The following is a 55962-nucleotide window of genomic DNA, read 5'->3' on the forward strand; positions in this document are numbered from 1 at the left end:
GTCTCGACCACGCCGACGGGGTGGCCGGGACGGTGGGGGTGGTCGCCGCCTTCGGCGTCGGTGCCTGTGCCGCCGCCGAGTTGATGGACGGGCTGGCGGTGCTGCTGAGCGCGCTGGCCGCCGCGCTGACCGGGTTCCTGCTGCACAACTGGCATCCCGCGCGGATCGCGCTCGGGGCGTGCGGGTCGCTCTTCGCGGGCTTCCTGCTCGCCGGGGCGGCCGTGTTCACCCGGGCGGGGCACGAGCCCGGGGCCGGCGCGGGGGTGCTGTTCGCGCTGACCGCCCTGGCGAGCGTCGACGCCGTACTCGTACTCCTCTCGCGGCGGCTGGCCGGACGGCCCCTGCTGCGTGGCGGGCCCGACCATCTCGCCCACCGGCTGCGGCGGCTCGGGCTGACTCCGCAGGGTTCGGTGGTGGTCCTCGGTGTGGCCTCGTTCTGCGGGGTACTCGTGGGCGCGCTCGTGCACACCGGCTGGGCGGGGGAGACGGCGGTGCTGTGGGTGGCGGGCGTGGCGGTGGTCGGAGTGCCGGGTCTGCTGCGGGTACGGGTGTACGAGCCCCGGCGGGCGGGGACGGACCCCTGGACCCGTACGTCACTCCACGGGCCGCGCGCGGAACCGCGGGGGCGGCCCCAGGAGTCCCCCGAGGCAACGGATGCCCCGGCCCGTGCGTCCTCCCGGGCGGCGATTTTTCCGGTTCGTCAGGCCAGGCGGGAAGAGAAAGAGCAGGTCAGCGCGCCGTTGCGTGTAAGGAACGGATAAGAGTTGAGCCTGCTCGACTCACCTCTGTTGACCCAGCGATCGGCGTCATGCACACTTGAGCCTGTTCCACTCAAGTCAGCTGGAGGTTATTCACCATGGCACGTGCGGTCGGCATCGACCTGGGCACGACTAACTCCGTCGTCAGCGTTCTGGAGGGCGGCGAGCCCACCGTCATCACCAACGCCGAGGGCGCCAGGACCACGCCGTCCGTCGTCGCCTTCGCCAAGAACGGCGAGGTGCTGGTCGGCGAGGTGGCCAAGCGCCAGGCGGTCACGAACGTCGACAGGACCATCCGGTCGGTCAAGCGCCACATGGGCACCGACTGGAAGATCAACCTGGACGGCAAGGACTTCAACCCGCAGCAGATCAGCGCCTTCGTGCTGCAGAAGCTGAAGCGGGACGCCGAGTCCTACCTGGGCGAGAAGGTGACCGACGCGGTCATCACCGTCCCGGCGTACTTCAACGACGCCGAGCGCCAGGCCACCAAGGAGGCCGGTGAGATCGCGGGCCTCAACGTCCTGCGCATCGTCAACGAGCCGACGGCCGCCGCGCTGGCGTACGGCCTCGACAAGGACGAGCAGATCATCCTCGTCTTCGACCTCGGTGGCGGCACGTTCGACGTCTCGCTCCTGGAGATCGGCGACGGCGTCGTCGAGGTGAAGGCCACCAACGGTGACAACCACCTCGGTGGTGACGACTGGGACCAGCGCGTCGTCGACTACCTGGTCAAGCAGTTCCAGTCCGGCCACGGCGTGGACCTGGGCAAGGACAAGATGGCCCTCCAGCGCCTCCGTGAGGCCGCCGAGAAGGCCAAGATCGAGCTGTCCTCGTCCACCGAGACCTCGATCAACCTGCCCTACATCACGGCCTCCGCCGAGGGCCCGCTGCACCTGGACGAGAAGCTCACCCGCGCCCAGTTCCAGCAGCTGACGTCCGACCTGCTGGAGCGCTGCAAGACGCCGTTCCACAACGTCATCAAGGACGCCGGCATCCAGCTGTCCGAGATCGACCACGTCGTTCTCGTCGGTGGCTCCACCCGTATGCCCGCCGTCGCCGAGCTCGTCAAGGAGCTGACCGGCGGCAAGGACGCCAACAAGGGCGTCAACCCGGACGAGGTCGTCGCCATCGGCGCCGCCCTGCAGGCCGGTGTCCTCAAGGGCGAGGTCAAGGACGTCCTGCTCCTCGACGTCACCCCGCTGTCCCTCGGTATCGAGACCAAGGGCGGCATCATGACCAAGCTCATCGAGCGGAACACGACGATCCCGACGAAGCGTTCGGAGATCTTCACCACCGCCGAGGACAACCAGCCCTCCGTGCAGATCCAGGTCTACCAGGGCGAGCGCGAGATCGCGGCGTACAACAAGAAGCTCGGTATGTTCGAGCTGACCGGTCTGCCCCCGGCGCCCCGCGGCGTCCCGCAGATCGAGGTCGCCTTCGACATCGACGCCAACGGCATCATGCACGTGACCGCGAAGGACCTGGGCACGGGCAAGGAGCAGAAGATGACCGTCACCGGCGGCTCCTCGCTGCCGAAGGACGAGGTCGACCGGATGCGCCAGGAGGCCGAGAAGTACGCGGAGGAGGACCACGCCCGCCGCGAGGCCGCCGAGTCCCGCAACCAGGGCGAGCAGCTCGTCTACCAGACGGAGAAGTTCCTCAAGGACAACGAGGACAAGGTCCCGGGCGAGATCAAGACGGAGGTCGAGGAGTCCGTCGCCGAGCTGAAGGAGAAGCTCAAGGGCGAGGACACCGCCGAGATCCGCACCGCCACCGAGAAGGTCGCCGCCGTCTCGCAGAAGCTGGGCCAGGCCATGTACGCCGACGCCCAGGGCGCGCAGGCCGCCGGCGGCGAGGCTCCGGGCTCCGGTGCCGACGCCGCCGGTGCCGGTGCCGGTGACAAGGCCGACGACGACGTCGTCGACGCCGAGATCGTCGACGACGAGCGCAAGGACGGTGCCGCGTGACGGAGGAGACCCCGGGCTTCGACGAGAAGCCCGACGTCCCCTCCGGCGCCAGCCCTGACGACGCCGAGCCGAAGGCCGCCGCCCCCTCTTCGGAGGAGGGCGCGGCCCCGGCCGGGGACGCTAGCGAGAACGCGGGCCTGGTGGCCCAGCTGGACCAGGTGCGCACGGCGCTCAACGAGCGCACGGCGGACCTCCAGCGACTCCAGGCCGAGTACCAGAACTACCGCCGCCGCGTCGAGCGGGACCGCGTCGCGGTCAAGGAGGTCGCCGTCGCGAACCTCCTGTCCGAGCTGCTTCCCATGCTCGACGACATCGGCCGCGCACGGGAGCACGGCGAACTCGTCGGCGGCTTCAAGTCCGTCGCGGAGTCGCTGGAGACGGTCATCGCCAAGATGGGCCTCCAGCAGTTCGGCAAGGAGGGCGAGCCCTTCGACCCGACGATCCACGAGGCCCTGATGCACTCGTACGCGCCGGACGTCACCGAGACGACGTGCGTGGCGATTCTGCAGCCCGGGTACCGGATCGGCGAGCGCACCATCCGCCCCGCGCGGGTGGCGGTGGCCGAGCCGCAGCCGGGTGCGCAGGCGGCCAAGCCGGCCGAGGAGAACACCGAGGCGCAGGCCGACTCCGCGGAGAACAAGGAGAGCGGTGGCCCGGAGGAGGGCTGACGTCGCGGGTAGGCACACGTACGCAGGAGAGGAGGGACGTCGGGGATGAGCACCAAGGACTTCATCGAGAAGGACTACTACAAGGTCCTCGGCGTCCCCAAGGACGCCACCGAGGCCGAGATCAAGAAGGCGTACCGGAAGCTCGCCCGCGAGTACCACCCGGACGCCAACAAGGGAAACGTCAGGGCGGAGGAGCGTTTCAAGGAGATCTCCGAGGCCAACGACATCCTCGGTGACCCCAAGAAGCGCAAGGAGTACGACGAGGCCCGCAGCCTCTTCGGCAACGGCGGCTTCAGGCCGGGGCCGGGCGCGGGCGGCGGCGGCACCTTCAACTTCGACCTGGGCGACCTCTTCGGAGGCGGCGCCCAGGGCGGAGGCCAGGGAGGAGCCGGCGGTTTCGGCGGCGGGCTCGGCGACGTCTTCGGGGGCCTGTTCAACCGCACCGGCGCCGGCGGCCCCGGCACCGGCACGCGGACCCAGCCGCGGCGCGGCCAGGACATCGAGTCCGAGGTCACCCTGAGCTTCACGGAGGCCATCGAGGGCGCGACGGTCCCGCTGCGGATGTCCTCGCAGGCACCTTGCAAGGCCTGTTCGGGCACCGGCGACAAGAACGGCACGCCGCGCGTGTGCCCGACCTGCGTCGGCACCGGGCAGGTCGCCCGGGGCTCGGGCGGTGGCTTCTCGCTCACCGACCCGTGCCCGGACTGCAAGGGCCGCGGCCTGATCGCGGAGGATGCCTGCGACGTCTGCAAGGGCTCCGGGCGGGCCAAGTCCTCCCGGACGATGCAGGTCCGCATCCCGGCCGGGGTGTCGGACGGGCAGCGCATCCGGCTGCGCGGCAAGGGCACGCCGGGCGAGCGGGGCGGCCCGGCGGGCGACCTGTACGTGGTCGTACACGTCAAGGAACACCCCGTCTTCGGCCGCAAGGGCGACAACCTCACCGTCACCGTCCCGGTGACGTACGCCGAGGCCGCCCTCGGCGGCGAGGTCCGGGTCCCGACCCTGGGCGGTCCGCCGGTCACGCTGAAGCTGCCGGCCGGCACCCCGGGCGGCCGTACCATGCGCGCCAGGGGCAAGGGCGCGGTCCGCAAGGACGGCACCCGCGGCGACCTTCTGGTCACCGTCGAGGTGAGTGTTCCGAAGGACCTGACGGGGAAGGCTCGTGATGCGCTGGAGGCGTATCGCGAGGCGACCGCGGACGAGGATCCGCGGGCGGAGCTGTTCCAGGCCGCGAAGGGAGCTTGACGGAGATGGACGGTCGTCGACGCAATCCGTATGAACTGACCGAGGACACCCCGGTCTACGTCATCTCGGTGGCGGCCCAGCTCTCCGGCCTGCACCCGCAGACCCTGCGCCAGTACGACCGCCTCGGCCTGGTCTCCCCGGACCGCACGGCCGGCCGCGGCCGGCGCTACTCGGCCCGCGACATCGAACTGCTCCGTACGGTGCAGCAGTTGTCGCAGGACGAGGGCATCAACCTGGCCGGTATCAAGCGCATCATCGAACTGGAGAACCAGGTCGCCGCGCTCCAGGCCCGCATGGCGGAGCTGCAGGACGCGCTCGACGGCGCGGCCACGGCGATGCGCCAGCGCGAGGCGGCGGTACACGCCTCGTACCGCCGCGACCTGGTCCCGTACCAGGAGGTACAGCAGACCAGCGCCCTGGTGGTGTGGCGGCCCAAGCGGCACGGCCAGTCCTCGGACTGACGGGCCGCACCAGGCAGAACGGCGACGACGGGCCCGGAGGTTCCACCGATTCCACCCGACCCTCCGGGCCGGTTCGCAACGTTGCTGTCTCATTGGTCTAGTACTTCTTGACGATTTCGTGAAGACAGCGTTGGCTTCCCTCACCTGGGTCACCACAACACCCGTGTGTCGGAAGGTAAGCGCAGTGAACAGCCGTGCCCGTCGTATCGCCATATCCGTGGCCGCGTCCATGATGACCTTCTCGCTGGCCTCCTGTGGTGTGCTGGGCGCGTCGGAGAGCAGTGACGAGGCGAGTCCGACCAAGGGCAACGACATCACCGTCGGGCTGCTCCTGCCGGAGAAGGCGAACACGCGCTACGAGCAGTTCGACTACCCCTACTTCAAGGCGAAGGTCGCCGACCTCACGCGCGACCAGGGCAACGTCAAGTACGCCAACGCCGAGGCGAACGCCTCGAAGCAGGCCGACCAGATGCAGCAGATGATCGACGACCGGGTCGACGTGATCGTCCTGGACGCGGTCGACGCGAAGTCCATCGGCACCGCCGTGCAGCAGGCCAAGGACGCCGGCATCCCCGTCATCGCCTACGACCGGCTGGCCGAGGGCCCGATCGACGCCTACATCTCCTTCGACAACGAGCTGGTCGGCGAGGTCCAGGGCCGCTCCCTCATCGAGGCGCTCGGCGGCGACGCGGACAGCTCCGACAAGATCGTCATGATGAACGGCTCGCCCACCGACCCGAACGCCAAGCAGTTCAAGGCGGGCGCGACGTCCGAGCTGAACGGCAAGGTGACGATCGCCCAGTCCTTCGACACCAAGGACTGGAAGCCGGAGAACGCCGAGGCGAACATGACCGAGGCGATCGAGAAGATCGGCAAGGACAACATCGCGGGCGTCTACTCCGCCAACGACGGCATGGCGAGCGGCGTCATCAAGGCCCTGGAGGACGCGGGCGTCACCGACCTGCCGCCGATCACCGGCCAGGACGCGGAGCTCTCGGCGGTGCAGCGGATCGTCACCGGCGAGCAGTACATGAGCGTGTACAAGTCCTATCCGCAGGAGGCCGAGAGCGCCGCGGAGATGGCCGTGGCGCGGGTCCAGGGCCGGGACATCCAGTTCGACGCGCTCGCCCGCGACAAGGTCGACAGCCCCACCCACAAGGGCATCCCCGCACAGCTCGTCCCCGTCGTCGCCCTGACACAGGACAACATCGAGCAGACCGTCATCGCGGACGGCTTCTACAAGGTCTCCGACATCTGCACGGCCAAGTACGCGGCGGAGTGTGCGGAGATCGGGTTGACGTAGTCCGCACCCCCCGGTAGGTCGGGGGGACGGGGACGTACCCCCCAACGGGTGGATTCTCCGATTGACCGTCCCGGAGCAGTCTTGGAGTCACAGGAACCGCACCGTTCTCTCCCGTGCGGTTCCCTTCCGGCCGCCCACCGCGGTCCGGGAACTCCGTCAGACGAGGGGACGCAGTTCAGTGAACGTCAGAATCGCACGACGGCTGGGGGTCGGGGCCATCGCCGCCCTGGCCCTGAGCACGGCGACGCCCGCCTTCGCCTACGAGATCGGCCCGCACTCCTACAGCGGTGAGCTCCGCTTCTGGACCGAGGGCAACCGCTCGATCATGAACATCAAGGACACGGGTTCGAGCCACTGGGTGAAGTCGGAGTACTACCGCGTGGCCCACTCGGGCACCAAGCTGACGCTGTGGAACAAGAACGGTCCCAACGGTCCGTCCGACAATGACGGCAACAGGGGCACCGTCGAGAGCGGCAAGCACTCCGAGATCTACAAGGCCCGCGGCACGGTCGCACGCAACAACCTGCCCGACTGGCACACCAGTTGGTACTCCGGCTGACGGGCTCCCGCCCGCGCAGCCTGACCACAGCCTGACCGAGGAGCCGGCCGGCTCCTCGGTCAGGCATGCGTTGTCAGCGCCGTCCCCGCCGTCCACATCGAGTGATCCCCCCGACCAAGGGAGCTCCGCGTGACCTCAACCCCCGCCCCACCCGTCCTGCGGCTGAGCGAGGTGGCCTACGGCGTGTCCGGCCGAAGCCTGCTCGCCGGTGCCGATCTCACCGTCCCGGCAGGCAGTTCCGTCTCCGTGATGGGCCCGTCCGGCAGCGGCAAGTCCACCCTGCTGATGTGCGTCATGGGGCTGATCCGCCCACAATCGGGGCGCGTCGAAGTCGTGGGGCAGGACGTGACCCGGCTGTCCGCGCGGGCCCTCGCCGCCCACCGGCGGCGGCACGTCGGCATGGTCTTCCAGTTCGGTGAACTGCTCCCCGAACTCACCCCGGCGGAGAACGTGATGATCGCGAGCCTGCTGGCCGGCGATGCGGTCGCCGAGGCCCGCTCCCGTGCCGAGTCGCTGCTCACCCGTCTCGGGGTGCCCGAGGCCACGGCCACGCGGGACCTGTCGGGCGGAGAGAGGCAGCGTGTCGCCGTGGCTCGCGCCCTGGTCAACATGCCCGAACTGCTGCTGGCGGACGAGCCGACCGGCGCGTTGGACGGCGAGCAACGAGAAGCCGTGGCCGACCTGCTGTTCAGCACCCCGCGGGAACACGGGTGCGCCCTGGTGGTGGTGACGCACGACCCGATGGTGGCGGGCCGCGCCGACGTGCGGTTGCACCTGCACGAAGGACTCCTGGTCCAGGCCCAGGAGGCGCGGTGAACGGCGGCGGCCTGCGACGGCGGCTCCTGCGCATGGGACGAGCCGCGTCCCGGTCGGCCGAAGCAGGCCGCATCCGCTACTTCGCGTTGTTCGCCGCCACCACAGTGGCGGTCCTCGCCGTCTGCGGGTTCCTGCTCGCCGCGTCCTCCTTCGACGGTCGCACCGAGCGCAGTCAGGCCCGTTGGCCGCAGGTCACAGACACCGGCTCCGCCACGCTGCTGTGGCGGGCGACGCTGGCGAGCGTCGACGACCGTCAGTACGACGTGGTCTACATCGAGCCCCTCACCCCCGACGCGCCCCTGCCGCCCGGCCTGGAGCACTGGCCGGAGCCCGGTCAGGCGGTGCTCTCCCCGGCGCTGAAGGCGGTCGGACATCAGGTGCGCGGCGAGTACGGGCGGGCCGTGGGCACCATCGCCCCGGACGGCCTGGAGTCACCGAGCGAGTATTTCGCGTACGTACGGCCGACGGTCGAGCGGCTGGACCCGGAGGGGATGACCAAGGCCTCGGGATTCGGTGTCTCCTGGACGCCGTCGCTCGGGGAGCACATGTACAACTTCGGGCCGAAGGAGTTCCACTGGGCCTACCTGGCGCTGGTGGGTCTCCCGGCCGGACTGTTCGTCGTGATCGCCGCCCGGGTCGGCGCCGCGGCCCGGGACCGCCGGACCGCGATCCTGACCGCGCTGGGCGCCTCCGGAGGTGCCCGGGCCTGGTTCACGGTGGGCGAGGCCTTCCTGCCCGTGACCCTCGGCGCGTCGACGGCGGTCGTGGCCGTCGCTCCCGTACTCCTCACCGACGTACCGTTGCCGGTCGTCGACTTCGTGCTGTACGTCCCCGACGTCCGCGCCGCGATCCCCGCCCTCGTGGGCGCCGTACTGGGCGTACCGCTCGCCGTGCTGGCCGCCGTGGTGCTGCTCCAGCCGCGGTACCGACCGGGCGCCTCGACCCGGCCGGTGGCCGCCAAACGGCGTCGCGAGTGGATGCTGTGGCTGTTTCCCGTGGCCCTCTTCGGCACGGTCCGGGGCACCGACCTGGCCCCGTACGACCTGCGTCTGCCCGTCCTGGCGGCCGGCAGTGTGATCACCATCGCGCTGCTGCCCGGGGTGGCCGGTGCGGTGGTGTCGGCGGCCGGACCCGCGCTGGCCAGGTTCGGTGCCGCGCGTGGCCGGGTGGGCATGCTGGTAGCGGGCCGACGGCTGGCAGTCGGCGCCCGCCCGGTCGCGCGGCTGGTGGCCGCGGTAGTCGTGGCGGTCGGCCTGGCCGCTCAAGGACAGATCGCGATCAGTCTGTTCACGGACATGAGCGACCGGGTCCACGCCGTGGAGGAGCACCTCGGCACCAGCGTATTGCGGGTGTCGACGACACTCTCCACGGCCACCGCCGACGTGGCGGCCTTCGAACGCGACCTGGGGACGGGCGTGCACGCCCTGGCCGTGACGAGGGACTTCAGATCGGGGCGGACGGACCTCGTCGCGGACTGCTCGGTATGGCGGGACCTGGGCGTCAAGTGCCCGACGGCGGCGCCGGCCGAACTGCGCACGCGACACGCCGGTCTGGCCCAGGCTGCGGAGTTGGAGCGGTCGGTCGGGGCACGCCTGTACGCCCGTACGGGCAACGTCACCGAGACCGTGCGTACCGCAGAGGAGCCGGCCCTGGTGATACTGGCGCAGGACGGACGGGAGCTGTCGCTGTCCCGGGTTCACCAAGCCGCCAACGCGCATGTCGCGATGGCGACGAACGTCCAGGTCTTCGCGATGGCCGGCACCTTCGGCGGCAGCGGTGAGGGCATCGCGGCCCAGCGGTGGCTGGAGCTGCTCTCCGTGGCAGGTGTGCTGGTGATCGTGGTCGTGGCCGGGATCGGCTCGGTGGCCCAGTTCGTCCGGACGGGCCGAGAGCTGGGCCCGGTCTCGGTGCTGAGCGGCAACGGCCGCGTGTACTACGCGGTCTCCGTGTGGTCCCTCCTGGTGCCCACCGCCTTCGCGGTGTGCGCGGCCGTCGCGGTGACCTGGTACGTGACCACGCCGTTGATGGCCGGCTCCGCCGACCGGTTGTCCGCGCTGTCGGCGGTGGGAGCGGCCGGCTTGGCGTGTGCCGCGGTGATGGCCTGGTGGGGTGCGCGTACGGCGTCCGCGGCGGGGTTGGTGTGGCGCCCGCGCAACGACTGACGCGAGGCGTGTGCCCTGCTGACGCGAGGCGCGTGCCCTGCCGAGGGGTGTGGACATGTGGTCCACACCCCGTTGTCACTACCCGTTGTCACTTCTCCGCGACGAACGAGCCCTGTCCGAGAACGGTGTAGAGCCGTCCCTCAGCCCGGAGAGCGGCCATGGCCTTCTGCACCGTGCTCGGCGCTACGTCCAGCTCGGCAGCCAACTCGTTCACGGCAGGGAAGCGCGCACCGGGCACGTACTGGCCGGCCTCGAGGCGTCGCCGTAGCTCATCCGCGACTTGAGGCCATACGGGCACCGAACGATCAAGGTCCATGGTTCTCAGCGTCCGCGTATCTGCGTGATCCCGCGACCGCGAATACGCGAATACGCGTATTCTCGATTTCGCGAGACTCCCGCGACCGTGCGACCGGCCCGGGGGAATGGCCACCAGCTACTGAGGAGCTGACGACATGAGCCACACCAGCCACGTCCGCCTACTGCCCTGGAGTGGGCCCGAGGGCAAGCGCGCAGTCCTGGTAACCGACGGCACGCCCGGCCCGCTCTCTCTACTGGCTGACAGAATCGAGAACCGGCAGATCGAATCGGCTGCCGTCATCGTGGAGCTGGCGCGACCCATGGTCGGAGCCGCGTCGGACCTCACGGCAGATGAACTCCGCTGGATCATCCGCCGTCTCATCGAGAGCCTGACGGACGTGCTCAACATCGCCGAGAGTCGCGCACAGCGCATCCCGCCGTACGAGGACTGACGCTTCCGTTCGAAGTGATCCGCGCCGCGCCGGTCACCCACGCACGGTGCGGCGCGGGGTGTCACGGCACGTGCGGACCGCCGCACGCGACGGAACCCCGTGACTGTGGGCTCGTCGGCTGTGTGGGCACCTGCGCCTGCCAAACGATGCGGGATGCCTGGACGCGGTTGTCGACACCGAGCTTGGAGTAGGCCCCGCGGATGTGGTCCTTGACCGTGTGGGCGCTGATTCCCAGCGTCTCGGCCATGGCAGGGTTCGATGCTCCGTCCGCCAGTAGTTGCACGATCTCCCGCTCCCGAGAGCTGAGCCTCTCCAGCATCCTGCGCGCGGTGGCCACCGCATCGGCTGTGCGGCCGGGCCGAACGTACTGATCGACCAGGAACTGGGCGGCAACGGGCCCGAGCGCGACCGTGCCTGCGGCTGCTGCCCGTACCGCCCATGGCAGGTGCCGCACGGAGTTGCCGCGCAGCAGGATCCCGCGGGCTCCATGGCGCAGCAGCGCGCAGGTGGCGTGTTCCGACAAGTGGTCGACCAGTACGACGTGTGCCGGCGTGGAGACCTGGAGGCTTGTCGCTTTCGGCGCGGCCGCTCTTGGCAACCGTAGGACGTCGAGCGCCTCGTCCGGACTGTGGTGGCTGCTGACCAGGACGTCCAGACGTGCCATGGGTGACGCCGCCTCCGATGCCTCGCCGACGACCCGGATCCTGCTGTCTTCTTCCAGGACACGCCTGACTCCAGCCCGTTCCAGCGGCTCCCGGCCGAGAATGCCTACGCGTATCACGATCCCTGTCCTCCCCCGACTGCCTACCGACTCGCCGTGACGGGCGCCCTTGGCATGTCCCGATACCACGACAGCCGACGCCCGGTATGACAGGCGGAGTCGGTCAGGCCCCGCCGTCACCCAGCATGCACGCTGCGTACATCTCTCCAACACCTTCAGCTTGTTGCAACGAGGGGAAGAGGGGGGTGCGCGTAAGGGTTGATTCCAGCACATGTCCGCTGCCGGTGAGCGAGGAGCCGTGTTGCGGAGCCGGTCCCGGCCGCGCATAGTTGCGCTGCGGAAAGAGCCGGAACCGGGGGTGGGATGGGCGATGGCCGGGCACGGGGCGGATGAGCATCCACACGGTGCCGACCGGCTGTGCGCGGCCGGGGACCGCGTGTACTCCCGGGCCGTACGACGCGGCCGGGTGACCCGCCGGGACGCCGAGCCGGTCCCCTGCCTCCTGGAACTGGCCCTGCTGCACCCCGACCCCGACGACATGGACTGGCTGGTGCCGACCTCGCCGCAGGAGGTCATGACCCGGCTGCTGCGCGGTGTCCACGACGAGGTCAACGCCAGTCAGCGGCGGGTGGGCTCCGCGGTGGAGGCCTTCGAGCGGTACGCGGGTCTCGGCCGCCAGCTCCAGACCCCGGCCGGCACGGAAGGCGCGGCGATCCGCGTCCTGGACGGTCTGGCCCGCATCCAGGCCGCGATGGACGAGGCGACGCAGGCGTGCACGACGGAGGTGCTCACCGTCCAGCCCGGCGGCATCCGGCGTGAGCCCGAGCTGTCGGAGGGCCTGCACCGGGCGCTGGCGCTGCGCGGGCGCGGGGTGCGGATGCGGGACCTGTACACGCACGTGGCCCGGCACGGCCAGGGCCTGCTCAACTACCTGGAGCTGATGGGCGAAGCGGTGGAGGCCCGCACCCTCGACGAGGTCATCGACCGCCTCATCCTCTTCGACCGCACGGTCGCCTTCATCCCGGCCAACACCGACCGCACGATGGCCCTGGAGCTGCGCCACCCCGCCCTGATCGCCTACCTGGTCACGGTCTTCGAACGCCTCTGGCGCCTCGCCATCCCCCTGACCGCCCCCCTCCCCGACACCGGCATCGAGGGCATCTCCCACCGCGAACAGTCCATCGCGGCGCTCCTGGCGGAGGGCCACCAGGACGCGGTCATCGCGGAGCGGCTGGGCATAAGCGTCCGCACGGCGCGGGCCCACATCGCCCGCCTGTCGGAGACGCTGGGGGCGGCGAGCCGTACCCAGCTGGGCGTACGCATCGCCCAGGCCGGCCTGGACGGCGCCCCACGCCTGCCCGCCACGATCAGCGTGCCCGATCAGGCTCCGGGTCGAGGATCCCCGACTGGCCGATGAGGTAGCCGAGCTGTGCGCGGCTTTCGCTGCCGAGGGTGGCGGCGAGTTTGGCGATGTGGACGCGGGCGGTGCGGACGTTCATGCCGAGGCGGTCGGCTATGTCGGCGTCGGTGTGGCCTTCGATGAGGAGGGCGGCTATGGCTCGTTGGCGGGGGGTGATGCCGTTGAGAGTGGGTTGGCGGACGGCTTGAGGGTGCATGGGAGTGGCCAAGTGCCAGAGGCGGTCGAAAACGGTGCCCAGGTAGGTGACCAGGGGGCGGTGGCGGATCTCCACGGCCAGAGTCCGCTCTGTGTTGGCGGGGATGAAGGCCACCGTGCGGTCCAGCATGAGCAGTCGCTGGGGAAGTTCGTCCAAAGTGCGGACCTCGACGTCTCCCTGCAGACGCTCGAAGTGCGCCAGAACCGCCGGGTCGTGGCGGGTGGTGTGCTGGTAGAGGGTACGCATGCGGGCGCCGCGCGACAGCAAACGCTGTTCCCTGGGGAGTGCGACGGCGAGGGCAGTCGGTGAGCGTCTGCCGCCCGGCTGAATGGTGAGTATCTCCTTGGACGCCTCAACGGTTACGCGGCCGATCGCATCATTGATCCGGTCGACGCCTTGCAGGACGGTGATGCCGTCTGCGGTCGAGAGGTTGTCGTCATCCCGTGTGCCGAGGGTCAGGAGCGGCTCGAAAACTTCGGTGAGCCGCCTTTCGGCACGCCGCCGGCGGGATATGTCCTCTTCCATACGGTGCAGCAGACGTGGGAGCGCGATGGCCGCCACGAGCGGACGTAACCTGCGCACGTCCTCAATGTCCGGTTGGAGGATGCCGGATCGGGTTACGCAAGGCACCGCGGCAGCGTCGCGTTCGGGCACCGTTCCCTCGTGCAGTGCTCGCACGTATAGCTGCAGACCTGCTTGGCAGACGACTTCCGTCCCGTGCTCGTGCGCCGCAGTGGTCATGTACGGGCCTCTGTCGTCAGTATCCCCGACTGCCCGATGAGGTAGCCGAGTTGGGCCCGACTTTCGCTGCCGAGGGTGGCGGCGAGTTTGGCTATGTGGACGCGTGCGGTGCGGACGTTCATGCCGAGGCGGTCGGCTATGTCGGCGTCGGTGTGCCCTTCGATGAGGAGGGCGGCTATGGCTCTTTGGCGGGGGGTTATGCCGTTGAGTGTGGGTTGCCGGACGGCTTGGGGGTGCATGGGGGTGGCGAGGTGCCAGAGGCGGTCGAAGGTGTTGATGAAGTAGGCGATCAGGGCGGGGTGGCGGACTTCGAGGGCGAGTGAGCGGTCGGCGCTGGCGGGGATGAAGGCGACGGTGCGGTCCACGATGATGAGGCGGTCGGTGACCTCGTCGAGAGTGCGCGCCTCCACATCGCCCGTCAGGCGTTCGTAACGCCCGATGATCAGGGGAGCGTGGCGGACGGTGTGTTGGTACAGGGCGCGCACGCGCCCCCCGCCGTCGAGGAACGCCTGGTCCCGTTCCATGGCGGCTTCGTGGTAGTGAAAGGGCCCAGTGATGAGGCCATCGTGCGGTTGGATGGCCAGGAGTTGCTCTCTGCCCTCGGCCATGGCCTCGGCGATGGCCTGGCCTGCTCGCTTCTTGCTGCTGAGGAGTCGGAGGGGCGGAGCGTCCTTGCTCGCAGCGGCCGTTCCCTCGAGCCGCATGAGGGGTTCGAAGGCATCGGCGAGTCGTTGCCCGCGACGACGTTCGCCGACGATGCGCTCCTCCGAGGAGCGAAGCAGTCGTTGTAGGGCGACCGTCGGAGGTACGGGCTCTAGCCTGCTCAGATCCTCGATGGTGGGGTGGAGCATGCCATTGTCGACGAGGCAGGGCGCTGCCGTTGCCTCGTGGCTGGACACATGCCCTTCGCGCAGTGCGCGGGCGTAGAGGTCCAGGCCGGCCTCACACAACTCCTCCGGTCCGTGACGGTGTGCCTCGGCGGTCACGCGTGCTTTCCTCCTCGCGGCTCAGTGATCCTTCGTCAAAATCCCGGACTGGGCGATGAGGAAGCCGAGCTGGGCGCGGCTGCCGCTGCCGAGGGCCTGGGCGAGTCTCGCGATGTGTGCCCGACAGGTGCGAACGTTCATTCCCAGGCGGCGGGCTATGGCCTCGTCCACGTGGCCCTCGACCAGAAGCTTCGCGATCGAATGCTGGATCTCCGTGATGCCACCCGAGTCTGCTTCGTAGGGGGCGCCGGCACTCAGCGGCACAGCCCGGTTCCAGATGAATTCGAAGACCCGCACCAGGTACTGGACGAGGCCGGGATGGCGGAGCTCGAGGGCGACCTGCCGGTCTTCGCGGACGGGAATGAACGCCACGGTCTCGTCACAGATGATGAGCCGTTCCACGAGCTCGTCGATGGTCCGATACTCCACCTTTCCATCCGTGAACTGATCCGCGTAGGCGAGCCGGTCCGGACTGAACCGAGCGGTGTGCTGGTAGAGGGTACGGATCCGTACACCCCGCTCGATCAGGGGCTTGTCTCGCTCCAGTCCTTCCAGTAGCCGCTTCTCGGGGCGCCGGTGGCCGCTTGGCTGAACTGTGAGCACCTCGGTGTGACACTGCGCTGTCGCCAGGTCGAGTGCCGCATTGATGCGATCAAGGCCTTCCAAGACCGTTATGGAGTGAGCCGGGCTCGTTTCCTGGGCGCTGATGTCCATGAACGGCTCGAAGAGCTCGGACAGGGCCACGGACTGTCGTCGCTGCTCGGTGATCTGACGTTCGATCGGATTGAGCCGTTGGGCCAGCGCGACGGACGGTGGCACCGGCCGCATCCATTCGTCGTCGTCGGGATCGAGATGGAGCAGCGCCAGGTCAGTCAGGCACGGAACGGATTCGACGTCGGCCCTGAGCACCCGACCAGCTCTGAGAGCATCTGCGTAGAGGCGACGCCCTTCTGCGCACAGCTCGGATGTCGAATGGGGATGCTCCGGATTGGTCCCTTTTATCACTGAATATCCACCCCCCAGGGTCCTGAACATGCAGGAACATGATGCACCGATTGTGTGGCCATGACGTGCCTGAATGAGCCATCGTCTTATCGGACGGGGGAACGAGGGACCATCAAGTGAGGACGAAGCCGACTATGCGTATGAGAATGCTTCGCTCGGTGCTTGTTGCTGCCTTCTCCACCGTTGTGGCCTTCGGCGCGCTGGCCGGCCTCTCTGGTGGGACGAGCGGCGAGCACGAGGCGGGTGGCACTCACTCTGCGGCGGTTGCGACCATGGGCGACAAGCCCGTGGCCCTTCCGGCCGACACCGTGTGGGACTGATCGCGATGACCACACCACCCGACGACCGCTCCTTCCGTCGCGAAATGGCCACCGCCTACCGCTCCGGCTGGCACTTCATCGACCTGGTCACCGCGATCCCCCACGCCGGTGACTCCCTGATGGTGACCGTCTTCGGCGAGCCGGTCGTCGTCACGTTGGACGAGGACGGCGACGTGCGGGCGTACCGGTGTCTGCGGCGGCCTCGGGGGGCGCCGCAGCCCGTGCGGTGCGCCATCCGATACGGAATGATCTTTGTGAACCTGGACCAGAGGGACCACCGGCTCGCGCAGCCGGAGGACCCCGAAGTGAGGACCATCTCGGCCACCCCCCGCAGCGCCTGACGCGATTCCCCCGTCGTTACAAATCGCTCAGGTGCTTCCCCCCGGCAGCGGCGTCACCGTGACCTGAACACGGTGACGCCGCTGTCGTTTTCGGCGACATTTCGGGGTTTCGACCCTGCTCCCAGGCTGGCCGAAAAGGCTCTCGTGCGGGGGAAGTGGGCACCCTGGTGGCACCCGGCGGGCACCCGCGGCCGTTTTCTCCTTGAGTGGAATAGACTCAACTTTGTGTACGTTGTCTGAGTCAGCACTGGGAGACACGGCCGGACCGCCGACGGCCGACGCGAGGAGGAGAGCCAGAACGTGGACGCCGAGCTGACCAACCGGAGCCGGGACGCGATCAACGCGGCCAGCAACCGGGCCGTGACCGAGGGAAACGCCGACCTCACCCCCGCCCACCTGCTCCTGGCTCTGCTCCAGGGGCAGGACAACGAGAACATCACCGACCTGCTCGCCGCGGTCGAGGCCGATCTCGCCGCCGTGCGCACCGGCGCCGAGCGCATCGTCGCCGGGCTGCCCAGCGTGACCGGGTCCACGGTCGCACCGCCGCAGCCCAGCCGTGAGATGCTCGCCGTGGTCGCCGACGCCCAGGCCCGCGCCAAGGATCTCGGGGACGAGTACCTCTCCACCGAGCACCTGCTCCTCGGCATCGCCGCGAAGGGCGGCGCGGCCGGTGAGGTACTGGAGGGGCAGGGAGCCAGTGCGAAGAAGCTGCAGGAGGCCTTCCGCAAGGCCAGGGGAGGACGCCGCGTGACCACGGCCGACCCCGAGGGCCAGTACAAGGCGCTGGAGAAGTTCGGCACCGACCTCACCGCCTCCGCCCGGGAGGGCAGGCTCGATCCCGTCATCGGGCGGGACCAGGAGATCCGGCGTGTGGTGCAGGTGCTCAGCCGGCGCACCAAGAACAACCCCGTCCTCATCGGCGAGCCCGGCGTCGGCAAGACCGCCGTCGTGGAAGGGCTCGCCCAGCGGATCGTCAAGGGGGACGTGCCCGAGTCGCTGAAGAACAAGCGGCTGGTCGCGCTGGACCTCGGCGCCATGGTCGCCGGGGCCAAGTACCGGGGCGAGTTCGAGGAGCGGCTGAAGACCGTCCTCGCCGAGATCAAGGACTCCGACGGGCAGATCATCACCTTCATCGACGAGTTGCACACCGTCGTCGGCGCCGGGGCCGGCGGGGACTCCGCCATGGACGCCGGGAACATGCTCAAGCCCATGCTGGCGCGTGGCGAGCTGCGCATGGTCGGCGCCACGACGCTGGACGAGTACCGGGAGCGGATCGAGAAGGACCCCGCCCTCGAAAGGCGCTTTCAGCAGGTGCTCGTCGCCGAGCCGACCGTCGAGGACTCCATCGCGATCCTGCGCGGGCTCAAGGGGCGGTACGAGGCGCACCACAAGGTGCAGATCGCGGACAGTGCGCTGGTGGCCGCCGCCAGTCTCTCCGACCGGTACATCACCTCCCGCTTCCTGCCCGACAAGGCCATCGACCTCGTCGACGAGGCCGCCTCGCGGCTGCGTATGGAGATCGACTCGTCCCCCGTCGAGATCGACGAACTCCAGCGTGCCGTCGACCGGCTGAAGATGGAGGAGCTGGCGATCGGCAAGGAGACGGACGCCGCGTCCCTGGAACGGCTGGAGCGGCTGCGGCGCGATCTCGCCGACAAGGAGGAGGAGCTGCGCGGCCTCACCGCCCGCTGGGAGAAGGAGAAGCAGTCCCTCAACCGGGTCGGTGAGCTGAAGGAGAAGCTCGACGAGCTGCGCGGCCAGGCAGAACGGGCCCAGCGCGACGGTGACTTCGACACGGCCAGCAAGCTGCTCTACGGCGAGATCCCGACCCTCGAAAGGGACCTGGAGGCTGCCTCCGAGGCCGAGGAGGAGGTTGCCCGGGACACCATGGTCAAGGAGGAGGTCGGCGCCGACGACATCGCGGACGTCGTCGCCTCCTGGACCGGCATCCCCGCTGGGCGGCTGCTGGAGGGCGAGACGCAGAAGCTGTTGCGGATGGAGGACGAGCTGGGCAAGCGGCTCATCGGGCAGAGGGAGGCCGTGCGGGCCGTCTCCGACGCCGTACGACGGAGCAGGGCGGGGATCGCCGACCCCGACCGGCCCACCGGGTCCTTCCTCTTCCTCGGGCCGACCGGTGTCGGCAAGACCGAGCTGGCCAAGGCGCTCGCCGACTTCCTCTTCGACGACGAGCGGGCGATGGTCCGCATCGACATGAGCGAGTACAGCGAGAAGCACAGCGTGGCGCGGCTGGTCGGCGCGCCGCCCGGATACGTCGGGTACGAGGAGGGCGGCCAGCTCACCGAGGCCGTGCGGCGGCGGCCGTACACCGTCGTGCTGCTCGACGAGGTGGAGAAGGCGCACCCTGAGGTCTTCGACATCCTGCTCCAGGTGCTGGACGACGGGCGCCTCACCGACGGGCAGGGCCGTACCGTCGACTTCCGCAACACCATCCTGGTCCTCACCTCCAACCTGGGCAGCCAGTACCTGGTCGACCCGATGACCGGTGAGGCGGAGAAGAAGCAGCAGGTCCTGGACGTGGTCCGGGCGTCCTTCAAGCCGGAGTTCCTCAACCGGCTCGACGACCTCGTGGTCTTCTCGGCCCTCAACAAGGACGAGCTGAGCCGCATCGCGCGGCTCCAGACCGGCTCCCTGGCCCGGCGGCTCGCCGAGCGCCGCCTCACCCTCGAGGTCACCGACGAGGCCCTGACCTGGCTGGCCGACGAGGGCATGGACCCGGCGTACGGCGCACGCCCGCTGCGTCGCCTCGTACAGACCGCGATCGGTGACCGCCTCGCCCGGGAGATCCTCTCCGGCGAGATCAAGGACGGCGACTCGGTCCGCGTGGACCGCTTCGGCGACGACCTGATCGTGGGTCCGGCCGCGAGCGGCAAGAAGCTGTAGGGCGGGTAGGGCGGCAAGACGCTGAAGGCACGGCGCGATGCGTGGCGGCCCGTCACCCCCGGTGGGTGGCGGGCCGCCGTGCGTCACACGGTGAGGTCGACGTCGACGTCGACGCCCGCGCAGAACTCCGTCGCGGGCGCGGGCGCGTCCGGGGAGGTGTGCGCCGGCCGGTCCTGGACACCCGTGCCCGGCATGCGGAAGGTCGCGCTGTCATGAATGTCCTGCAAGCCCTGCGTCGCGCACCCCCCGACCGGCCGCGCGCCGTCCGGCAGGGCGGCCTCGCCGGCGTTCCGGTCGTCCGGTTCGGACCCGCGTGCCCCGCCGCCGCGTTCCGTGTCCGCACCGTGGCCCGTCTCCGTCCGCCCCGCGTCCACCCGACCGGCCGGATCATGTCAGCCCAGGGCTGACAGGGCCCCGGCGGGCTTGCCACGCCCCTCCCCGCATGGGGGAGGATGGCCAGATCCGTACGAAGGGAAATTCACGGTGACCATCGACCCGTCCTCGATTCCGAACTTCGGGGGCAAGCAGCCCGAGCCGCAGCCCCAAGGACCGGCGGGCCCCGTCGTCCCGGATCAGGATCTTGTGAAGCAGCTCCTCGAACAGATGGAGCTGAAGTATGTCGTCGACGACGAGGGTGACCTCGCGGCGCCGTGGGAGCAGTTCCGTACGTATTTCATGTTCCGCGGCGAGGGTGACCAGCAGGTCTTCTCGGTGCGGACGTTCTACGACCGGCCCCACCAGATCGACGAGAAGCCGCAGCTGCTGGAGTCGATCGACGACTGGAACCGGCGCACCCTGTGGCCCAAGGTGTACTCCCACACCCACGACGACGGCACGGTCCGCCTGATCGGCGAGGCCCAGATGCTGATCGGCATGGGCATCAGCCTGGAGCACTTCGTCTCCTCGACGGTCAGCTGGGTCCGCGCCGCCATCGAGTTCGACCGGTGGCTCGTGGAGCAGCTCGGCCTGGAGCAGGAGGTCAACGAGTCGGAGAAGCCGACGGACGAGGACGGCGCATAGTCCGTCCCGTGTGAGGAGAGCCCGGCCCTGGCAGTGCTGCCGGGGCCGGGCTCTCGCCGTTCATCCCGCTACACCGTTCACCCCGCCAGCGTCTTCAGCCGCCGCACGGCCTCCTCCAGTACCGAGGTCCGCTTGCAGAACGCGAACCGGACGAACGGGGCGCCAGCCTCCCGGTGGTCGTAGAAGACCGCGTTGGGGACGGCGACGACGCCGGCGCGTTCCGGCAGGCCGCGGCAGAAGGCGAAGCCGTCGCTCTCGCCGAGGGGGCGGATGTCGGTGGTGACGAAGTACGTCCCGGCGGGGCGGTAGACGCCGAAGCCCGCCTCTTCCAGGCCGGTCGCCAGCAGGTCCCGCTTGGCCTGCATGTCCTCGCGGTAGGCGGCGAAGTACGAGTCGGGCAGCGCGAGGGCCTCGGCGACCGCGTACTGGAAGGGCCCGGAGGCCACGTACGTCAGGTACTGCTTGGCCGAGCGGACCGCCGTGACCAGGGCGGGCACTGCGGTGATCCAGCCGACCTTCCAGCCCGTGAAGGAGTACGTCTTGCCGGCCGACCCGATGGTCACCGTGCGCTCGCGCATGCCCGGGAAGGACGCGAGCGGGATGTGCTCGGCCTCGTCGAAGACCAGGTGCTCGTAGACCTCGTCCGTCACCACCAGCAGGTCCCGTGCCACGGCCAGCTCGGCGACGGCCGCGAGTTCGTCGCGGGTCAGGACGGTGCCCGTCGGGTTGTGCGGGGTGTTCAGCAGCAGCAGGCGGGTGCGGTCGGTGACGGCGTCGCGCAGCTCGTCGAGGTCGAGGCGGAAAGTGCCTTCGTGGGGGCGCAGGGTCACGGGTACGCGCGTGCCGCCCGCCATCGCGATGCTGGCCGCGTACGAGTCGTAGTACGGCTCCAGCGCGACGACCTCGTCGCCGGGCTCCAGCAGGGCGAGCAGGGAGGCCGCGATGGCCTCCGTGGCTCCGGCGGTGACCAGGACCTCGGTGTCCGGGTCGAAGGACAGGCCGTAGCGGCGCTGCTGGTGGGCGGCGACGGCGGTGCGCAGCTCCGGGACGCCGGGGCCCGGCGGGTACTGGTTGCCGCGCCCGTCGCGCAGTGCCCGTACGGCGGCCTCCCGGATCTCCTCGGGACCGTCGGTGTCCGGGAAGCCCTGGCCCAGATTGATCGCCCCGGTCCGCGCGGCCAGGGAGGACATCTCCGCGAAGATCGTCGTCCCGAACTCGGCGAGCCGGCGGTTGAGGAAGGGGCGGGCGCTGGAGCTCATGGAGGTCATGGCGGTCATCCTGCGCCGAAGCTCTGGAGTTCCTCAACTCTGCTTTGGGGCGTGGTGGCGAGGGGCATCTCCCGTTCACGCAACGAGATTCACAGCGTCACAGCGAGTCTCACACAGGCAGCGAGGCGCCCAACGGGGGGCTGCTTCGGGGGAACTCCGGGCGGAAGCCCGGGAAGCGGAAGGAGGGTGGCGCCATGGTCATCGGCATCATCCTGATCGTGTTCGGTGCCCTGGTTGTCATGGGGCTCCTGGCCGGCGCGCGGAGCGGCGGCGGAGGCAACCGCGACCGAGGCCGAGGCCGCGGCCGCCGGAACAGCTGGTGGGCCGGCGACTCGTCATCCGGCGGGCACCACACGGGCTCCGCCGGCGGGTACAACACAGGCTCCTCCTGCGGTGGCGGCTCGTCCTGCGGAGGCGGGTCGTCGTCCTGTGGGGGAGGGGGCGGCGGCGGATGCGGTGGAGGCAGCTGACACGGGGCAGCTGAGCTCCCACAGGGGGAACCGCATCCCCGCCAGGGGCCCCGCGCCTGGGGCCGGGCCCCGCGTCCCCACGAGCGCCCGCCGGGGATCACGCCCGGCGGGCGCTCCCACGCACCGGCGCGCGCCGCGCGGGCGGGGTGTGCGCCCTGGTTGAACAGTTGAGCTGGGGAGCCCCCTGAGGGATGGAAACCCCACGAAGTTGGGTAAAAACGCTGTGGCGGCGCCACAGTTCATGATTCCCTCTCCATCACCAACGCAGCTCCTCGGACGACCTGTTGACCCCCCTCCTGACCGGCCGACTGGGCTGAGCGGGCCGCATCTCCGGCAGTGACCGGGACGCGTAGGCCCCACACCTTCCTCTCCTTGTGTGCTTGCGGAGCCGATCCATGCTCACGACCCTGAAAACCGCCTACACCGACACGCGCGCGGCCGACCTCGCCTGGGCCCTGGGGCGCGAGCCGCTGCCCGCGCTCGCCAGTCTCGATCTCGAACTGACCGGCGCGAAGATGCAGTTGCGACTCCTGGGGGCCTCTCATCAAGTCCTGCTGGAGGAGGAGCGGGGAAGCTGTTCGGAGACGGTGGCGTGCATCCCCGGCAGCAGCACCCCCCTTCCGCTGGGCGTCGCCAAGCGCAAGGGCGACTGGGAGTACGAGTTCGCCGCCCGCGTGGAGGTGCTGACGCCGGGTTCCTTCGCCGGACGTGCCCAGGAGCTGCTGGCCCTGGTCGCCGACCATCCGCACGGGCTGGCCGGCGTCTTCCCCGGCAGCCCGCACGCCTTCACCGCGCTGCTGGCCCATCGGCACGAGGGGCAGGTGCACTGGCGGACCTGGCACGCCTATCCGCAGGACGGCCACTTGGTGGCGACCCGGACCCGGGTGGGTGTCCGGGTACCGACGTCGCAGCTCAGCCCGTCCGGGGTGTGAGCGGGTGCGGGGCGGGGGTCCGGGCGGTCCGGGCGGGATAAACCTGTGGTGCCCGACAGAACGTCAGTTTCACACGTGTGGGTGACGAAGCGCAGTGCGGGAGTGACGTAACGTCACCCCGTGATCGAACCGCACGCGCCCGCCCCGCCCGGCTCTCCGCCGTCCTGGGGCGGCCCTGGCGGCTCTCCCAGCCCCACCGGCTCTCCCGGCCCCACCGGCTCTCCCAGCCCCACCGGCTCCGGTTCCTCCGGCCCTTCCGGTTCCTCTGGCCCCTCCGGTCTCGGTGGGCCGGCGCGGCTGCCCGTTCGGCCGGCCGTCGGGCGGTTCCTGGTGCTGGCCGGCGTATTCGTCTGCGCGGCCTGCGGGCTCGTGTACGAACTCGAACTCGTCGCCCTCGCCTCGTACCTGATCGGCGACTCGGTCACCCAGGCGTCCGTCGTCCTGTCCGTCATGGTCTTCGCCATGGGCCTCGGCTCACTCGCCGCCAAACGGCTGCGACGTTTCGCGGCGGCCGGCTTCGGCGCGGTCGAGGCCGTGCTCGCCCTCGTCGGCGGCTCCAGCGCGATGGTGCTGTACGCCGTCTTCGCCTGGACCGGCGGCTGGGGCGGTCTGTGGGCCGACGGCCCGCGCTTCCTCCTGGTCGCCTTCTCGCTCGCCATCGGCGTGCTGATCGGCGCCGAGGTGCCGCTGCTGATGGAGCTGATCCAGCGCGTCCGCCGCCAGGACGCGGGCGGCGCCGTCGCCGACCTGTTCGCCGCGGACTACGTCGGCGCGCTCGTCGGCGGCCTCGCCTTCCCCTTCGTACTGCTGCCCTTCCTCGGCCAGCTGACCGGCGCGCTGCTCACCGGCACCGTCAACGCGCTCGTCGGCGCCGCCCTGGTCCTCGGCCTGTTCCGGCGGGACATGACCCGCCGGGCCCGTTGGCTGCTGCTGGCCGCCAACGCCGTCGTACTCGCCCTCCTCGCCACGGCGACCGTCCTCGCCGACGACTTCGAACGCGCCGCCCGGCACGCCGTGTACGGCCAGGACGTCCGCGTGGCCGTACAGACCGACGTGCAGGAGGTCGTCCTCACCGGCGGCGCCGACGGCCGGCCGCTCGATCTGTTCCTGGACGGCCGGCTGCGGGTCAGCGGCAGCGACGAGCGGCGATACCACGAGGCGCTGGTGCACCCCGCGATGAGCGGCCCGCACGCGCGCGTGCTGATCCTCGGAGGCGGCGACGGCCTCGCCGCGCGGGAGGTGCTGCGCCACCCGGACGTGCGCCGCGTCGACGTCGTCGAACTCGACCCCGGGCTCGCCCGGCTGGCCCGGCACGACCCCGGCCTGTCCGCGCTGAACGAGCACGCCTACGGCGATCCGCGCGTCCACGTCACCACGGCGGACGCCTTCCGCCGGCTGCGCTCCACGCCCACCGCGACGTACGACGTGGTGATCTCGGACCTGCCCGACCCGGGCATCACGGCCAGCACGAAGCTGTACTCGCAGGAGTTCTACGGCCTGCTCCGGCGGGTGCTCGCCCCCGACGGGCGGCTGGTCGTGCACGCCGGCCCGCTCTCCGCACGTCCGCGGGCCTTCTGGACGGTGGACGCGACGCTCCACGCGGCCGGTCTGCGGACCGCCCCCTACCGCGTCGCCGCCCGGGACACCGGCTTCGCACCGGGCCCCGACCGCACGGCCGCCACCCCGAACGCCCCCCGCGACTGGGGCTTCCTCCTGGCCGCCCGCACGCCGCCCGCCCTGCGCCTCGAACCGGCGGCCCCCCGCCCGCACACCCTCACACCCCGGTCCCTGGCCGAGGACGCCCGCACCGCGTCCCGCACCCGGATCGACGGCCTGCCGCCGTCGACGCTGGTGCATCCGCGGTACTGAGCCCGCGCTCGGCGCTTCCGCGCACCCGCGCCCCGGAGCCTGCGCGCTTCCGGGCACCCGCGCCCCGGAGCCTGCGCGCTTCCGCGCACCCGCGTCTCCGCGCACTCGCGCACCCGCCCCCGCGCCCCCGCGCCCCCGCGCCCGCACCCGCGCCCCAGAGCCTCCGCGCCTCCGCGCCTCCGCGCCTCCGAGCCCCCGCGCCCGCACCCGCACCCGCGCCCCAGAGCCTCCGCGCCTCTGAGCAACGCCCCCTGTACGAACGAGTTCCATGCGGCGGCCCGACCCTCCCCCGGATACGGGACGGGCCGCCACACCCCCCTGCGGATCGTTCGCACCGAGAACCTATGGCCGTCCCGCCCGCCCCGGAATCCCGCAGTGGGTGGATACGGGGCCCAACCCAGCGCGGTAGGCGCCCGGTTCCTGCAACTTCCGCGGTACGGCGGAAGGAGGACGCCGTCGCCGGACGGGCGGACCTACGCTGCCGCCATGCGCCTGCACCCCCTGGCGGCCGACGGCCTGATCGCCGCGGCGCTGACGACCGTGGCCGTCCTGCTCGGCACCGAGGCCGTCGCCCAGGGGTGGCCGCCGCTCGACCCGCTCGCCTGGACGCTCGTCGCCCTGCTGAACCTCCCGCTCGCCCTGCGTACCCGCGCCCCCGTCACCGTCTGCCTCGCCGTCCACGCCTGCTGGGCGGTCTACGTCACCCTCGGCTACTGGCCCGTGGTCGGTTCCTTCGGCCCGATGCTCGCCGTCAACACCGTCGCCTCCCTGCGCCCCACCCGCACCGCCGCCGCCTGCGCCGCCCTGCTCGCCGGTGTCTGGATCTACGCCGGGGTGGTCAGCGACGCCGAGGCGATGGCGTCGGTCGTGGGGCAGGCCGTGGGCTTCCCGCTGGTGCTGTGGCGGTTCGGGTACGTGGCCCGGCGGACCGGTGAACTGACCCGGCAGCTACGTGCCGAACAGGCCGACCGGGCCCGGCGCGAGGTAGCCGAGGAACGCGTCCGGATCGCCCGCGAACTGCACGACGTGGTCGCCCACCACATCGCCGTCATCAACGTCCAGGCCGGACTGGCCCGCTTCGTCTTCCACTCCGACGCCCGCACCGCGCGCGGCGCCCTGGACACCATCGAGGGCGCCAGCGGCGAGGCCCTCGCCGAACTGCGCCGCATGCTCGGCCTGTTGCGTGCCGACGGCGTGCAGGGCGCGGTCGGTGCCCCCGCTCCCGGCCTCGACCAGCTGGACGAGATGGTCACCCGGGTGCGTTCCGGCGGCGTGGGCGTGGAACTGCGCGTCACGGGCGCACCACGCCCTCTGCCGCCCGGCGTTCAGCTGTGCGTCTACCGGGTGGTGCAGGAGGCCCTCACCAACGCGCTCAAGCACGCGCCCGGAGCGAACGCCACCGTCGAACTCGCCTACCGAGCGGGCGAAGTGACGGTGTCGGTAACCGACGACGGAGACGGAGACGGGGCCGGGGCAGGTCCGGCGGGGGGACGCCGGGAGGGGGCGGATTCGGACACAATCCCCGAGCGCGGCGGCCATGGCTTGATCGGGATGCGGGAGCGGGCCAAGCTCTACGGCGGGACGATCGTCGTCGGCCCGCGCAGCGAGGGGGGATTCGGCGTGCGCCTGACCCTGCCGACGCCGGTCCAGACCGCACGCCGGGGAGACGCTGTCAGGGAATGACCGACGCGAACCACCCGACGGACGCCCCGATCCGGCTGCTCGTCGTCGACGACCAGTTCCTCGTCCGCAGCGGACTGGCCGCGCTGCTGCGCGCCGCCCCGGGCATGGAGGTCGTCGGTGAGGCGGCCGACGGCGTCGAGGCGGTGGCGCTGGCCGCGCGGACCCGGCCGGACGTCGTCCTCATGGACATCCGCATGCCAGGCATGACCGGCATCCAGGCCACCGAGCGGATCCTCGCCGAGGCGGTGGACCCCGCACCCCGCGTCCTGGTCCTGACCACCTTCGATCTCGACGAGTACGTGTACGGCGCCCTGCGCGCGGGCGCCTCCGGCTTCCTGCTCAAGGACGCCGGCCCCGAACGGCTGCTGGCCGCGGTCACCGCGGTGCACGGCGGCGACGCGCTGTTCGCCCCCGCGGTCACCCGGCGCCTGGTGGAGGCGTTCACGCGGATGTCGGACACGGGCCGGCCGGATCCGTCGGAGGCGGGCCCGCCGCCCGGGCTGACGGCGTTGACCACCCGCGAGGCCGAGGTCCTGAAACTGGTGGCCCGCGGCCTGAGCAACGCCGAGGCCGCCGACCGCCTGTTCATCAGCGAGGCCACGGTGAAGACCCACCTCAACCGCACGATGACCAAGCTGGGCCTGACCAGCAGGGCGCAGGCGGTGGTGGTGGCGTACGAGACGGGACTGGTGACGCCGGGAAGCGCTTAAGGCGTGGGAGGTGGCGGGTGACTTTGTGCCGACGGGGGGTGCGCCGGGCGCCCGCTGGGTAGGGTGGCGTGACATGGAGCATGAGGTGTTCGTTCCGGTTCCGGCCGAGCGGCTCAGGGACGTGCTGGCCGACCCCGTCCGGGTCGCCCGGGCGGTCCCGGGGCTCCAGCAGGACGCCGGTGCCGAGCCCGTCGCGGGACGGCTCAAGGTGCGCATCGGCAGTCACTCCATCACCTACCGGGGCTCCCTGCGGCTGTCCGCGCGCGAGGACGGTGCGTACGCCGTCGAGGGCGACGCCACCGAGTCGCGCGGCACCGGCACGGTCACGCTGTCGCTCACCCTCCGCGTGGCGGACGCGGACGGCGGCTCCACCCTCACGTTCGCCGGGACGGCCACCGCGGACGGGCGCGTCACGGAGCTGCCCGAGGAGTCGGTGACGTCGGCCACGGCCCGGCTGCTGACCCGGTTCGCGGCGAACCTGGGCGCGGCGGCGGTGGCGGAGCGGGATCGGGAGCCGGAGCAGTCCGAGGCGGGGTCGGAGCCGCGGCGCACCTCCGTCTTCGACACCGAGGTGCCCCCGCCGTCCCTCGCGGACACGGACGAGGGCGAGCAGGGCGAGCCGGATGCCCCTGCGGCCCCTGCCACCCCCGAAGCCCCTGCCACCCCCGACGCCCCTTCCGCCCCCGACGCCCCTGCCACCCCCGAAGCCCCCGCCGCCTCCGACGCCCGCGAAGCCCCCGCCACCCCCGAAGCCGCCGAGCCGCCCGCCGCCGAGGCCGCGCACGCGCGCCGCACGATGATCGGCCGCAGTGCCGAGGAGGTGGACCACGCCCCGCCCCGCGGCCGGTACGCCCCCGTCCCCGCACCCCAAGCGGGCGCGGCCGGTGCCCCCCTGCGCTGGGCCGCCCCGGCGGCGGCGCTGGTCGTGGCGTCGGCGATCGTGGTGGGCCGCGCGCTGCGCAGGCGCCGCTGAACCGCCCCGTCCCAGCTCGGCCACGTCCCAACTCAGCCGCGGCCCGGCTCAGCCGCAGCTGAGCCGCAGCCCAGCTCAGCCGCAGCTGAGCCGTCGCAGCCGGACCGCAGCTCAGCCGAGCCGCACCGAACCGCGCCCCAGCCCCGCAGCCGAACCGCACCCCAGCAACGCAACCGAACCGCACCCCAGCCCCCGCAACCGAACCGCACCCCAGCCCCCGCCGCCGGACCCCGGCGCCGGACCCCGCCGAGCCGGCCGGGTGGGGCGCCCTTGATCGCCCCAGTAGGGTCGTGGCGTGAGTAACGAACCCATCACGCTGACCGCGGGTGACGCGGAGGCGACCGTGCTGCCGGGCAACGGCGGCCGGATCGGCGGGCTGCGCGTCGGCGGCACGGAGCTGCTCCGCCAGGGACAGCGCTATGGCTGCTTCCCGATGGTCCCCTGGTGCGGCCGGATCCGCGAGGGCCGCTTCCGGGACGGCGCCGTCGTCCACCAGATGCCGCTCAACTCCCCGCCGCACGCCATCCACGGCACCGCCCGCGACGCCGCCTGGCGCACCGCCCGCGTCACCGGGAACGAGGCCGTCATCACGTACGACCTCGTCGACCCCTGGCCCTACTCCGGCCGCGTCACCCAGGTGGTCGCCCTCGCCGAGGACGCGCTGACGCTGACGATGTCCGTGGAGACGTACGAGTCGTCCTTCCCGGCGCAGATCGGCTGGCACCCCTGGTTCAACCGGACCCTCGACGGCGCGGACGGGGCCGGCGTCGCGATCGCCTTCGACCCCGCCTGGCAGGAGGAGCGCGGCGACGACCACCTGCCCACCGGCAACCGCCTCGACCCGAAACCGGGCCCCTGGGACGACTGCTTCGGCATGCCGGACGGCGTCGACGTCACCCTCACCTGGCCGGAGCGTCTGGAATTGAGGGTGACCAGCCCCGAACGGTGGGCCGTGGTCTACGACGAGCAGGAGGCCGCCGTCTGCGTGGAGCCGCAGACCGGGCCGCCCAACGGCCTGAACACCCTCCCGCGCCTGGTCACGCCCCTGGAGCCGCTGGAGGCCACGACGACCTGGAGCTGGACCCGGCTCTAAGCTGGTCGGCATGACGGACGTACGCGCGGCGCTGCTGCAGCAGATCAAGGACAAGGCCGTGGTGCACGGCAAGGTGACCCTCTCCTCGGGTCTTGAGGCCGACTACTACGTCGACCTGCGCCGCATCACCCTCGACGGCGAGGCGGCGCCGCTGGTGGGGCAGGTGCTCCTTGACCTGACCGCCGACCTGGACTTCGACGCGGTGGGCGGGCTGACCATGGGCGCCGACCCGGTCGCCGCGAGCATGCTGCACGCGGCCGCCGCGCGGGGCCGGAAGCTGGACGCCTTCGTCGTCCGCAAGGCCGCCAAGGCGCACGGCCTGCAGCGCCGCGTCGAGGGCCCGGACATCAGGGGCCGCCGCGTCCTGGTCGTCGAGGACACCTCCACCACCGGCGGCTCCCCGCTCACCGCCGTCGAGGCCGTGCGCGAGGCCGGTGCCGAGGTCGTGGCCGTCGCGACGATCGTCGACCGGGCGACGGGCGCCGCCGAGAAGATCCAGGACGGCGCCGGGGTGCCGTACCTGTACGCGTACGACAAGGACGAGCTGGGCCTGGACTGAGCCAGGGCGGACGTCCACTCGGAGTATCCCGCTTCGTCTGGAAAGATGGGGCCGACGATGACGTCGCCCCCCAGTTCTAGGTCAGGGCCTGTAAGCACGTTTCACGCCCACCCGCACATACAAGGAGCGGACAGATGCCCATCGCAACTCCCGAGGTCTACAACGAGATGCTGGACCGGGCGAAGGCAGGAAAGTTCGCCTACCCGGCCATCAACGTGACCTCTTCCCAGACGCTGCACGCGGCCCTGCGCGGTTTCGCGGAGGCGGAGAGCGACGGCATCATCCAGATGTCCACCGGCGGCGCCGAGTTCCTGGGCGGCCAGCACAACAAGGACATGGTGACCGGCGCCGTCGCCCTCGCCGAGTTCGCGCACATCGTGGCCGAGAAGTACGACGTCACCGTCGCCCTGCACACGGACCACTGCCCGAAGGACAAGCTCGACGCGTATGTGCGTCCGCTGCTGGCGGTCTCCGAGGAGCGCGTCAAGGCCGGCCGCAACCCGCTGTTCCAGTCCCACATGTGGGACGGCTCCGCGGAGACGCTCGGCGACAACCTCTCCATCGCCACGGAGCTGCTGGAGCGCGCCCGCGCCGCCAGGATCATCCTTGAGGTCGAGATCACCCCGACCGGTGGCGAGGAGGACGGCGTCTCCCACGAGATCAACGACTCCCTCTACACCACGGTCGACGACGCGGTCCGCACCGTCGAGGCCCTCGGCCTCGGCGACAAGGGCCGCTACCTGCTCGCCGCCTCCTTCGGCAACGTGCACGGCGTGTACAAGCCGGGCAACGTCGTGCTCCGCCCCGAGCTGCTCAAGGAGCTGAACGAGGGCATCGCCGCGAAGTACGGTCAGCCGGCCGGCAGCAAGCCGTTCGACTTCGTCTTCCACGGCGGCTCCGGCTCCTCCGCCGAGGAGATCGCGACCGCGCTGGAGAACGGCGTGGTCAAGATGAACATCGACACGGACACCCAGTACGCCTTCACGCGTCCGGTCGCCGACCACATGTTCAGCAACTACGACGGCGTCCTGAAGGTCGACGGCGAGGTCGGCAACAAGAAGACCTACGACCCGCGCACCTGGGGCAAGCTGGCCGAGGCCGGCATGGCCGCGCGCGTCGTCGAGGCCTGTGGCCACCTGCGCTCGGCGGGCCAGAAGATCAAGTAACGCCACCGCGCGCGCCGCCACCGCGCGCCGCCACCGCGCGTCGTCCGTGCCCCACCGGGCGCCGTCCGCGCTGTGTCGTCCGCGCCGTGTCGTCCGCGACGGGCCCGGCACCGCCAGGATTCTCCTGCGGTGCCGGGCCCTCGTACGTATGCCGACGGCATGGCGCAGACTTGTGCCCATGGCCATTCACGAGAACCTCCTCGGGGGACCGCCCCCGACCCACCTCCCCGACGACCCCGGGCCGCGCGAGCTGCTGGCGGGCGGGACCTCGCCCGCCGATGTCGCCGCGAAGTACCCGACGTCCTCGCTGGCCTGGGCCCAGCTGGCCGACGAGGCGTTCGAGCGGGGCGGCGTCGTGGAGTCGTACGCGTACGCCCGTACCGGCTACCACCGCGGCCTGGACGCCCTGCGCCGCAGCGGCTGGAAGGGCCACGGCCCGGTGCCCTGGGAGCACGAGCCGAACCGCGGCTTCCTGCGCGCCCTGCACGCCCTCGCCCGCGCCGCCCAGGCGATCGGCGAGAAGGAGGAGTACGAGCGCTGCAGCCAGTTCCTGAAGGACTCCTCGCCGGCGGCGGCCGAGGTACTCGGTTAGTCTCCCGTGCGCCGTGTGGCCCGTCTGCCGTGCGCAGGCGGGCCTTGCGGTTTCCTGCGACCATTGCGGAGGATGACGTTGGGGACCGGGGCCCCGTGTCGGTAACGGCAGGGCGGACCGCTACCCGTAGTGCACAGCAGGAGACAGCGATGTCCCACGAAGCCCCGAATCTCGACTTCGAGGGCAGCACGCCGTACGAGGACTATGTCAAGGCGGACGTGCTCACCCACCTCCAGCACACCCTCTCCGACGATCCCGGAGAGATGGTCTTCCTGGTCACGACCCAGGTCATGGAGCTGTGGTTCACCGTCATCGTCCACGAGTGGGAGACCGCGGCCCGCGCCCTGCGCGAGGACCGGACCGACGTGGCGAGGGACGCGCTGAAGCGTTCCGTGCGGGAGCTGGAGGCGCTGAACGCCTCCTGGACGCCGCTCGCGGGGCTCACCCCCGCCCAGTTCAACTCGTACCGCAGCGCCCTTGGTGAGGGTTCCGGCTTCCAGTCGGCGATGTACCGCCGACTGGAGTTCCTGCTCGGCGACAAGTCCGCGTCCATGCTCGTCCCGCACCGCGGCGCCCCGCGCGTCCACGCGGAGCTGGAGAAGGCGCTGCACGAGCCGAGCCTGTACGACGAGGTGGTCCGGCTGCTCGCCCGGCGCGGGTACGACATCCCGGACGCGGTCCTCCAGCGCGACGTCACCCGGAAGTACGAGGCGGCGCCCGAGGTGGAGGCCGCCTGGACGGCCGTCTACGCGGGCGACCAGAACGGCGAGCTGGCCCGCCTCGGCGAGGCGCTCACCGACGTCGCCGAGCTGGTGTGGCGCTGGCGCAACGACCACCTGGTCGCCACCCGCCGCGCGATGGGCTCCAAGACCGGCACGGGCGGCTCCGCCGGGGTGGCCTGGCTGGAGAAGCGGGCCCGGAACAACGTGTTCCCCGAACTGTGGACGGCGCGGTCGTATGTCTGAGCTTGTCGAAGCGGCGGCCGAGGCCGAGAAACTGGACGCCGCCGACGCGCTGGCTGCGCTGCGCGAGCGGTTCGTCCTGGACGACGTCGTCTACCTGGACGGCAACTCGCTCGGCGCCCTCCCGACCGGTGTCCCCGCGCGCGTGGAGGACGTCGTACGCCGTCAGTGGGGCGAGCTGCGCATCCGGTCCTGGGAGGAGAGCGGCTGGTGGACCGCGCCCGAGCGGATCGGCGACCGGATCGCCCCGCTGGTCGGGGCGGCGGCCGGGCAGATCGTGGTGGGCGACTCCACGAGCGTCAACGTCTTCAAGGCGCTCGTCGCCGCCGTACGGATGGCGGACGTGGGCCGGGACGAGATCCTCGTCGACGCCACCACCTTCCCCACGGACGGGTACATCGCCGAGTCGGCGGCCCGGATGACGGGCCGCACCCTGCGCCCGGTCGCCCCGTCCGAGGTGCCGTCGGCGCTCGGCGACCGTACCGCCGCGGTCCTGCTCAACCACGTCGACTACCGCACGGGCCGGCTGCACGACCTGCCCGCGCTCACGGCGGCGGTGCACGCGGCGGGGGCGTACGTCGTCTGGGACCTGTGCCACAGCGCGGGCGCGCTGCCGGTCGGGCTCGACGAATACGGCGTCGACCTGGCGGTCGGCTGCACCTACAAGTACCTCAACGGCGGACCAGGTTCGCCCGCGTACCTGTACGTGCGCCGCGACCTCCAGGACCGTTTCGACTCCCCGCTGCCGGGCTGGAACTCGCACGCCGAGCCCTTCGGCATGCGGTCCGCGTACGCCCCGGCGTCCGGCGCGGTGCGCGGCCGGGTCGGCACGCCGGACATCCTCTCCCTGCTCGCCCTGGAGGCGGCGCTGGACGTGTGGGACGAGGACGCGGTGTCGGTGGCGGCGGTCCGGGCCAAGTCCCTGGCGCTGACGGACTTCTTCCTGCGCTGCGTCGGGGAGTACGTCCCGGACGGCCTGGTGGAGTCGGTGACTCCGGCGGCGCACGCCGAGCGGGGCAGCCAGATCGCACTGCGCTGTGCCGACGCGGGGGACGTGATGAAGCGCCTGATCGAGCGCGGGGTGGTGGGAGACTTCCGCGCCCCGGACGTCCTGCGCTTCGGCTTCACCCCGCTGTACGTCGGCTTCGCTGACGTGGAGCGGGCGGCGCGGGTGCTGGCGGAGACGCTGGGGTGACGGGCGGGTGAGGACCGGGCGGATCGCCTGGTCGCGGATCGCCTGGTCGCGGATCGCCTGGTCCTCACCCAGCGTTACATCCCCATGTCCGCGCACGTCACCGGCCTGATACCGTCCCGCCAACGGCCGATTTCATTCCCCCGGGCCGCCAACACCGTTTTGCCGCTGAGAGGTTGAGCATGCCGGACGCCGCCGCAGAACCGGGCACCGCTGCCGCGAGGGACGCCGCGGAGGCCGCGGAGGAGAAATCGGCCTTCTCGCACCCGGCGGTCGACCCCGACAGCACCGCTGTGTACGGCGACCATCCCGACCAGGTGATCGACTTCTACGTCCCGCGCGGGGCGGGCGGACCGGGCGGCGCCGCTCCCGTGGTGGTCGTCCTGCACGGAGGTTCGTGGCGGGCACCGTACGACCGCCGCCATGTCAGCCCGTTCGCCGGCTTCCTCGCCGGGCGCGGCCTAGCCGTGGCCAGTGTGGAGTACCGGCGCGGTGCGTCCGGCGCGGGCGGGACCGGCGGGTCGGACGGTGCGGAGGGCGTCGGTGCCGGTGCGGAGGGCGTCGGTGTGGAGGGCGCCGGTGTGGAGGGCGGCGGCGCGGGGGATCCCGTCGCGGGGCGCTGGCCCGACACCTTCGACGATGTGGCCGCCGCGCTGGACGCCCTGCCCGCGCTGGTACGGCAGCACCTTCCGCAGGCCGACGCGCGCCGTGTCGTGCTCACCGGCCACTCCGCCGGCGGCCACCTCGCCCTGTGGGCGGCCGCCCGGCACCTGCTGCCCGCCGACGCCCCTTGGCGCATCGACCGCCCGGCGCCCCTGCGCGGTGTGGTCGCGCTCGCGCCGATCGCCGACTTCGAGGTCGCCGACAAGCTCGACGTGTGCGGCGGTGCGACGCGGCAATTCCTCGGCGGAGAAGCACACTTCGCCGAACGTCGGCCCTACGCGGACCCGGCCCTGCTGCTGCCCACCGGCATCGCGACGACCCTCGTTCAGGGCCGTGCCGACGTGGACGTTCCGCAGGCGGTCGCCGAGGCGTATGCCGACGCGGCGGCGAAGGCGGGGGAGGTGGTGGGCGTGACGCTGCTGGAGGACGTCGGCCACTATCCGCTGATCGACCCGGCGGCGGACGCGTGCGCGGTGGTGGCGGAGGAGATCGCGCAGCTGGCCTGGTGAGCCCCGGCTGGCCTGGTGAGCCTCGACTGGGCTGGTGAGCCCTTGCGGTCGTACCCGTAGTACCTGAGAGCTAGCCCGCAGGTGAGCTCCCCGGCGGGACGCGGGTTACCCGGCGCGATTCATAACTTCCCTTACAGACGAGCCCGATGGTCGGGCGAGCTGGAGGGGAGAGGCCATGGGGCCCGGGACGGCGGTACGTTGGCGGCGACGCGTGAGCAGATGGCGTCGGACTGTCCTCGCCGCGCTCATCTGTGGCGCCGTGGTCCTCCCCCTCTCCGGTGCCGCGCGCCCCGAGATCCCCGCCCCGGCTCCCGCCGTGCTCGCGGTGCCGACGGCCGGCACGCTGGAGGAGGCGTACGCCGCCAACCGGGGCAACGCCGCCGAGGCGTCCCGGATGGCCGCCGCCCACGGCGACCGGCACCGCGCGGCGGCGGACCGCTCGATGGCCGACCCGTCCCGGTGTCTGCTCGCCTTCGACGGCCGGGGCGCCGGACTGGCCACGGAGGTCTTCGGCGACCTGGCCCGCGCCGACCGCGTCGCCGTCCTGGTCCCGGGTTCCGACACCAGCCTCGACACGTACGGCCGGTTCCGTACCGCCGCCCTCGCCCTGCACCGGCAGCTCGCCGCCGAGGCACCCGAGGGCACGCGCACGGCGGTCGTGGCCTGGCTGGGCTACGAGACGCCGGGCACCGTCAGCACCACGGTCGCCACCACCGGCCGCGCCGACCGGGCCGCCCCGAAGCTGCGCGCCCTGGTCGACGACCTGCGCGGCATCACAGGCCCCGACACCCTCCTCACCCTGCTCTGTCACTCCTACGGCTCGGTGGTCTGCGCCCGCGCCGCCGACGGCCTGGACGTCGCCGACATCGCCCTGGTCGGCAGCCCCGGCACCGGCGCCGACTCCGCCGCGGGCCTGCACACGAGCGCCAGGGTCTGGGCGGCCCGGGGCGCCGACGACTGGGTGGAGCATGTGCCGCACCTCAGCGCCGACCTCTTCGGCTCCACCGTCGGCTTCGGCACCGACCCGGTCTCCCCGGCCTTCGGCGCCCGGGTCTTCGCGGCCGGCGACGGCGGCCACAGCGACTACTTCGACACCGGCTCCGTCTCCCTGACGAACCTGGCCCGGATCGCCCTGGGCGAGACCACGGAGGTGACCCATGACTGAGGCGACCCGAACGACGCGCCCGAGTCTCCCGCCCGCCGCGCCGAACCGGGGGCGCGGTGCCGCCGCCCGGCAAGGGCTTCGCCGCGCCGTCACCGGGCGGGACCTTCGCGGCATCGCTCCCCGGCAGGGGCTGCGCCGCGCCGCCGCCCGGCAGGAACTTCGCGGCGCCACCGACCGGCAGGGACTCCTTCGCGGCGCCGCCACCCGGCAGGGACTTCTTCGCGGCGACGCCACCGGCCGGCTGGGATTTCTTCGCGGCGCCACCGGCCGGCTGGGACTCCTTCGCGGCGCCACCGGCCGGCTGGGACTCCTTCGCGGCGCCGCCACCCGGCAGGGACTTCTTCGCGGCGCCGCCACCGGCCGGCTGGGATTTCTTCGCGGCGCCACCGGCCGGCAGGGGCCTCGCCTTACCGCCACCCGGCAAAGCCTTCGCCGCATCGCCCCCCGGCAAGGGCTGCGGCGCGCCGCCGCCCGGGTCGACGCCGCGACGCCCGCGTCGCGGGACCGTGCCGTCGACGCCCTGCGCGCCATCGCCATCCTCGGCGTGGTCCTCGGCCACTGGCTGGTGACGGCCCTGGTCGCCGACGGCGACAGCCTGCACGCGGCCAGTCCGCTGCAGGACATGCCCTGGCTGTCCCCGATCTCCTGGGTCTTCCAGACCCTCGCCGTGTTCTTCCTGGTCGGCGGCCACGTCGCCACCCGGGGCTACACGTCGGCCCGAGCCCGCGGCACCTCCTACGGCCGCTGGCTGTCCGCCCGGCTGTCCCGACTGTTCCGCCCGGTCGCGGCCGTCCTCACCCTGTGGACGGTGACGGCGGCGCTGCTGCTCCTGACGGGCGCGGAGTTCGTGACCGTCCACACCCTGGTGAAGCTGGCCCTGTCCCCGCTGTGGTTCCTCCTGGTCTTCGCCGCGCTGACGGCGGCGACTCCGCTGCTGACCCGGCTGCATCCGCTGTGGCCGCTGGTCGTCGTCCTCCACGTCGACCTGCTGCGCTTCGGGTTCGGCGCCCCCTCCTGGCTCGGCTGGATCAACCTCGCCGCCGGCTGGCTGGTCCCCTACACCCTCGGCGCCGCCTGGACCCGCGGCGAGCTGGACCGCCGCCGCGCGGGCCGGCTCCTGCTCACCGGCGGTACGGCGGCGACCGCGGCGCTCGTGGCCTGGGCGGGCTATCCGGCGTCGATGGTCGGCGTCCCCGGCGCCGAGGTGTCGAACCTCAACCCGCCGACGCTGGCCGCCGTCACCTTCGGCCTGGCGCAGTGCGGCCTCGCGCTGCTGCTGCGCGAGCGGCTGCGCCGCGCGATGCGGCGGCCCGTGGCGTGGGCGGCGGTCGCGCTGGTCAACCTCTCCGCGATGACGATCTTCCTGTGGCACCAGACCGCGTTGATGGCGACCACGGCCACCGGCCTCCTGATCGGCCGCCTGCCCGGCCTGCACACGCTTCCCGACGGCCTGGACTGGGTCGCGGCCCGGCTCGCCTGGCTGCCGGTGTTCGCGTTCGTCCTGGCCGGCTGCTGGGCCGCCTTTCGCTCCTGCGAGCGCGGCGGCCGGCGCCGCTCCCGGGTCGTCCGGGCACATCGCCCGCCGGGCCGGGCGGGGACGGCGGGTGTACGTCATGTCTAGGGTGGGCCGAGTGATGCGATGGGGGAGCAGGCGGATGACCAGGGGAGGCCGGGTCGAGCGTGTGCTGCGGGTGCTGCACGACGACCTGTGGACCTGGCGGTCGGACCCGCTGCCGCCGTCGGTGTGGCTGCGCTGGTTCCCGCACGGGGTCGTCTGCCTGGCCGCCCTCGGCGTGCTGCTCGGTGACGCGGCCCAGCTCGGCGAGAACGGCGGGGTCGACCCGGGTTTCGCCTTCCTGATCGCACTCGCCCAGGCCGGCGCGATGGTGTTCGCGCTGTGGCGGCCGGTCGCGGCGTGGTGGCTGTCGATGGCGGCCATGCTGGTGGGGGCCTTCGCCGTGCGCTCGGAGATGGACGCGGGCGGCGCCAAGTTCACCTGGCCCTGGCCGGTCGCCGGGATCATCGCGCACCTGTTCGTCCTGCTGCTGCTCGCCCTGCGGGTCCGTACCCGGGTCGCCGTGGAGGCGCTGGCCCTGACCGCGCTCGCCACCTATGTCGTGCAGGGCCTGGTGGGCGCGCTGAACTACCAGCCGACCGGCCAGCTCGCCGTCATCCTGTTCGCGGTCGTCGTGGTGCTCGGCACCGCCCTGCGCGGGCGCCGCGAGGCCCGCACGGAACTCGCGCAGCAGACCTCGCTGACCGCCGAGGAGAGAGCCCGGCGCACCCTGCTGGAGGAGCGCGGCCGCATCGCGCGGGAGCTGCATGACGTGGTCGCCCACCACATGTCGGTGATCTCCATCCAGGCCCAGGTCGCCCCCCTCCTCGTCGAGAACCCGCCGGACGAGCTGAAGGAGAACCTCGCGGGCATCCGGCAGAACGCGCTGGAGGCCCTCACCGAGCTGCGCCGGGTGCTGGGCGTGCTGCGCTCCGAGCATCCCGACGCACTGGAGACGCCCGACGGGGGCGACGCCGCCCCGCACGCCCCGCAGCCCACCCTCGACCGGCTCGACGCGCTGGTGGAGAACATCCGGGCCGCCGGGCTGACCGTCACCACCGAGACGAGCGGGACGCGCACACCCCTGCCGCCCGGCGTGGAGCTGTCGGCGTACCGGATCGTGCAGGAGGCCCTGAGCAACGTCCTGCGGCACGCGCCCGGCGCCACCGCCCGGGTCCACCTCACGCATCTTCCGATCGGACTGCGCGTGGACGTGACCAACACCCGCCCGGAGCGGGCCCCGGCACCGTCCCAGGGCGCGGGGCACGGGCTGCTCGGCATGCGGGAACGGGTGGCGATGCTCGACGGCACCCTGACGGCGCAGCCACTGCCGGACGGCGGCTACCAGGTGGCCGCGTTCCTGCCGACCGACGGCCCCGACAGCCCCGACGGCCCGGGCGGTCCCGGCGGCCCCGATGGCCCCGACGGCCGGGACGGCCGGGACGGTCCCCTCAGCCCCTCCACCCCTCCCTCCTCCACCCCTCCTTCCACCCCTCTCTCCGCCCCTCCGCTCACTCACCGCTCCACCGAGGACGACGCCCCATGACGACCAGCAGCAACGGCCGCGTGATCCGCGTGCTGATCGCCGACGACCAGCAGATGGTCCGGCAGGGTTTCACCGTGCTGCTCAACACCCAGCCCGACATCGAGGTGATCGGGCAGGCGGTGGACGGCCTGGACGCCGTGGCCAAGGTCGCCGAGATGGCACCGGACGTCGTCCTGATGGACATCCGCATGCCCGAGCTGGGCGGCATCGAGGCCACCCGCCGCATCACCGGGGCGAGCGCGGAGATACGGGTGCTGGTGCTGACCACCTTCGATCTCGACGAGTACGTGTACGAGGCGCTGCGGGCCGGCGCGTCCGGGTTCCTGCTGAAGGACGCCTCCGCCGACCAGCTCGCGGAGGCGGTCAGAGTGGTGGCGGCCGGGGACGCGCTGCTCGCGCCCGGCATCACCCGGCGGCTGATCACCGAGTTCTCCCGGCTGGACGACCGGCCGCGCGGCCCGCTGAAGGCCCGAGTCGGCGAGCTGACCGAGCGGGAGACCGAGGTGCTCGCGCTGATCGCGCAGGGCCTGTCGAACGCGGAGATCGCCCAGCGGTTGGTGGTCGCCGAGCAGACGGTGAAGACGCACGTCGGCCGGATCCTGGTGAAGCTGGGGCTCAGGGACCGGACGCAGGCGGCGGTGTTCGCGTACGAGTCGGGGCTGGTGCGGCCCTCCGGGTATTGAGCGGGGCGGGCCCGTAGTACCTGAGACGGATACCGAAGAACCCCTCTCGCTGGTGACGACCGCGGCCCCCGGTGACGCCTACCGTTGCGAACGTGACCGAGACGACCCAGACGCGGACCGCCCCTTCCGGGGACGGCGAGCGCAGCCCCGAGTTCCGGCTGGCCATGGACGCCCTGAGCGGGCTGCGCCAGGACCTGTTCCACGACGCCTTCGCCTACCGTCCGCTGCCGCTCATGGCGACGGACGGCCCGCTGACCCGTCGGCTCTCCGACAGGCCGCGGTCGTACGCCGCCCGCCTGCCGCAGGCGGCGGTGGTGGGCCTCACCGTGATCGCGTTCTTCGGCGGTTCCGTCGCCGCGGGCACCATGGGCGGGCCGGTGGCTCTGCTGAGCGGGCTGGTGTGCGCGGCACCGGTGCTGGCCACGCTGGTCCGGCCGGTCGGCGCCTTCTGGATGTCGATGGCGGCGACACCGCTGGTCTCGGTGCTGGACGGCAGCCTGGGGGAGTGGCCGTGGCAGCCCGGCGTCTTCATCTGCCACCTGACGGTGCTGGTGGTCGTGGCGATACGCACCCGGCCCCGCACGGCCGCGTGGATGTGGGCCCTCACCGCCGCCTACGCCTTCCTCGTGGAGACCGTGATCGGCGACGGCGCGTACAGCACCTCCGCGCCCATGCTGTTCCTCTCCGCGCTGGCCCTGCTGATGGTCGCGGTCCGGCACGTCCGCCGCGAGGCGCGGCAGGAGGTCACCGCCCAGCAGACGGTCACCGCGCACGAGCGGTCCCGGCGCACCCTGCTGGAGGAGCGCACCACCATCGCCCGCGAGCTGCACGACGTGGTGGCCCACCACATGTCGGTTGTCGCGATCCAGGCGGAGGCGGCCCCCTACCGGGTGGAGAACCCGCCTGCGGAGCTGGAGCGCGCCTTCGCCACCATCCGGGAGAACGCGGTGGCCGCGCTCACCGAGCTGCGCCGCGTCCTCGGTGTCGTCCGCGCCGAGGACTACGAGGCCCCGGACGCCCCGCAGCCCACGCTCGCCGACCTGGACGCCCTGCTCGCCAACGTCCGCGACGCCGGCCTGAGCGTGGAGAAGGCGGTGACCGGCGCGGTGCGCGAGCTGCCGCCCGGCGTGGAGCTGTCGGCGTACCGGATCGTGCAGGAGGCGTTGAGCAACACCCTGCGGCACGCGCCCGGCGCGAGGGCCCGCGTGGAGGTCTCCTACGTCCTGGGCGGGCTGGGCCTGCGCATCGTCAACGACCCGATCCCGGAACTCACCCTCGTGAAGCCCTCGCCCGGCGCCGGGCACGGCATCACCGGCATGCGTGAGCGCGTCTCGATGCTGAACGGCGAGATGACGGCCGGCCCCACCGACGACGGGGGTTACGAGGTGGCCGTGTTCCTGCCGGTCACGGCACCGACCGAAGGTGAAGCATGACTATCCGGGTACTGATCGCCGACGACCAGATGATGGTGCGCGAGGGCTTCTCGGTCCTGCTGAACGCGATGCCGGACATCGAGGTCGCCGGCGAGGCGGTCAACGGCCGGGAGGCCGTGGCGAAGGTCCGCGAACTGGCCCCGGACGTCGTCCTGATGGACATCCGCATGCCCGAGTTGAACGGCATCGAGGCGACGCGGGAGATCGTCGCGGCGGACGGCACGTCGAAGGTGCTGGTCCTCACCACCTTCGATCTCGACGAGTACGTGTATCAGGCGCTGCGCGCGGGCGCCTCCGGCTTCCTCCTCAAGGACGCTTCGGCCCGTCAGCTCGCCGACGGTGTCCGGGTGGTGGCCGCGGGCGAGGCCCTCCTCGCGCCCTCCGTCACCAAGCGCCTGATCACCGAGTTCTCCAAGCTGTCCGACAGCCCGCGCCTGATGTCCTCGGCGCACGGGGCGTACGGCGACCTGACCGAGCGGGAGACGGAGGTGCTGGTCCTGATCGCGCAGGGCCTGTCCAACTCGGAGATCGCCGAGCGCCTGGTGGTCGCCGAGTCGACGATCAAGACGCACGTCAGCCGGATCCTGGTGAAACTGGGCCTCAGAGACCGCACCCAGGCGGCGGTCTTCGCCTACGAGGCGCGGCTGGTGACGCCGGGCTGAGAGAGTCCCCGGGCCTCTGGCCCCCGGTCGGCACCACCCGTTAGCGTCCGTCCATGGCCGCCTTCGACAGGTTCGACAGCTTCGACCCCTGGGACCCGGCGTTCGTCGCCGACCCCTACCCCGCCTTCGCCGAACTGCGGAGCCGGGGGCGGGTGCTCTACTACGAGCCGAGCGACCAGTGGCTGGTGCCGCACCACGCGGACGTCTCGGCGCTGCTGCGCGATCGTCGGCTGGGCCGGACCTACCAGCACCGTTTCACGCACGAGGAGTTCGGCCGTACCGCGCCCCCGCCGGAGCAGGAGCCCTTCCACACGCTCAACGACCACGGGATGCTGGATCTGGAGCCGCCGGACCACACCCGTATCCGGCGTCTGGTGTCGAAGGCGTTCACGCCGCGCACGGTGGAGCGGCTGAGGCCGTACGTGCACGGGCTGGCGGACGACCTGGTGTCCCGGCTGGTGGCGGCGGGCGGCGGCGATCTGCTGCGGGACGTGGCCGAGCCGCTCCCGGTCGCCGTGATCGCCGAGATGCTGGGCATCCCGGAGTCCGACCGTGCCCCGCTGCGGCCCTGGTCGGCGGAGATCTGCGGGATGTACGAGCTGAACCCGTCCGGGGAGACGGCGGCGAAGGCGGTCCGCGCGTCGGTCGAGTTCTCGGAGTACCTGCGCGGACTGATCGCGGCCCGCCGCAAGGAACCGGGCGACGACCTGATCTCGGGCCTGATCGCGGCCCACGACGAGGACGACGACCGCCTCACCGAGCAGGAGATGATCTCGACCTGCGTCCTGCTCCTGAACGCGGGCCACGAGGCCACGGTGAACGCCACGACCAACGGCTGGCTGGCCCTGTTCCGCAATCCCGACCAGTTGGCGGCCCTGCGCGCCGACCACTCCCTCGTCCCGTCCGCCGTCGAGGAGCTGATGCGCTACGACACCCCGCTCCAGCTCTTCGAACGCTGGGTGCTGGACGAGATCGAGATCGACGGGACGACGATCCCGCGCGGCGCGGAGGTGGCGATGCTGTTCGGCTCCGCCAACCACGACCCGGCGGTCTTCGCCGCCCCTGACCGCCTCGACCTCACTCGCTCGGACAACCCGCACATCTCCTTCAGCGCCGGCATCCACTACTGCATCGGCGCCCCACTGGCCCGCATCGAACTGGCGGCGTCCACGAGGTCCCTGCTGGAGCGGGCTCCCGCGCTGCGCCTGGCGACGGAGCCGGAACGGAAGCCGAACTTCGTGATGCGCGGGCTGACGGAGCTAAGCGTGGAGGTCTGATCCGCGCCGGCGCCGGCCCAGCAGCCAGGCGCCCAGCGCCCAGACCACGGCGGGTACGACGGCTCCGGCGAGGAGGACGAAGGGCAGTTCGGTGAAGAGGACGCTCAGGTCCATGCCGTTGTTCTCGAACTCGTTGCCGAGGTGCCGCTGGGTACGGTCCGACATCGCCCAGACGGACACGGCCCCCACGGCCCCCACCGCCGAAACCCCACAGCCACCACACGTCACCGCATCCCGACTCATACCCGGGGTGACGCCCCCGCCCCCTCGCGGGGTTCCGGACAGGCAGGCCACGTTGCTACGTCCCGCTCACGTCGTCATGTCCCGCCGCCGCAGCCCGGCCAGCCCCACCCCCACCAGCACCACCGCGATCGACGTGAGCACCAGCACCGGCGACCAGCTCATCTCCCCGCCCGGCAGCTTCGGCAGATGCCCGAACGGCGACACGTCCAGCACCCCCTGCGGCACATCCAGCGCCGGCCCGACCCACCCGAGCAGCAGCACCGCGCCCGCGACTCCCCACGCGGCCACCGCACCCCGGGGCAGCACCCCGTGCAGCAGCACCGCCGCCCCGCCGATCACCCACACCGCCGGCAACTGCACCAGACACGCGCCCAGGATCGCCCCGGCGTCCCGGCCGTACCCGAGGGCGAAGCCCAGCCCCGCGAGCAGCATGATGAGCGCCGCGCCGCCGAAGGCGATCACCAGGTGCCCGGCGGCCCACCGCAGCCGTCCCACGGCGCCCGCGAGGACCGGCTCCGCCCGTCCGGACGTCTCCTCGCCGTTCAGCCGCAGCACCGACGAGACGACGTACAGCGCGGCGATCAGCCCGAGTATCCCGACCATCGCCGACACGAACGCGTCGGTCAGCCCGGACTGCCCGCCCATCCGCTCGATGGCCTGGCGGACCTGTTCGTTCTCCCCGACCAGGTCGGCCGCGCCCTCGGTCACCGCGCCGTAGACGACCCCGGCGAGGAAGAAGCCGATGCTCCAGCCGAGCACGCCGCCCCGCTGCAACCGCCAGGCCAGCGCACCGGCCGTACGCAGGCGCCCGGCGGCCGGTCCCGGCCGGGTCGGCAGGAAGCTCATGCCGAGGTCCCGACGACCGGCCAGCTCGTAGGCCACCACGCCCTGCACCACCGCCGCGCCGGCGATCAGCAGCAGCACCCACCACCGCTCGGCCGCGAAGGCGCGCAGGTTCTCCAGCCAGCCGAGCGGCGACAGCCACGTCAGTACGGACGAGCCGTCGACGGTCGCCGAGTCGCCCGCGGCGCGCAGTACGAAGGCGCCGCCCAGCACGGCCGCCGTCAGCCCCCGGGCCAGCCGCGCGCTCTCGGTCAGCTGGGCGACGATCGCCGCCATCGTGGCGAAGAGCATCCCGACGCCCGCGATCCCGAGCCCGAGGGCCAGCGCGCCGGCCGCCCCTTGCCCGGCCAGCCCGGCGACGACCAGCAGCGCCAGGGCGCCGTTCGCGACCGCGGCCGTGAGCAGGGCGGCGGTCAGCGGGGCCCGGCGGCCCACCATCCCGGAGGCGACCACTTCCTGCCGTCCGCTCTCCTCCTCGTCGCGGGTGTGCCGTACGACGATCAGCAGGCTCATCACGGCGGCGAGCGCGGCGGCGTACACACCGACGCGCCAGGCCGTGAGCGCCCCGAGGCTGTCGTCGAAGACCGGGCCGACCATCGCGCGCAGCGAGGAGTTGGTCTCCATCTGCCGCATCAGGTCGGCGCGTTCGGCGGCGGTGCCGTACAGGCCCTTGATAGTGCCGGGCATGGAGAGGACCATCACCGCGTTCACCGCCACCCAGACCGGGATCATCACCCGGTCGCGGCGCAGGGCGAAGCGCAGCAGCGTGCCGGTACCGGCGAGTTGGCGCGCGCCGCCGGACCGTACCGCGAGAGCCGTGGTGGCGGCCGTGGCGGTCATCGTGACGTCACCGCCTCGGCGTCCTCGGCCGCTTCGGCGGTCTCGGCCTGGTAGTGCCGCATGAACAGCTCCTCCAGCGTCGGCGGCGTCGACGTCAGCGACCGCACGCCCGACTCGCTCAGGGAGCGCAGTACGGCGTCCAGCTTGTCGGTGTCGACCTGGAGCCGGACCCGGTGGCCCTGGACGTCGAGGTCGTGCACGCCCGGCAGGTGGGCCAGCCCGCCCGGGGCGCCCGCGAGTTCGGCGCTCACGCTGGTCCGCGTCAGGTGGCGCAGGTCGGCGAGCGAGCCGCTCTCGACGGTCCGCCCCTTGCGGATGATGCTGACCCGGTCGCACAGCTCCTCGACCTCGCTGAGGATGTGGGAGGAGAGCAGGATCGTCCGGCCGCGCTGGCGCTCCTCGGCCACGCACCGCTGGAAGACCTCCTCCATCAGCGGGTCAAGGCCGGAGGTCGGCTCGTCGAGGATCAGCAGGTCGACGTCCGAGGCGAAGGCGGCCACCAGGGCCACCTTCTGCCGGTTGCCCTTGGAGTACGTGCGGCCCTTCTTGGTGGGGTCCAGTTCGAACCGCTCGACCAGTTCCGCGCGCCGCCCGGCGTCCAGCCCGCCGCGCAGCCGGCCGTAGAGGTCGATGACCTCGCCGCCGGAGAGGTTGCGCCACAGCGTCACGTCGCCGGGGACGTACGCGATCCGGCGGTGCGCCTCCACCGCGTCCGTCCACGGGTCGCGGCCGAGCACCTGCGAGGCGCCCGAGTCGGCGCGCAGCAGGCCGAGCAGAACGCGGATGGTGGTGGACTTGCCGGCGCCGTTGGGGCCGAGGAAGCCGTGGACCTCGCCGGCCTCGACCTCCAGATCGAGCCCGTCCAGCGCGTGCGTCCGGCCGAACGACTTGTGGAGTCCGCAGACGCTGATTGCCTTCGTCATGATTTCGAAAGTACGCTTCCTTCAGAAATTTGTGAAGTTAAGGAAGCATCAGGATGTGAGGGATGATCGAAGGATGAGGGAAGCAGCGGAGCCGGCGGAATCGACGGGACGGGATCGTGACCCCGAGGCGGTGTCGAAGTTCGTGGAGGGCTTCGCCGCCCAGCTCGTCGAGGCCGGGATGCAGCGGATGCCGGCCCGGGTCTTCGCCGCGCTGCTGGCCTCCGACTCGGGGTCGCTGACCTCCGCGGAACTGGGTGAACGGCTCCAGGTAAGTCCGGCCGCCGTCTCGGGTGCCGTGCGCTACCTCTCGCAGCAGCACATGGTCTCGCGCGAGCGTGATCCCGGCTCGCGCCGGGAGCGGTACCGGGTGCACAGCAACCAGTGGTACGAGGCGCTCACCAACCGCGAGGCCGTCCTCAAGCGCTGGGAGAGCGCGCTGAGCGAGGGCGTCGCCAGCCTCGGCGCCGAGACGCCTGCGGGCCGCCGCATGGCCGAGACACTGGCGTTCTTCGAGTTCGTCGACGAGGAGATCGTCGCCATGATGGAGCGCTGGCGCGTGCACCGGGACAAGACCTTCGGACACCGCTGACGCGGCGAGAGCGCCGACGGGAGGGCGCCGCCGGGACCCCGAGGCGAGGGCGCCGCCGGGACCTCGACGGGAAGGCGCCACCGGGACCCCGACGCGCGGGCGGCGACGCTCAGCGCACCAGGTGTCCGTCCAGTTCGTCGGCCCATTCGCGCACCCGGACCCCCCACCCCCGCTCACTGCGCGCGGGCCACCGCACCTCGGCCCCGGCACGGCGGGCCAGCGCCAGCACGGTCGCCGTGAAGCCCCAGGACAGGGCGTCGATCACATGGTGCGACCGCCGGTCGTGCCAGGCGAGCAGGGCGTTGACGAAGGCCTCCAGGGCGGCCGGGTCGACCTGGCACTCGTCGTTCTCCATCGGCCCGAACCCCGACGCGCGCCCCACCTCCTCCTCGTAGACGCGCAGCGTCCGCAGGAACAGCCGAGCCGCCCCGTTGGACGGATTCCACAGCGTCTCGTCGCCCACGTCGAAGTACTGGCTCATACCCGCCCCCTCCCGATCGGATCCGGCCGGGAGCGTAGCCGCCGGGCCCGGCCGCCCGCACGCCGTTCACCGCGCGGGCAGCGTCAGCCCCCACGCCCCTTCCCGCACCGTCCACGTCCGCGTCCCCACCGGCCCCGACACCACCGCGTCGGCCCGGTACCGGAAGTGCGCGCCCGACACGGTCACCGTCCGTCCGCTCGCCGTCAGCGGCGCCGCCTCCGCGCCCACCGACAGCGGCCGCACCTCCACCACGGCCACCCCGCCGGCGCCCGGCATCACCGAGACCCCCTCGACCGGCCGGTCCAGGTCGATCAGCGTCACCCCGTCGACCTCCACCCGCAGCCGCGCCGGACCGGACGCCCCCGAAGGCGCCCCGATCCGGGCCGGCCGAGAGGACGCCAGCGTCCGTACGAGGGACTGGCAGGTCCGCAGCCAGGGATGCGCCGAAGCCGAAGAACCCGAACCCGAACCCGAACCCGAACCTGAGCCCGAACCCGAAGCGGAAGCCGACGAGCCCGCCCCGGCCCCCGTCTCCGCACCCTCGTGAGCCACGACCGGCGGAATTCCCACGGCCCCCAGCACCACCCCGTCACTGTCGTCGACGAGCAGGTCGAGGCGGCGTTCCGTCCCGTCCAACACCGCCCGCGCCGCCGCCACCGCGCCCGACGGCAGCCCGAGCGCCCGGGTGAGGTCCAGTACCGGCCCCACCGGCACCACCGCCAGCGAGCAGCCCGACAGCTCCCGCTGCCGGTGCAGCAGGCCGACGGCCCGCAGCAGCGCGCGGTCGTCGCCGACCACGACGGGCCGCCGTGAACCCCTTCGCCGCAGCGCCCGGGCGAACTCCTCCGGACCGTCCGGCAGACACACCTTCGTGCTCGCCGCACCCGCGCTGAGCACGTCTTTCGCGATCCGGACGGACTCTCCGTCCACCCGCCGGGCGACCGGATCGACGACCACCAGAAGCTGATCGGGCATCGCTGAAGATGTTCCGGAAGATGTCGCGGAAGTCGCCACCTCGGCCATGCCTCGCTTCCTCGGGTAGCATCTTTGTGCAAGAGCCCCTTGCGCTATTGCGCCAGGGGCTTCGTCTATTCCGGGGCATCCGGTCCGACGGTTGGCGGCCAACGACGGTCGCGGTGTACGTGGCGGAAACCCACCGCGTACGCCCTCGACCATGGACATGCCCCGCCCGGAAGGGGTGTACGCGCGTGCCCGCACTTGTGCTGCTCGGTGCTCAGTGGGGTGACGAAGGCAAGGGAAAGGCGACGGACCTGCTCGGTGGTTCCGTCGACTATGTGGTGCGCTACCAGGGCGGCAACAACGCCGGCCACACGGTAGTCGTGGGCGATCAGAAGTACGCCCTCCACCTGCTCCCTTCCGGAATCCTGTCTCCCGGCTGTACGCCGGTCATCGGTAACGGTGTCGTTGTCGACCCGTCGGTCCTGTTCTCCGAGCTGAGCGGGCTGAACGAGCGCGGCGTCGACACGTCCAAGCTCCTGATCAGCGGTAACGCCCACATCATCACGCCGTACAACGTGACCGTCGACAAGGTGACGGAACGCTTCCTCGGCAAGCGCAAGATCGGCACCACCGGTCGCGGCATCGGCCCGACCTACGCCGACAAGATCAACCGCGTGGGCATCCGCGTCCAGGACCTCTACGACGAGTCGATCCTCACCCAGAAGGTCGAGGCGGCGCTCGACGCCAAGAACCAGATGCTCACCAAGCTCTACAACCGCCGTGCGATCGCCACGGGCCAGGTCGTCGAGGAGCTGCTGGGCTACGCGGACAAGCTCGCGCCGTACGTCGCCGACACGGTCCTGGTCCTGAACCAGGCCCTCGACGACGACAAGGTGGTCCTCTTCGAGGGCGGCCAGGGCACGCTCCTGGACATCGACCACGGCACGTACCCCTTCGTCACCTCGTCGAACCCGACCGCGGGCGGCGCCTGCACCGGCGCCGGCGTGGGCCCGACGAAGATCAGTCGGGTCATCGGCATCCTGAAGGCGTACACGACCCGCGTCGGCGCCGGTCCCTTCCCGACCGAGCTCTTCGACGAGGACGGCGAGGCGCTGCGCCGCATCGGCGGCGAGCGGGGCGTGACCACGGGCCGCGACCGCCGCTGCGGCTGGTTCGACGCGGTGATCGCCCGTTACGCGACCCGCGTCAACGGCCTCACCGACTTCTTCCTCACCAAGCTCGACGTCCTCACCGGCTGGGAGCAGATCCCGGTCTGCGTGGCGTACGAGATCGACGGCAAGCGCGTCGAGGAGCTGCCGTACTCGCAGTCCGACTTCCACCACGCGAAGCCGGTCTACGAGATGCTGCCGGGCTGGAGCGAGGACATCAGCAAGGCGAAGACCTTCGCCGAGCTGCCGAAGAACGCCCAGGCGTACGTCAAGGCGCTGGAGGAGATGTCCGGCGCCCCGATCTCCGCGATCGGCGTGGGTCCGGGCCGGGACGAGACGATCGAGATCAACTCGTTCCTCTAGAGATCCTCTAGAGATCTGTAGAGAACGGATGCCGACACCGACGGCCGGGACCCCGCACGGGGCCCCGGCCGTCGGCGTTCGGCCGACGGATACGCTGGCCGGTGTCAGCAGCGGACGGACAGCCACGGACAGCACGGACAGCACGGACAGCACGGAGCGGATCGGAACATGCGGAAGCCCACCACCCGGATGTGGATCTGGCTGACCGTGGCGGTCGTCGCCGTGACCGGAGGCCTCCTCTACGTCGACAGCCACCGCGTCTCCGCCGCACCGCACGCCGCCGACGCCAAGTGCGCCAAGGTGGTCTCCCGCCTTCCGGACGACATACCCGGCGCCTCGCGCGACTGGGCCCTCGGCGACGGCGTCGCCTCCTGGGGCGGCCAGAAGGCGGTGTTCCGCTGCGGCGCCGAGGAACTGCCGCCCAACATCAACCTCTGCGTCACGGCCGACGGCGTCGACTGGGTCCTGGACGAGGAGCGGCTGGGGAACGACGGCGTGAGCGTCCTGCGGACGTACGGCCGCTCACCGGCCGTCGAGCTCACGTACTCCGGACCGCGCGAGGAAGTGGGCGGCATCCTCGCCGCGCTGGACCCGGCCGTGAAGTGGATCCCGCAGGAGCGGAAGTGCGTCGGCCTGGACGACGCCGACACGGTCCTGTAGCCCTTCGTTCGGCCCCCTCCGCCGGGCGTCGGCGCGTGCGGTGGTGTCGGATCGGGGGCATGACCGACCGTGACCGCGCCGCTGTCTGCCAGGGCCCGTACGGCGGCGAGACCGTGCCCGGCGACTGCGGCGACCCGGCCCGCTTCGAGGTCGCCCGGCACCTGCGGGCGCCGCTGCGGGTGTGCCCCGTCCACCTGGGACCGTCGCTGCTACTGGCCGACGGGGTGCTGTGGCCGCCGGGGATCGCCCTGGTGCGGTGAGGGGCCGTCGCGGGCACCGGCCCACCGGAGTGGTTCACTTGGGTGACGCGCCCCCGAGGGCGCCGGGAGGCGGAAGGAAGCCGTACGGTGCCCGCACGATCCGAAGACATGGCCCGGCGGTTCGAGCTGGACCGGCCTCGGCTGCGGGCCGTCGCGTACCGGATCCTCGGCTCGCTCGGTGAGGCCGACGACGCCCTCCAGGAGGCCTGGCTGCGGGCCGACCGGGCGGACACCTCCGAGGTGGCCAACCCCTCGGGCTGGCTCACCACGGTCGTCGCCCGGGTCTGCCTCAACCTGCTCCGTACCCGCGACACCCGCCGCGAGGAACCGCTGGACGACGGCATGCGCAGGGCGGCGGCGGCCGGCACCGGTCCCGGCGCCGATCCCGCCGAGGAGGCGCTGCTCGCCGACGAGGTCGGCGTCGCGCTGCTGATCGTCCTGGACAACCTGGGCCCGGCCGAGCGGCTCGCGTTCGTCCTGCACGACATGTTCGACGTGCCCTTCGACGACATCGCCGAGATGCTCGACAAGACGTCCGCGGCCACTCGCCAGCTGGCCAGCCGCGCCCGCCGCCGGGTGCGGGGCGTGCCCGCGCCCGATGCCGACCTGCCCCGCAGGCGCCGCGCGGTCGACGCGTATCTGGCGGCGACGCGCGGCGGCGACTTCGACGCGCTGGTCTCCCTGCTCCACCCGGACGTCGTCCTGCGCGCCGACGCGGCGGTCGTTCCGACGCCCGAGCCCATCGCCGTCGCCGGCGTGGAGCAGGTGGTCAGGGGCGCGATGGCCTCGATGGGCCGGGCCAGGTCCGCCGGTGTCGTCCTGGTCGACGGCCGGGTGGGCATGGCGATGGCCGAGCACGGCCGGTTGCGCGTGGTGCTCCGCTTCACCTTCGCGGACGACGGTCTCATCACCGGCATCGATGTGATCGCGGAGCCGAACCGGCTGAACAACCTGCTCATTTCGGGCATAGGCTGAGGCTGTACACGCCGCGTCGACAGAAGAAGGTGAGTGCGATGCGCGTGCTGCTCAAGGCCACGCTGGACACGGAGAAGTCGAACGAACTCGTCCGCAGCGGCAAGATGACGGACCTGATGCGGGAGACCCTCGACCACATCAAGCCGGAGGCCGCCTACTTCGGCGTCCTCGGCGGTCGGCGGACGGCCCTGCTGGTCCTCGACATGCAGGACAGCTCGGAGATGCCCCGGCTCGGCGAGCCGTTCCTCATGCAGATGAACGCCGAGGTCGAGGTCTGCCCGATCATGAACGGCGAGGACCTCGCGAAGGGCCTCTCCCAGCTGCGCTGACCGGCACGAGGTCAGCTGAAGACGATCATCGACCCCTGCGCCAGGCTCCGCGTGGCCGCCGCGTGCAGGCCCAGCCACACATGACGCTCGCGGGCGAAGGGGCTGGAGTCGTACGGCGCGGGCACGGCCGGCTCCTCCAGCTCCGTCGGGGCGAGCGGCGGCTGCGGCGGTGCCGGGGGGTTGGCCGGATCGATGCCCAGGGCCGGGGCGACGGCCTCCAGCTCCCGCAGGAGAGTGTGCGAGGAGCCCAACGGGCCGCCACCCGCCAGGAGTTCGTCGCTGGAGAGCGGGTGCGGGAAGTCGACGGGGACGTAGGCGCCCGCGTGGTCGTAGTGCCAGACCAGGTGCGACTGCTGGGCCGTCGTCTCGAACATCTCCAGCAACTGCTCGTAGTCGCCACCGAGTTCGTCCACCGGCGTCACCGGTAGCCCGCACACCTGGAGCAGGTACGCCCGGCGCAGGAAGTGCAGGGCGTCGTAGTCGAAACCGGCCACCGGGGCGACCTCGCCGGAGAGTCCCGGCATGTACTGGTACACCGGCACCGGTGGCAGCCCGGCCTCGGCCAGCACCTTGTCGTATTGCGCGAGTTCCTCGGCGAACGGGTTGTCCGGCGTGTGGCACAAGACGTCGACGAGCGGTACCAGCCACAGGTCACAGGCCAAAAGAGGGCTCCTCACACAGCACGGCGATCAAGCACGATGGTCAGGCACGTTGGTCAGGCACGACGGTCAGGAAGCGTAGTCGGTGCGCGTTGCGTGCAGTTCCCATACCCATCTGGCGCCGGACCACGACACGCGGGACGTTGGTCATCCCCGGGCGAGCCGCTCGATGAGGGCGAGCGAGTGGGCGTTGTACGCCTCGACGAGCGACCGCGCCCCCGGGGCGTCGCGGCGGGCGAGGGCGTCGACCAGTTCGGTGTGCCCGGACCACAGCGCGCCGCGCAGGTCGCTGAGCCGGCGCAGGTGCTGCACCGTGCACACCCAGCTCTGCACGCGCAGCCGGTGCAGGAAGTCGGCGAGGTAGGGGTTGCCGAACAGCACGGCCAGTTCGCGCCAGTACCGCAGGTCGTAGCCGATGAGGATGGTCAGGTCACCGGCCGCCGCGGCGCGCTGTGCCTCCTCGCCGCGCCGGCGGACCCCGGCCAGGGCGGCGGCGATCCGCGGGTCGTGGGGGCCAGGGCCGCCCCGGCGGTCGTCGACGAGGACGAGGAACATCCCGTCGGTGACGAGGCTGCGGGCCTCGATCATGCCGCGGAAGTCGTCGACCGAGTATTCGTGCACGCGGAAGCCGCGGTGGTGGTCGGCGTCGAGGAGCCCCTGCGCGGACAGGTCGACCAGGGCCTCGCGCACGGGCGTCGCGGAGACCCCGTACTGTTCGGCGATCTCCTTGACGGTGAACTCCTGCCCCGGCTGGAGCCGCCCGGCCAGCACCTCGTCGCGGAGCGCGTCGGCGATCTGCTGCCGCAGGGTGCTGCGCGTGACGGCACCGGTACCGCTGGGGCCGGGCATGGTCGGGCGGTCTCCTTGTCGCGTACGGGGGAGGGGGCGTACTCGCACACATGTCTACCGTGTACGAGCACGCCACCTTACGCGCTCGGATCCCTTTCCTGCCCGCAAGCGGGCAGGGCCCCGCTCGGGCCTTACTCGGTGTACTCGTCCGCCACGGACAGTGCCGTGTCCAGGGCCGCCAGGCCCTCCTTCAGCTCGGCCTCGGAGACGTTGCACGGCGGCACGACGTGGGTCCGGTTCATGTTCACGAACGGCCACACGCCGTGGGCCTTGGCGGAAGCGGCGAACGCGGACATCGGGGTGGCCGCCTGCCCGGTCGCGTTGTACGGCACCAGCGGCTCCCGGGTCTCCCGGTTCTTCACCAGCTCCAGGGCCCAGAACATGCCGACGCCGCGCACGTCGCCCACGCTCGGGTGGCGCTCGGCCAGTTCCCGCAGCGCGGGCTCGACGACCTCGGCACCGAGCCGGGCGGCGTGCTCGACGATGCCCTCCTCCTCCATCACGTTGATGGTGGCGACGGCGGCGGCGCAGGCCAGCGGGTGCCCGGAGTACGTCAGGCCGCCCGGGTAGGGCCGCTCGGCGAACGTCGCGGCGATCTCGGCGGAGATCGCGACGCCGCCCAGCGGCACGTAGCCCGAGTTCACGCCCTTGGCGAAGGTCATCAGGTCGGGCACGACGTCGTACAGGTCCGCCGCGAACCACGTACCGGTCCGCCCGAAGCCGGCCATGACCTCGTCCAGGACGAAGACGATCCCGTACTTGTCGCAGATCTCGCGGACGCCCGCCAGGTAACCGGGCGGCGGCATCATGATCCCCGCCGTGCCCGGGACCGTCTCCAGGATGATCGCGGCGACGGACGCCGGACCCTCGAAGGCGATCGTCGTCTCCAGGTGCTCCAGCGCCCGCGCGCACTCCTGCTCCTCGGTCTCGGCGTAGAAGCGCGAGCGGTACAGGAAGGGCGCCCAGAAGCGCACGACACCGGCCGAGCCGCTGTCCGAGGCCCAGCGGCGCGGGTCGCCGGTGAGGTTGATCGCCTGCTGGGTGCCGCCGTGGTACGAACGGTACGCCGAAAGCACCTTCGGCCGCCCGGTGTGCAGCCGGGCCATGCGCACGGCGTGCTCCACGGCGTCCGCGCCGCCGTTGGTGAAGAAGATCTTGTCCAGGTCGCCGGGCGTCCGCTCGGCGATCAGCCGCGCCGCCTCCGAGCGCGCCTCGACCGCGAACGCGGGCGCGAAGGTCGTCATCCGCGCTGCTTGCTCCTGGATCGCGGCGACGACCTTGGGGTGCTGGTAGCCGATGTTGGTGTAGACGAGCCCGCTGGAGAGGTCGAGGTAGCGCTTCCCTTCGTAGTCCCAGAAGTACGACCCCTCGGCGCCGGCGACGGCGAGCGGGTCGATGAGCTCCTGCGCGGACCAGGAGTGGAAGACGTGCGCGCGGTCCGCGGCCTTCACGGCGGCGCCGGCCTGGGGATTGGGCTGAGGGGTCATGCGGCCGAGGGTAGATGTCCGCGATGCGGAAACGGAATCGGCGTCCTGTCTGCGGTCGGGGGCTTTCCACGACAGGTTGTCGACGCGTCGGGTGCCACCGGTGGTTGGTCACCGGCACCGGCCATGCTCGATGTGTTGACAGCATTCTGTCGAGATGGCAGTCTTCTGTCATACCTTCTGTCATACAGTCCCCGTGCACCCGCTGGAGGAGTCATGAACGGCACCCGCAAGCCCGTCCATCTCGCCGTGTACGACACCCTGGCCGACTGGGAGACCGGCCACGCGACGGCCCACCTCGCCCGCGCCGGGTACCCGGTCCGCACCGTCGGACCCACCACCGCGCCCGTCACGAGCATCGGCGGCCTGCGGATCCAGCCCGACCTGGCCCTGGCCGACGTACGCCCCGAGGACAGCTCCCTGCTGATCCTCCCGGGCGCCGACCTCTGGGACACCACGGACGACCTCGCCCCCTTCGCCCGCACCGCCCGCGCCTTCCTGGACGCCGGCGTGCCGGTCGCCGCCATCTGCGGCGCCACCGCCGGACTGGCCCGCGAGGGCCTGCTCGACGACCGCGCGCACACCAGCGCCGTCTCCTTCTACCTGGCGGCGACCGGCTACGCGGGCGGCGAGCGGTACGTGGAGGCCGACGCGGTCACCGACCGCGGCCTGATCACCGCCGGCCCCACCGAGCCGGTCGCCTTCGCCCGCGAGATCCTCGGCCTGCTCGGGGCGTACGAGGGTGAGGTGCTGGACGCCTGGTACCGGCTGTTCCACGACTCCGACCCGGAGGCCTACGCCGTACTGGAGGAGGCGGGCGCCGCGTGAGCGGCCGGGAGCGGCAGGACCTGCTCAGCGGCGCCGCGCTCGGCGTCTTCCGGCTCAACGGCCAGTTCCTCGCGGTCGCCGAGGAACTGGCCCGCCCCGCCGGACTCACCGCCGCCTGGTGGCAGGTGCTCGGCGCGGTGCTGCGCGAGCCGCTGCCCGTCTCCGGCGTCGCGCGGGCGATGGGTATCACCCGGCAGAGCGTGCAG

Annotated in this window: 56 protein-coding genes (1 of these 56 only partly in view); 41 read left to right on the forward strand and 15 right to left on the reverse strand. The window is 71.8% G+C overall.

Annotated elements, in window-relative coordinates:
- The 9 genes from ACFCZF_RS30480 to ACFCZF_RS30520 all read left to right on the forward strand — a co-directional run.
- On the forward strand, positions 1–761 hold a 761-nt coding region (locus tag ACFCZF_RS30480; protein ID WP_376674360.1), incomplete at its 5' end, for an MraY family glycosyltransferase.
- A gap of 95 nt (positions 762–856) precedes the next feature.
- Positions 857–2725: a molecular chaperone DnaK gene (gene dnaK, locus ACFCZF_RS30485; RefSeq protein ID WP_376674361.1), complete on the forward strand. Its 1869-nt coding sequence runs from the start codon at positions 857–859 to the stop codon at positions 2723–2725.
- Entirely contained in the window at positions 2722–3393 is a 672-nt protein-coding gene (gene grpE / locus ACFCZF_RS30490; protein ID WP_375911032.1) for a nucleotide exchange factor GrpE, read from the forward strand. Before dnaK ends, grpE begins: the two co-directional genes overlap by 4 nt.
- A 45-nt stretch (positions 3394–3438) precedes the next feature.
- Positions 3439–4638, forward strand: coding sequence for a molecular chaperone DnaJ (gene dnaJ, locus ACFCZF_RS30495; protein ID WP_376674362.1), 1200 nt, complete (start codon positions 3439–3441; stop codon positions 4636–4638).
- A gap of 5 nt (positions 4639–4643) precedes the next feature.
- Entirely contained in the window at positions 4644–5099 is a 456-nt protein-coding gene (locus ACFCZF_RS30500) for a heat shock protein transcriptional repressor HspR (protein ID WP_121748168.1), read from the forward strand.
- Between the two features lie 184 nt (positions 5100–5283).
- A complete protein-coding gene (locus tag ACFCZF_RS30505; protein ID WP_376674363.1) occupies positions 5284–6402 on the forward strand; it encodes a sugar ABC transporter substrate-binding protein in 1119 nt (372 codons plus the stop codon).
- Between the two features lie 178 nt (positions 6403–6580).
- On the forward strand, positions 6581–6961 hold the full coding sequence (locus ACFCZF_RS30510) for a hypothetical protein (protein WP_376674364.1): 381 nt from the start codon (positions 6581–6583) through the stop codon (positions 6959–6961).
- A 129-nt stretch (positions 6962–7090) separates the two neighbouring features.
- Positions 7091–7777: an ABC transporter ATP-binding protein gene (locus tag ACFCZF_RS30515; RefSeq protein ID WP_376674365.1), complete on the forward strand. Its 687-nt coding sequence runs from the start codon at positions 7091–7093 to the stop codon at positions 7775–7777.
- Positions 7774–9939: a hypothetical protein gene (locus ACFCZF_RS30520; protein WP_376674366.1), complete on the forward strand. Its 2166-nt coding sequence runs from the start codon at positions 7774–7776 to the stop codon at positions 9937–9939. The genes ACFCZF_RS30515 and ACFCZF_RS30520 overlap by 4 nt, the downstream gene beginning before the upstream one ends.
- 88 nt (positions 9940–10027) lie before the next feature.
- Here ACFCZF_RS30520 and ACFCZF_RS30525 read toward each other — a convergent pair whose 3' ends face one another.
- Positions 10028–10255, reverse strand: coding sequence for a GntR family transcriptional regulator (locus ACFCZF_RS30525; protein WP_376674367.1), 228 nt, complete (start codon positions 10253–10255; stop codon positions 10028–10030).
- 136 nt (positions 10256–10391) lie between these two features.
- Here ACFCZF_RS30525 and ACFCZF_RS30530 point away from each other — a divergent pair, with 136 nt between their 5' ends.
- Positions 10392–10688, forward strand: a complete 297-nt coding sequence (locus ACFCZF_RS30530) for a hypothetical protein (protein ID WP_376674368.1) — start codon at positions 10392–10394, stop codon at positions 10686–10688.
- Positions 10689–10749: 61 nt separating this feature from the next.
- On the opposite strand, the gene ACFCZF_RS30535 is transcribed toward ACFCZF_RS30530, so the two are convergent.
- The gene (locus tag ACFCZF_RS30535; RefSeq protein WP_376674369.1) at positions 10750–11352 is read right to left on the reverse strand and encodes a response regulator transcription factor; all 603 of its coding nucleotides are present in this window, start codon (positions 11350–11352) and stop codon (positions 10750–10752) included.
- A gap of 427 nt (positions 11353–11779) precedes the next feature.
- Between ACFCZF_RS30535 and ACFCZF_RS30540 the strand changes: the two genes are divergently transcribed.
- Positions 11780–12826 carry a LuxR C-terminal-related transcriptional regulator gene (locus ACFCZF_RS30540; protein ID WP_376674370.1) on the forward strand — a complete coding sequence of 349 codons (1047 nt, stop codon included), beginning with the start codon at positions 11780–11782 and terminating at the stop codon, positions 12824–12826.
- Here ACFCZF_RS30540 and ACFCZF_RS30545 read toward each other — a convergent pair.
- The 3 genes from ACFCZF_RS30545 to ACFCZF_RS30555 are packed head-to-tail and all read right to left on the reverse strand — an operon-like array spanning position 12777 to position 15787.
- Positions 12777–13766 carry a helix-turn-helix transcriptional regulator gene (locus tag ACFCZF_RS30545; protein WP_376674371.1) on the reverse strand — a complete coding sequence of 330 codons (990 nt, stop codon included), beginning with the start codon at positions 13764–13766 and terminating at the stop codon, positions 12777–12779. The genes ACFCZF_RS30540 and ACFCZF_RS30545 overlap by 50 nt on opposite strands.
- Entirely contained in the window at positions 13763–14752 is a 990-nt protein-coding gene (locus ACFCZF_RS30550) for a LuxR C-terminal-related transcriptional regulator (protein WP_376674372.1), read from the reverse strand. The genes ACFCZF_RS30545 and ACFCZF_RS30550 overlap by 4 nt, the downstream gene beginning before the upstream one ends.
- A gap of 21 nt (positions 14753–14773) precedes the next feature.
- Positions 14774–15787 (reverse strand): helix-turn-helix transcriptional regulator, encoded by a 1014-nt coding sequence (locus ACFCZF_RS30555; protein ID WP_376674373.1) that lies wholly within the window; start codon positions 15785–15787, stop codon positions 14774–14776.
- A 295-nt stretch (positions 15788–16082) separates the two neighbouring features.
- Here ACFCZF_RS30555 and ACFCZF_RS30560 point away from each other — a divergent pair, with 295 nt between their 5' ends.
- Together ACFCZF_RS30560 and clpB are read left to right on the forward strand one after the other, a co-directional pair.
- Complete coding sequence (locus ACFCZF_RS30560; RefSeq protein WP_310872178.1) at positions 16083–16418, forward strand: hypothetical protein; 336 nt, start codon at positions 16083–16085, stop codon at positions 16416–16418.
- A gap of 300 nt (positions 16419–16718) precedes the next feature.
- On the forward strand, positions 16719–19319 hold the full coding sequence (clpB, locus tag ACFCZF_RS30565) for an ATP-dependent chaperone ClpB (RefSeq protein ID WP_376674374.1): 2601 nt from the start codon (positions 16719–16721) through the stop codon (positions 19317–19319).
- Between the two features lie 83 nt (positions 19320–19402).
- Here the strand turns inward: clpB and ACFCZF_RS30570 are convergent, their stop codons facing one another.
- Positions 19403–19546, reverse strand: coding sequence for a hypothetical protein (locus ACFCZF_RS30570; RefSeq protein WP_376674375.1), 144 nt, complete (start codon positions 19544–19546; stop codon positions 19403–19405).
- Between the two features lie 256 nt (positions 19547–19802).
- Here ACFCZF_RS30570 and ACFCZF_RS30575 point away from each other — a divergent pair, with 256 nt between their 5' ends.
- Positions 19803–20339, forward strand: coding sequence for a YbjN domain-containing protein (locus tag ACFCZF_RS30575; protein WP_376674376.1), 537 nt, complete (start codon positions 19803–19805; stop codon positions 20337–20339).
- Between the two features lie 77 nt (positions 20340–20416).
- Here ACFCZF_RS30575 and ACFCZF_RS30580 read toward each other — a convergent pair whose 3' ends face one another.
- Positions 20417–21607 (reverse strand): pyridoxal phosphate-dependent aminotransferase, encoded by a 1191-nt coding sequence (locus ACFCZF_RS30580; RefSeq protein WP_376674377.1) that lies wholly within the window; start codon positions 21605–21607, stop codon positions 20417–20419.
- Positions 21608–22472: 865 nt separating this feature from the next.
- Here ACFCZF_RS30580 and ACFCZF_RS30585 point away from each other — a divergent pair.
- The 19 genes from ACFCZF_RS30585 to ACFCZF_RS30675 all read left to right on the forward strand — a co-directional run bounded on the left by ACFCZF_RS30585 (position 22473) and on the right by ACFCZF_RS30675 (position 43301).
- On the forward strand, positions 22473–23009 hold the full coding sequence (locus ACFCZF_RS30585) for a DUF2617 family protein (RefSeq protein ID WP_375922103.1): 537 nt from the start codon (positions 22473–22475) through the stop codon (positions 23007–23009).
- A 120-nt stretch (positions 23010–23129) separates the two neighbouring features.
- Positions 23130–24878 (forward strand): polyamine aminopropyltransferase, encoded by a 1749-nt coding sequence (locus tag ACFCZF_RS30590; RefSeq protein WP_376674378.1) that lies wholly within the window; start codon positions 23130–23132, stop codon positions 24876–24878.
- A gap of 486 nt (positions 24879–25364) precedes the next feature.
- Positions 25365–26561: a sensor histidine kinase gene (locus ACFCZF_RS30595; RefSeq protein ID WP_376674379.1), complete on the forward strand. Its 1197-nt coding sequence runs from the start codon at positions 25365–25367 to the stop codon at positions 26559–26561.
- On the forward strand, positions 26558–27271 hold the full coding sequence (locus tag ACFCZF_RS30600; protein ID WP_376674380.1) for a response regulator: 714 nt from the start codon (positions 26558–26560) through the stop codon (positions 27269–27271). Before ACFCZF_RS30595 ends, ACFCZF_RS30600 begins: the two co-directional genes overlap by 4 nt.
- 73 nt (positions 27272–27344) lie before the next feature.
- Entirely contained in the window at positions 27345–28244 is a 900-nt protein-coding gene (locus ACFCZF_RS30605; protein ID WP_376674381.1) for an SRPBCC domain-containing protein, read from the forward strand.
- 295 nt (positions 28245–28539) lie between these two features.
- Positions 28540–29337, forward strand: coding sequence for an aldose 1-epimerase (locus ACFCZF_RS30610; RefSeq protein WP_376674382.1), 798 nt, complete (start codon positions 28540–28542; stop codon positions 29335–29337).
- 10 nt (positions 29338–29347) lie between these two features.
- Positions 29348–29896, forward strand: a complete 549-nt coding sequence (gene pyrE, locus ACFCZF_RS30615; RefSeq protein ID WP_376674383.1) for an orotate phosphoribosyltransferase — start codon at positions 29348–29350, stop codon at positions 29894–29896.
- 134 nt (positions 29897–30030) lie between these two features.
- Positions 30031–31062 carry a class II fructose-bisphosphate aldolase gene (fbaA, locus tag ACFCZF_RS30620; RefSeq protein WP_376674384.1) on the forward strand — a complete coding sequence of 344 codons (1032 nt, stop codon included), beginning with the start codon at positions 30031–30033 and terminating at the stop codon, positions 31060–31062.
- A 178-nt stretch (positions 31063–31240) separates the two neighbouring features.
- On the forward strand, positions 31241–31654 hold the full coding sequence (locus tag ACFCZF_RS30625) for a DUF3151 domain-containing protein (protein ID WP_375922085.1): 414 nt from the start codon (positions 31241–31243) through the stop codon (positions 31652–31654).
- A gap of 149 nt (positions 31655–31803) precedes the next feature.
- Entirely contained in the window at positions 31804–32619 is an 816-nt protein-coding gene (locus ACFCZF_RS30630; protein ID WP_375922082.1) for a tryptophan 2,3-dioxygenase family protein, read from the forward strand.
- Positions 32612–33811: a kynureninase gene (gene kynU / locus ACFCZF_RS30635; RefSeq protein ID WP_376674385.1), complete on the forward strand. Its 1200-nt coding sequence runs from the start codon at positions 32612–32614 to the stop codon at positions 33809–33811. Before ACFCZF_RS30630 ends, kynU begins: the two co-directional genes overlap by 8 nt.
- A 179-nt stretch (positions 33812–33990) precedes the next feature.
- Positions 33991–34980 carry a prolyl oligopeptidase family serine peptidase gene (locus ACFCZF_RS30640; protein WP_376674386.1) on the forward strand — a complete coding sequence of 330 codons (990 nt, stop codon included), beginning with the start codon at positions 33991–33993 and terminating at the stop codon, positions 34978–34980.
- Positions 34981–35155: 175 nt separating this feature from the next.
- Complete coding sequence (locus ACFCZF_RS30645; RefSeq protein WP_376674387.1) at positions 35156–36145, forward strand: alpha/beta hydrolase; 990 nt, start codon at positions 35156–35158, stop codon at positions 36143–36145.
- 436 nt (positions 36146–36581) lie between these two features.
- Positions 36582–37766 (forward strand): acyltransferase, encoded by a 1185-nt coding sequence (locus ACFCZF_RS30650; RefSeq protein ID WP_376674413.1) that lies wholly within the window; start codon positions 36582–36584, stop codon positions 37764–37766.
- Positions 37759–39246 (forward strand): sensor histidine kinase, encoded by a 1488-nt coding sequence (locus ACFCZF_RS30655; RefSeq protein WP_376674388.1) that lies wholly within the window; start codon positions 37759–37761, stop codon positions 39244–39246. The genes ACFCZF_RS30650 and ACFCZF_RS30655 overlap by 8 nt, the downstream gene beginning before the upstream one ends.
- Positions 39243–39929, forward strand: coding sequence for a response regulator (locus ACFCZF_RS30660; RefSeq protein ID WP_375924268.1), 687 nt, complete (start codon positions 39243–39245; stop codon positions 39927–39929). The genes ACFCZF_RS30655 and ACFCZF_RS30660 overlap by 4 nt, the downstream gene beginning before the upstream one ends.
- Positions 39930–40021: 92 nt before the next feature.
- The gene (locus ACFCZF_RS30665) at positions 40022–41362 is read left to right on the forward strand and encodes a sensor histidine kinase (RefSeq protein ID WP_376674389.1); all 1341 of its coding nucleotides are present in this window, start codon (positions 40022–40024) and stop codon (positions 41360–41362) included.
- Positions 41359–42024: a response regulator gene (locus tag ACFCZF_RS30670; protein ID WP_376674390.1), complete on the forward strand. Its 666-nt coding sequence runs from the start codon at positions 41359–41361 to the stop codon at positions 42022–42024. The genes ACFCZF_RS30665 and ACFCZF_RS30670 overlap by 4 nt, the downstream gene beginning before the upstream one ends.
- A gap of 53 nt (positions 42025–42077) precedes the next feature.
- On the forward strand, positions 42078–43301 hold the full coding sequence (locus tag ACFCZF_RS30675; RefSeq protein WP_376674391.1) for a cytochrome P450: 1224 nt from the start codon (positions 42078–42080) through the stop codon (positions 43299–43301).
- Here the strand turns inward: ACFCZF_RS30675 and ACFCZF_RS30680 are convergent.
- The 3 genes from ACFCZF_RS30680 to ACFCZF_RS30690 all read right to left on the reverse strand — a co-directional run bounded on the left by ACFCZF_RS30680 (position 43284) and on the right by ACFCZF_RS30690 (position 46150).
- Positions 43284–43466, reverse strand: a complete 183-nt coding sequence (locus ACFCZF_RS30680) for a hypothetical protein (RefSeq protein ID WP_376674392.1) — start codon at positions 43464–43466, stop codon at positions 43284–43286. The genes ACFCZF_RS30675 and ACFCZF_RS30680 overlap by 18 nt on opposite strands.
- 144 nt (positions 43467–43610) lie before the next feature.
- A complete protein-coding gene (locus ACFCZF_RS30685) occupies positions 43611–45227 on the reverse strand; it encodes an ABC transporter permease (RefSeq protein ID WP_376674393.1) in 1617 nt (538 codons plus the stop codon).
- A complete protein-coding gene (locus tag ACFCZF_RS30690) occupies positions 45224–46150 on the reverse strand; it encodes an ATP-binding cassette domain-containing protein (RefSeq protein WP_376674394.1) in 927 nt (308 codons plus the stop codon). The genes ACFCZF_RS30685 and ACFCZF_RS30690 overlap by 4 nt, the downstream gene beginning before the upstream one ends.
- 73 nt (positions 46151–46223) lie before the next feature.
- On the opposite strand from ACFCZF_RS30690, the gene ACFCZF_RS30695 reads away from it, so the two are divergent.
- Positions 46224–46739: a GbsR/MarR family transcriptional regulator gene (locus tag ACFCZF_RS30695; protein ID WP_375924289.1), complete on the forward strand. Its 516-nt coding sequence runs from the start codon at positions 46224–46226 to the stop codon at positions 46737–46739.
- A 109-nt stretch (positions 46740–46848) separates the two neighbouring features.
- Here the strand turns inward: ACFCZF_RS30695 and ACFCZF_RS30700 are convergent, their stop codons facing one another.
- Together ACFCZF_RS30700 and ACFCZF_RS30705 are read right to left on the reverse strand one after the other, a co-directional pair.
- Complete coding sequence (locus ACFCZF_RS30700) at positions 46849–47220, reverse strand: DUF6086 family protein (RefSeq protein WP_376674395.1); 372 nt, start codon at positions 47218–47220, stop codon at positions 46849–46851.
- 66 nt (positions 47221–47286) lie between these two features.
- Positions 47287–48243 carry a diacylglycerol kinase family protein gene (locus ACFCZF_RS30705; protein ID WP_376674396.1) on the reverse strand — a complete coding sequence of 319 codons (957 nt, stop codon included), beginning with the start codon at positions 48241–48243 and terminating at the stop codon, positions 47287–47289.
- Between the two features lie 185 nt (positions 48244–48428).
- Here ACFCZF_RS30705 and ACFCZF_RS30710 point away from each other — a divergent pair, with 185 nt between their 5' ends.
- From ACFCZF_RS30710 to ACFCZF_RS30730, 5 genes are all read left to right on the forward strand, one after another.
- Positions 48429–49712, forward strand: coding sequence for an adenylosuccinate synthase (locus ACFCZF_RS30710; RefSeq protein ID WP_310872154.1), 1284 nt, complete (start codon positions 48429–48431; stop codon positions 49710–49712).
- 168 nt (positions 49713–49880) lie between these two features.
- A complete protein-coding gene (locus ACFCZF_RS30715) occupies positions 49881–50372 on the forward strand; it encodes a DUF3515 family protein (RefSeq protein ID WP_376674397.1) in 492 nt (163 codons plus the stop codon).
- A gap of 59 nt (positions 50373–50431) precedes the next feature.
- Complete coding sequence (locus tag ACFCZF_RS30720; protein WP_376674398.1) at positions 50432–50632, forward strand: hypothetical protein; 201 nt, start codon at positions 50432–50434, stop codon at positions 50630–50632.
- Between the two features lie 108 nt (positions 50633–50740).
- The gene (locus ACFCZF_RS30725; protein WP_376674414.1) at positions 50741–51607 is read left to right on the forward strand and encodes a sigma-70 family RNA polymerase sigma factor; all 867 of its coding nucleotides are present in this window, start codon (positions 50741–50743) and stop codon (positions 51605–51607) included.
- A 38-nt stretch (positions 51608–51645) separates the two neighbouring features.
- Complete coding sequence (locus tag ACFCZF_RS30730) at positions 51646–51936, forward strand: hypothetical protein (protein WP_375909472.1); 291 nt, start codon at positions 51646–51648, stop codon at positions 51934–51936.
- Positions 51937–51947: 11 nt separating this feature from the next.
- Here the strand turns inward: ACFCZF_RS30730 and ACFCZF_RS30735 are convergent, their stop codons facing one another.
- From ACFCZF_RS30735 to ACFCZF_RS30745, 3 genes are all read right to left on the reverse strand, one after another.
- Positions 51948–52598 carry a hypothetical protein gene (locus ACFCZF_RS30735; protein WP_310872150.1) on the reverse strand — a complete coding sequence of 217 codons (651 nt, stop codon included), beginning with the start codon at positions 52596–52598 and terminating at the stop codon, positions 51948–51950.
- Between the two features lie 144 nt (positions 52599–52742).
- Positions 52743–53444, reverse strand: coding sequence for a GntR family transcriptional regulator (locus ACFCZF_RS30740; protein ID WP_376674399.1), 702 nt, complete (start codon positions 53442–53444; stop codon positions 52743–52745).
- A gap of 131 nt (positions 53445–53575) precedes the next feature.
- Positions 53576–54931, reverse strand: a complete 1356-nt coding sequence (locus ACFCZF_RS30745) for an aspartate aminotransferase family protein (RefSeq protein ID WP_376674400.1) — start codon at positions 54929–54931, stop codon at positions 53576–53578.
- A gap of 213 nt (positions 54932–55144) precedes the next feature.
- Here ACFCZF_RS30745 and ACFCZF_RS30750 point away from each other — a divergent pair, with 213 nt between their 5' ends.
- Together ACFCZF_RS30750 and ACFCZF_RS30755 are read left to right on the forward strand one after the other, a co-directional pair.
- Positions 55145–55756 (forward strand): type 1 glutamine amidotransferase family protein, encoded by a 612-nt coding sequence (locus ACFCZF_RS30750; RefSeq protein ID WP_376674401.1) that lies wholly within the window; start codon positions 55145–55147, stop codon positions 55754–55756.
- Positions 55753–55962 carry the beginning of a MarR family winged helix-turn-helix transcriptional regulator gene (locus ACFCZF_RS30755; protein WP_376674402.1) on the forward strand. The gene runs 276 nt beyond the window's last position, so only the first 210 of its 486 coding nucleotides appear in the window; it begins with the start codon at positions 55753–55755; its stop codon lies beyond the right edge, outside the window. Before ACFCZF_RS30750 ends, ACFCZF_RS30755 begins: the two co-directional genes overlap by 4 nt.

Source organism: Streptomyces sp. NPDC056296, assembly GCF_042268605.1.
In the GTDB taxonomy this organism is placed as follows: Bacteria; Actinomycetota; Actinomycetes; order Streptomycetales; family Streptomycetaceae; genus Streptomyces.

Coding starts and splice junctions, on each gene's coding strand:
- dnaK (WP_376674361.1), top strand. CDS start 857: ATGGCACGTGCGGTCGGCATCGACCTGGGCACGACTAACTCCGTCGTC.
- dnaJ (WP_376674362.1), top strand. CDS start 3,439: ATGAGCACCAAGGACTTCATCGAGAAGGACTACTACAAGGTCCTCGGC.
- ACFCZF_RS30500 (WP_121748168.1), top strand. CDS start 4,644: ATGGACGGTCGTCGACGCAATCCGTATGAACTGACCGAGGACACCCCG.
- ACFCZF_RS30525 (WP_376674367.1), bottom strand. CDS start 10,255: ATGGACCTTGATCGTTCGGTGCCCGTATGGCCTCAAGTCGCGGATGAG.
- ACFCZF_RS30530 (WP_376674368.1), top strand. CDS start 10,392: ATGAGCCACACCAGCCACGTCCGCCTACTGCCCTGGAGTGGGCCCGAG.
- ACFCZF_RS30535 (WP_376674369.1), bottom strand. CDS start 11,352: ATGGCACGTCTGGACGTCCTGGTCAGCAGCCACCACAGTCCGGACGAG.
- ACFCZF_RS30540 (WP_376674370.1), top strand. CDS start 11,780: ATGGCCGGGCACGGGGCGGATGAGCATCCACACGGTGCCGACCGGCTG.
- ACFCZF_RS30545 (WP_376674371.1), bottom strand. CDS start 13,766: ATGACCACTGCGGCGCACGAGCACGGGACGGAAGTCGTCTGCCAAGCA.
- ACFCZF_RS30555 (WP_376674373.1), bottom strand. CDS start 15,787: ATGTTCAGGACCCTGGGGGGTGGATATTCAGTGATAAAAGGGACCAAT.
- ACFCZF_RS30560 (WP_310872178.1), top strand. CDS start 16,083: ATGACCACACCACCCGACGACCGCTCCTTCCGTCGCGAAATGGCCACC.
- ACFCZF_RS30580 (WP_376674377.1), bottom strand. CDS start 21,607: ATGACCTCCATGAGCTCCAGCGCCCGCCCCTTCCTCAACCGCCGGCTC.
- ACFCZF_RS30585 (WP_375922103.1), top strand. CDS start 22,473: ATGCTCACGACCCTGAAAACCGCCTACACCGACACGCGCGCGGCCGAC.
- ACFCZF_RS30595 (WP_376674379.1), top strand. CDS start 25,365: ATGCGCCTGCACCCCCTGGCGGCCGACGGCCTGATCGCCGCGGCGCTG.
- ACFCZF_RS30600 (WP_376674380.1), top strand. CDS start 26,558: ATGACCGACGCGAACCACCCGACGGACGCCCCGATCCGGCTGCTCGTC.
- ACFCZF_RS30605 (WP_376674381.1), top strand. CDS start 27,345: ATGGAGCATGAGGTGTTCGTTCCGGTTCCGGCCGAGCGGCTCAGGGAC.
- pyrE (WP_376674383.1), top strand. CDS start 29,348: ATGACGGACGTACGCGCGGCGCTGCTGCAGCAGATCAAGGACAAGGCC.
- fbaA (WP_376674384.1), top strand. CDS start 30,031: ATGCCCATCGCAACTCCCGAGGTCTACAACGAGATGCTGGACCGGGCG.
- ACFCZF_RS30625 (WP_375922085.1), top strand. CDS start 31,241: ATGGCCATTCACGAGAACCTCCTCGGGGGACCGCCCCCGACCCACCTC.
- ACFCZF_RS30630 (WP_375922082.1), top strand. CDS start 31,804: ATGTCCCACGAAGCCCCGAATCTCGACTTCGAGGGCAGCACGCCGTAC.
- kynU (WP_376674385.1), top strand. CDS start 32,612: ATGTCTGAGCTTGTCGAAGCGGCGGCCGAGGCCGAGAAACTGGACGCC.
- ACFCZF_RS30640 (WP_376674386.1), top strand. CDS start 33,991: ATGCCGGACGCCGCCGCAGAACCGGGCACCGCTGCCGCGAGGGACGCC.
- ACFCZF_RS30645 (WP_376674387.1), top strand. CDS start 35,156: ATGGGGCCCGGGACGGCGGTACGTTGGCGGCGACGCGTGAGCAGATGG.
- ACFCZF_RS30655 (WP_376674388.1), top strand. CDS start 37,759: ATGTCTAGGGTGGGCCGAGTGATGCGATGGGGGAGCAGGCGGATGACC.
- ACFCZF_RS30660 (WP_375924268.1), top strand. CDS start 39,243: ATGACGACCAGCAGCAACGGCCGCGTGATCCGCGTGCTGATCGCCGAC.
- ACFCZF_RS30670 (WP_376674390.1), top strand. CDS start 41,359: ATGACTATCCGGGTACTGATCGCCGACGACCAGATGATGGTGCGCGAG.
- ACFCZF_RS30675 (WP_376674391.1), top strand. CDS start 42,078: ATGGCCGCCTTCGACAGGTTCGACAGCTTCGACCCCTGGGACCCGGCG.
- ACFCZF_RS30680 (WP_376674392.1), bottom strand. CDS start 43,466: ATGTCGGACCGTACCCAGCGGCACCTCGGCAACGAGTTCGAGAACAAC.
- ACFCZF_RS30685 (WP_376674393.1), bottom strand. CDS start 45,227: ATGACCGCCACGGCCGCCACCACGGCTCTCGCGGTACGGTCCGGCGGC.
- ACFCZF_RS30690 (WP_376674394.1), bottom strand. CDS start 46,150: ATGACGAAGGCAATCAGCGTCTGCGGACTCCACAAGTCGTTCGGCCGG.
- ACFCZF_RS30695 (WP_375924289.1), top strand. CDS start 46,224: ATGAGGGAAGCAGCGGAGCCGGCGGAATCGACGGGACGGGATCGTGAC.
- ACFCZF_RS30700 (WP_376674395.1), bottom strand. CDS start 47,220: ATGAGCCAGTACTTCGACGTGGGCGACGAGACGCTGTGGAATCCGTCC.
- ACFCZF_RS30705 (WP_376674396.1), bottom strand. CDS start 48,243: ATGGCCGAGGTGGCGACTTCCGCGACATCTTCCGGAACATCTTCAGCG.
- ACFCZF_RS30715 (WP_376674397.1), top strand. CDS start 49,881: ATGCGGAAGCCCACCACCCGGATGTGGATCTGGCTGACCGTGGCGGTC.
- ACFCZF_RS30720 (WP_376674398.1), top strand. CDS start 50,432: ATGACCGACCGTGACCGCGCCGCTGTCTGCCAGGGCCCGTACGGCGGC.
- ACFCZF_RS30725 (WP_376674414.1), top strand. CDS start 50,741: ATGGCCCGGCGGTTCGAGCTGGACCGGCCTCGGCTGCGGGCCGTCGCG.
- ACFCZF_RS30730 (WP_375909472.1), top strand. CDS start 51,646: ATGCGCGTGCTGCTCAAGGCCACGCTGGACACGGAGAAGTCGAACGAA.
- ACFCZF_RS30740 (WP_376674399.1), bottom strand. CDS start 53,444: ATGCCCGGCCCCAGCGGTACCGGTGCCGTCACGCGCAGCACCCTGCGG.
- ACFCZF_RS30745 (WP_376674400.1), bottom strand. CDS start 54,931: ATGACCCCTCAGCCCAATCCCCAGGCCGGCGCCGCCGTGAAGGCCGCG.
- ACFCZF_RS30750 (WP_376674401.1), top strand. CDS start 55,145: ATGAACGGCACCCGCAAGCCCGTCCATCTCGCCGTGTACGACACCCTG.